Source organism: Bacillus sp. N12A5 (genome assembly GCF_026790125.1).
In the GTDB taxonomy this organism is placed as follows: Bacteria; Bacillota; Bacilli; order Bacillales; family Bacillaceae; genus Bacillus.
This window is the reverse complement of sequence record NZ_JALAMR010000001.1, coordinates 1-57,671: the sequence shown is the minus strand read 5'-3', so window position 1 is coordinate 57,671 and position 57,671 is coordinate 1. Positions and strand designations below refer to the sequence as shown.

Genomic DNA, 57,671 nt, shown 5'->3' with positions numbered 1-57,671 from the left:
TGATGGTGAAAAAACTCTCAAGGCTTACCGTCGCGACAGAGATTGGAGAGTACCGTTCAGAAGCGGCGCGCCGGATATCTGACTATGTTTATCACCCGCGGGATTTAACGGCAGATGAGGTCAGGCGGATTAACCAAGGAAGAACATTTGATGTGGTCTTTGACGCGATCGGCAATCAGCTTGATTGGGCATACCCGTTAATTGACAAGGGCGGAAGGCTTGTGCCCATGGGGTTTGACGATACGTATGAGATGAAAATCAAGCCTTTCCAGCTGCTTTCTAATGGCGTGACGATTGTTGGAACCGGAGAGGCACGCCAGATTATGGAGGATGCGGTATCATGTGCCGCGGACATGCCTCAGCTTTCTGAGTTGATTACGGAGAAAACCCCGCTTGAGAACTATGAGGCTGCCATTCAGGAATTGATGGGCATAGACCCGTTGTCAAATGAGAGAAAAGATATTGCCGCAGTTAAAACGATTCTTGTTTCTCATCCGGATATGATATAATCCGGCGAAATGGCTCAAACCTAGTTTGAGCCATTTTTTTCTTCAGCATTCATCTTGCGTATTTGAGAAAAATTTAATATGATACTCTTTGTATAATAACTCCTTGCCTCAATACAATACATTCAGCGTTTCCCCTTTTTCTTCGATCGTTTTCCTTTTCTTTTTCTCCCGTAGAATAAAAAAAGCTTCCAGTCCAACAGATATGGTGCGGATTTATTTTTTTAAAAGGAGTCGTTATATTTGAATAATCGTTTTACATTGAAACAGCAATGGTTCGGGAACATCCGAAAAGACATTCTTGCTGGCATTTTAGTTGCATTAGCCTTAATACCTGAAGCGATTGGCTTTTCTATTATAGCCGGTGTTGATCCGATGGTCGGTCTTTACGCATCATTTTGTATAGCCATTATTATTTCAATTTTTGGCGGCAGACCGGGCATGATTTCAGCCGCGACTGGTTCAATGGCGGTTGTGATGGTGTCGTTGGTCGCTGATTATGGGCTTCAGTATTTATTTGCGGCTACGATTTTGACAGGTGTTATTCAGGTGATTTTAGGTATCAGTAAAATTGCGAGATTAATGAAATTTATTCCTCGTTCTGTGATGATCGGGTTTGTGAATGCGCTGGCGATCCTTATCTTCTCTGCGCAGCTGCCACAGTTTGAAGGTGCTTCTTGGAGCATGTATGCGATGCTTGCCGGGTCGTTGGTTATTATTTATGTGCTGCCGAGGTTTACGACTGCGGTTCCGTCTCCGCTTGTCGCCATTATCGTGATGACAATTATTGCGGTCACTTTCCATGTGGATGTGCGGACAGTTGGGGATATGGGCAATATCTCTAGTTCATTGCCTCATTTCTTAATCCCAGATGTTCCGTTTACCTTTGAAACACTGCAAATCATTTTTCCTTATTCGATTGCTTTAGCGTTTGTCGGATTGCTTGAATCCTTGCTGACAGCACAGATTATTGATGAAATGACGGATACGGACAGTGACAAAAATAAAGAGAGCCGCGGACAAGGAATTGCAAATATCGTGACTGGGTTCTTTGGAGGTATGGCGGGCTGTGCGATGATCGGACAATCTGTCATTAATACAAAAGCAGGCGGACGCGGCCGTTTGTCAGCATTTGTTGCCGGTGCTTTTCTGATGTTTTTAATCGCGGTGTTAAGCCATGTTGTAGTGAAAATTCCGATGGCTGCGTTAGTGGCTGTAATGGTTATGGTGTCTGTCGGCACATTCGACTGGTCTTCTTTAAAAGGCCTCAAAAAAGCGCCGCTCACAGACTCGATTGTCATGGTTGTGACTGTGATAACGGTTGTTGTGACGGATGACTTATCTAAAGGCGTATTCGTCGGCGTTCTCTTAAGTGCCGTGTTTTTTGTAGCGAAAATCTCGAAGCTGAAAGTGGTTTCTCATGCAGAGGATCAAAAGCTGAGAACGTATCAAGTGAAGGGGCAAATCTTTTTTGCGTCAGTGACAGAGCTTATGAATGCGTTTCTTTATCAAGAGGACATTGAGCGGGTCGTGATTGATTTAACTGAAGCTCACGTTTGGGATGATTCAGGAGCGGCTGCGCTTGATAAGATTGTTGCGAAGTTTAAAGAACAGGGCATTGAAGCTGAATTAAAAGGTTTGAACAATGCAAGTAAAGCCCTTATGAAACAGATGGCATAAAATAGGGAAGCCCAGTTCAAGAGAACTGGGCTTTTTTATATAACATACGGTTGAACAGCATTGATATAATAGAGAAAAGAGAAATTGAAAATAGGGGACTTGCATATGATGCTTCAGAAGCTGAACCGTGTATTGGGGAGAGTTATGCCGCTTTTAACGCCGACGAGTGTGGTGCTGGGCGTGCTGCTGTCTCAGTTTTTAAATGGGTATGAAAGCGCCGTGCCTTGGATCTTTGCTTTTATTACGTTTGCAGGCAGTTTGAGCGCTAACTTTCAATCTTTGAGACACGCATTGTCTCATCCTCTTCCTATGATTCTTGCACTATTCGTTCTTCATATTTTTATGCCGCTTTTTGCTTGGGGCAGCGGCCATCTTATTTTTAAAGGCGATCCTTTGACAATCACCGGCTTAACATTGGCTGTTGTGATTCCTACGGGGATTACAAGCTTGATTTGGGCAGCGATGTACAAAGGGAATGTCGGTTTGACGCTTTCGATTATCCTGGTTGATACGGTGTTGTCTCCGCTAATCGTCCCGCTGAGCCTTTCATTGCTGGCCGGTGCTCAGGTTCATATGGATGTGTGGGGCATGATGAAGGGGCTGATTGTGATGGTCGTGATTCCGTCTTTCCTGGGCATGCTGTTTAATCAGCTGTCAACTCCAGAAAGAACGGCATCTGTGAGCAGTGCGCTGTCTCCTTTTTCAAAGCTTTGCTTAATGGCAGTGATTGCGATTAACAGTTCAGCGATTGCCCCTTATTTCAAAGCGGTTGATTTGAGATTTGTAGGTATAGCTGTGACGGTTTTCTTTATTGCGTTAACAGGCTATGCCGCTGCTTGGCTGATCGGAAAAATGATGAAAAGGCGCCAAGAGGAAATTGTCTCTCTCATTTTTACGGGCGGCATGAGAAATATCAGTGCCGGCGCAGTTCTTGCCGTTACGTTCTTTCCGTCTCAGGTTGCCGTTCCCGTTGTCATTGGTATGCTGTTTCAACAGATACTGGCTGCTTTGTTTGGCTATATGCTGAATCGCTTTGAATTAAAACCTGTATTGCAGAAAGCATGAAAAAAACCGCTCATAGGGTTGAGCGGTTTTTTCCGTATAGCCATTCGAGCGCGCTGATGAACTGTTGGCAGAAGTGCTTGCGATGGTGTACCGCCCCTTTTTCAATTGAAAAACACAGCTGGTCTTCGGTGAAGCCTTTTTCTTTTAGACTTAGATGCACTTGCTTTGTATTCTGCAGCATATGCCGCTGAAAGGATTGTTTTCCACGGCCTTCTTCACTCCCGACAGACATAAAAACACGTGCAGTGCCGGGCTTAAAGGAAGATAAATGAATGGCTTCCACTGCGTTTTCGTACCAGTATGAACCTGAAATAGAGCCTATTCTTCCAAACACTGACGGATACTTTAATAAGGCGAACATGGAGATAAGGCCGCCTAATGAGGCGCCGATCATTCCTCTTGATTGCGGTTCTCTGGTGACGTTCCAGTTTTCTTCGATAAACGGAATGAAACGGTTTGTTATGTCAGACAGATAGTCATATCCCATGCCACCGAAGTCCGGGAACCGATCATTGAGTGATGCAGCTGGCCAAGGAGATATTCATCCATCCGGTTTTCGGATTCGATACCGATCAGCACGAGTTCAGGCAGCCTTCGCTTTTGAAATGTGCTTTCTAATAATTCAATTTGGTCTTGAAACAAAGAACTGCCATCCTGCACGTAAACTGCAGGAAATCTCCTGCTGTTTGGGCTGTAGGAAGGAGGGAGGTACAGCGTGAACCTCCTGTTGCCGGCTTGATGCTCTGAAAGAAATCCGTTCAAGCATTCTCCCCCTTTTTTTGCCTGAAAAGCAGATATAAGAAATAAGGGACGCCGAGGATCGCCAAAATGATGCCTGCGGGCACTTCTGCGGGCTGGAAAAACAGTTTTCCGGCAAAGTCTGCGCTTATCACAAGCAGCATGCCGATTAAACCGCTCAGTGGCAGGATGTAGCGGTGTTCGACACCAGCCATTCTCCGTGAAATATGGGGAGCAATTAAGCCGACAAACGCCATGCTTCCCGCTACGGAGACACAGGCGCTGATGATTGCTACACAGGCGACAAGCAGGATGGTTTTTTCTTTATTTGATGAAATACCAAGGCTTCTGACTGTGTCTTCATCAAAACGAATGGTATCGAGCAAGCGGGACTTGGCGAAAAGAATAGGTATAAACAGCAGCATCCATGGGAGAACGGCTGTGATATACGTCCAGTTGGCAGACCAGATGCTTCCGTTTTTCCACACCATGGCCATTTGATAGTCTTGCGGATCCATTTTTAAAGATAAAAACAACGACAGGGCGCTGAATCCTGAATTAATCGCGATTCCTACCAGAATAATTCTTCCTGAATCTAAATTGCCTCTGTGCCAAGCAAATATGTAAATCAGAAGCGCTGCAATCAGTCCGCCTATTAATCCGAAGAACGGCATTCCCATCGCTGCAGCTATAGATGTCACTTCCTTTTGGCCTTGGAATAAGAGCATAAACGCCACAATTCCGGCTCCCGCCCCTGCATTGATTCCGAGAATTCCCGGGTCTGCAAGCCCGTTTCTTGTGATGGCTTGGATGACGGCGCCTGCAATGCCAAGACCAAGTCCGATAATAGCTGCCATGACAACCCGCGGCAGTCTTAAATCGAACAGCAAAATTTCATACTGCGGATTCGGATCGATCTGAAAAAGAGTGGAGAGCAGCTCAGCCGGATGAACAGAAAAGGATCCGCTCGTCAAGCTGAAATAGCTGACAACGAGAATCAAAGCAATAAATACGGCATATTTTTTAGCCATTTTGCTCCCCTCCTTTTCGTTTAATCAAATAAAGGAAGAAAGGCACCCCGATAATGGATGTCACGACTTCAATCGGTGTTTCAAACGGATAATTGATAAATCTGCTTGCGAGATCACACAGGGTTAAAAAAATGCCGCCTAAGATGCAGGAACACGGAATCAGCCTGCTGTAATCAGAGCCAACGAGAAATCTCGTGATATGCGGAACAACCAGTCCGACAAACGCAATTTTTCCGGCTAGCGCTACTGCACTGCCGGTCAAAATAATGACTGAAAGCATCGCCATGATTTTAATGGTTTTTTTCTTTTGCCCCAGACTTTTAGAAATGTCGTCGCCTAATGATACAGCGGTCACCTTTTTACTAAGAGAAATGGCCATTATAATGCCAATCAGGAAAAAAGGAGCGGCAAGCTTCAGGAAGTCCGGGCTCATTTGATGAAGTCTGGCGCTGTACCAGAAACTGAGATCCTGTGAAATTTGAAAATATATCGACATGGCCGCTGATAAACTGCTGAGCAGCATGCTTGTGACTGTACCGATGATGGCAAGCTGAACGGGGGTAAACCCGTTAGGCATCATGGCGGCAAGGCTGAATACTAACGCAGCCCCCAAGGCTGAGCCGATAAAAGAGTAAACGATCATTTCAAACGAAGACGATTGCGGGAGCAGAACCATACAAAGCGTAATGATAAACGCGGAACCATCTGAAACACCCATAATGGAGGGCGAAGCTAAATAATTGCGCGTAATGCCTTGCATAAGCGCTCCAGAAACAGCAAGGGCTGCCCCTATGAGCAGAGCGCCGGCAGCCCTTGGAATCCGGGAATGCCATATAATTTGATGGTCTGTGTTTCCCGGATCGAAATGAATAAGAGATGTAAAAACAATATCTGTGCTTAGATGCTTTGCGCCATATAGGATTGAAAGCAGCAGCGACAGTGCAATAGCAAATGGAGAAGTAATCAATATGATACGTGTCCACTGTTTTGAATACATACAAAAACCTACTCTGAATTAGTTTTGTGTCAATTTTTCAGTTGCCGCTTTCAGGAAGCGGACTTTGCTCCAAGCTGTGCCGCCTTGTGCAAGAGGATCCACTGAGTTGACGTACACATGATCTTCTTTGACTGCTTTCAGGCTTTTCCAGATTGGGTTTTTCTCTAAATCTTTTAAGGCATCAGGTTTGTCTGCATTTTCATCATCAGAAAATTGGACGAAGATATGGTCCGGATTCATTTCACTTAGCTTTTCTAACGAAATCAGCTCTTGTGCTTTTGCAGCTTTTACTTCGTCCGGCGCTTTAAGGCCTAAATCACCATAAAGTGTGGAGTTGAAGTACACCTGTTCAGGATAAATGTAAATGTTGCCTTGTCTGATTCTGATGACAAGCGCTTTTGAATCTTTTGCTTTTTCATTGATTTTTGTTTTTGTTTCTTTTAGATCCTGTTCATAGTCTGCAATAATTTTCTTTGCTTTTTTCTCTTTTCCAGTCAGCTGGGCAAGCAGCATCATGTTTTCCTTCCAGTTTGAAGAAATATGAGAAACAGGGATCGTTGTGCCGGCCGTGCTTATTTTTTGCAGTGTTTTTTCTGGGAACTTTGTGGAAGCAAGGATGACGTCTGGCTTCATTTCAAGAATCTTTTCAATGTTTGGCTCCATTTTTTCTCCGGTTGGTTCTGCTTTATCAGTGATGTCTTTGAACATATCAGGGAATTTGCCGGAGAATGAAATCGCGCCTTGGGGATGAACGTCTAGCAATTTCGCGTCTTCCATTGATTCAACGCTTCCCGTAATGGCAATTTTGTCTGTCGGTACAGTTACTTCATATGTTTTATCAAGGTATTCAATTTTCTTCTTCTCAGATGCCGTGCCGCTTGCCTTGCTGGCAGTTGATTCGTTTTTGCTGCCGCAAGCTGCCGCCGTCAGCGCGAGAAGCAAGATTAATAAGGTAAGAGATATCTTTTTCATCTATAGAGCCTCCTGTTCAATTGATAACTATTATCAATTGGAATTATAGAGAATGAACAGGTATAACACCATGGACAAATTCCATATTTATCATGGACTATCGCCGGATAGTAAAGAAATGGTTTGCTGGACAATCCGTTCGTGCCCGCAAGCCGAGTATTCATTCCACGGGTCAAAGGATAGAAGATATACACGGTTATTCCGCACCGCGCTTAGGTTTTGCCATACTTCCGTCTGCTGCAATTGCTGGTAATAAGCAATGGTTTCAGGCTCTTTAAATAGAAAAAGCATCATGCAGTCAGCTTGGCAATTTGCGATATTTTCTAACGAAATCGCTTGCTCTGAAGGCGTGGCTGCCATTTTTGCCGAGCGAAATCCTAAATCTCCAAAAAAGACTTCGCGGACGCTTCGATTATGTGCCAAATAGAAGTTATGCTTATGCAGCCTTAAAAAGAGAAAACGCAGCCCTTCGGCGCGCTGAAGTGTTTTTTTGGCGGCCGCCGTCTGCTGGTCATAAGCCGCGAGCCACTTTTCTGCTTCGGTCTCTTCCTCTAAGAATGAAGCTGTTTGCATAAAGTGGGTTCTCCAGCTTTTTTCTGAAGGAAGATAAATAACTTCTGCGATGCGATTCAGGTGACTTTGTTCTTCCTGAGAAATCGTATCCATGCTGAAAATGACATCTGGTTCAGCCTGCGATAACGTATTCAGGTTTTCTTCCCATTTTTCATTAAACCGGTATGCGCTGAGCTGGACGGGGATATCTGTCGAATAATGCCGATAGTAGTAAGATGTCCATTTTGGGTGCAGCGCGGCCGCAAACGGTATGTGATGAAGAGGGATAAGGTGGCCCATTGTGCCCTTTCCATATGCGGCAATTTTTTTTCGGCGTTTTTTCATATAGCTTGTAGGTGAACAGCCTGTATGTTTTTTAAAGATTCTGCTGAAATAAAATTCATCTTGATAGCCGGTTTGATGAGCGATTTCTTTTAATTTGCAGTTTGATCTTGCCATGAGCCGCTTTGCTTTGGTAATTCGCGTATTTGTGATAAATTCCGTTACACTCTGACCTGTCCATTTTTTAAAGGTCTCGCTGTAGTGTTTGGCGCTGATCCCTGCCATTTGTGAAAGCTGGGCAAGTGTAATCTTTTTATCGGAATGAGTTTCGATATATTGTTTTGTTTTTTCGATTGCTGAATGTGTATCCGTCTGGTCAGATAAACTGGCAGTGAAGAGGTCATAAATCAGGCTTTGTACTTCGATTACACATTTTAGCTGAGAAAACTGTGACGACTCATTCCATAGGGTCACAAGCTCTTGAAGCCGTGTCGCGAGGTTTTCGATATGTGACACATTCACAAGCTTCAGTTTGGCTAACTCCGTTTCTGTACATGGTGTTAAGACATCTTGTCCGGTTTCCTTGATATAGCTTTGAAGCCTGATGAGACAGGCATCTATATGTCCTTCGGATGAAGACGTAAAGCCGAAGGTCTCGTTCGGCGGACAAACATAAAGTGTCTTTTTTTGCAGAGGGCTGATGGTTGTTCCGATCGAAATATGGCCATTTCCTTTTAAATGAAAGATCAGCACATATGAATCGGTTAATTGCTGTTCTGAGAAGAGATCACTTGTTTTTTTCAGATATTCAATTTGTATGGGATGATAAATCACTGTATTTTGCAAGAGTAGACCACCTTTTCAGAAACATTCAATTGATAATCATTTTCAATAAGATTGTACCAAATAAATGAAGGTTTTCCTATATAAAGAGGGTGGGTTTTTGTCATGAAAAGAACCCTTACTCAGATGTGAAAGTAAGGGTCTTTTGTTCGGTAAGAGTATGTTACACGTGTAACATACGATGCTTACGTCTTAATAGATCAGATATTTTTTTCTAGTTTTGCTGAATTGTTGGAGTGGTTTTTCATAGCTGCCTATGATGTCTTCAATAGAAGCGCCGTTTTCTATTTTTGTCCTGATCCAGCCGTTGCCTGCCAGTTTATCAAATGAACCTGTTGATAGGAACTCAAAATGTTTAGGATAGAGGTCGTGTATTGTTTTAATGAGTGACAGTCCTGTTTTTACCGCTTCAAACTTTTCTCTGTCTGTCACATAGAGATGCACACCGTGGCAAAGCGTTCCTTGATGTTTAGAAAATGTCGGTGTAAAGGAAGCCGCCCTGAATGTCACGCCCGGCAGTTTAAGGCTGTTTAATGTTTCTTCAAGTTCTGTACTTTTGATAAAGGGAGCCCCAATCAACTCGAATGGTTTTGTCGTTCCTCGTCCTTCGGATATATTCGTTCCTTCAATCAGCCCGGTTGCAGGATAAACAAATGTGCTCTCCACCGTCGGCATGTTCGGTGACGGGAGGACGAAAGGCAGTCTGGTGTCGCCAAAATCCATTTTTCGTTTCCAGTGCTTCATTTTCACCACTGTCAGATCGGCTTTGATGCCAAATTCCTTGTTGAACAGTAAAGCCAATTCGCCTATAGTCATTCCATGCTTTAACGGAATCGGATACAGTCCGACAAATGAGGCGTACTCAGGCTCTAAGACTGGTCCTTCAACATGTGTCCCGCCTTGAGGGTTCGGGCGGTCCAGCACCATAAATGGAATGCCGTTTTCTTTAGCGGCTTCCATTGCATATGCCATTGTATAAATGTATGTGTAGTAACGAGTCCCGACATCCTGAATATCAAATATCAGAACATCGACATTTTTCAGCATCTCCGGAGTCGGTTTCTTTGTTTTTCCGTAGAGGCTGTATACGGGAATCCCGGTTTTTTCATCAATGTAAGAGCCGACTTCGTCTCCCGCCTGAGCGTCGCCGCGAACGCCATGCTCAGGGCCGAATAAAGCTGTCAATTTGATATCAGGGTTCTCGTAAAGAATATCGACACTGCTTTTTAGAGATGCGTTTACTCCGGTTGGATTGGTGATCAATCCGATTCGTTTTCCCTTTAGCTGTTTTTTATAATCCTGTAAAAGCGTGTCTATGCCGGTCTGGACTTTAGGTTTTTTGGCTGTTTTGTTCTTGTCATCGGGTGATGCTGAGGCAGCTGTTATCGTTCCGAATATCATGAGCCCTGTGAGAAAAGCAAATATTGTTTTTCTCATGTGTCCCCTCCTTATTTTAAAGCCGTTTTCCCGTTTTGATATTTAATCCGTAGCCAAATGGATAAAGGATGTCTCCCGGTTTCGTGACTGACGGAATGTCAACTGGAAGTGTGCCTTTAGGTTTTGCCTGGCCGAATATCGCCATAACTCCGGCAGGAATATTGGGTTGAAGATAACGGCCATTCGCGTATCCTTTAAAGCCGTAGACAGCAATGAGTGCCTTCGCTTCTTCAAAATTGGCGGCATCATATGGGTTGCGCAGGCTCATTAAGACAAATGGTTTGTTGTGCTGCTGCGCGGCTTTCATCACAGCTCTCGGAAATACGGTGGCCCATTTGCTTGAATCTGATATGGTGTCGTCGATGACACCGTCGTTGACGACAGGATCGTTTTTCACGACGTAGGAGCCGGTAATGATATAATCAGCCTCTTTTACTTGTCTTTCATGCTCGGCATTAAATACTTGGTTGGCAAAATTCATTTTGCTGAGAGACACGTGTTTGATTTTCTTTCGCTTGATGAGATCGCGAATGGTTTGTTCAATCGAAGCAGTTTGTTCTTCGTAAGGCGCGGCAATTAAGATTCGGCTGCCTTTTTTAGGCTTGAACGGCAGAGTGTGCTGTTCATTTTTTAATACAGTCACTGCTTTTTCAGCTATTTTTTTCTCCGTCTTTAAGTGATGCTTGCTTCCTACGATTTTCTGGGCTTTGGCTATTTTTTCTTTTAAGCTGTCGTCGTTTTGAGCCGGATATATACCGCGTTTTATTTTCAGGGAAATGATTCGTTCAACTGATTTGTTGATTTGATGTTCAGGAATGTCTCCATTTTTCACGGCTTCTTTCAATGCTTGAAGAACACGTGCGAATTTCTGTTCTTCTTTCAATGAAGTAACTGAGGCCGGCATTAATGCAATATCGACGCCGGCTTTTATGGCCATGACCACAGCCTCTTCCTGGCCGAAATGATCAGCGATTGCCTTCATATTGAGAGCATCGGTAACGATGACGCCGTGAAAGCCCATTTCTTGGCGAAGAAGTCCTGTCATCACTTTTTTCGAAAGTGTAGCCGGAACCAGAATGTCCGATCCATCGAGTTTGCTTTTGTATGTGGTATCGTCAAAGGCAGGAAATTGGACGTGTGCTGTCATCACCATATCAGCACCGGCATCGATTGCTCTTTGAAAAGGATAGAGCTCGACCTCACGAAGCCGTTCTTGATTATGGGAGACGAGCGGCAATCCGTAATGGCTGTCAACGTCCGTGTCTCCATGTCCCGGGAAATGTTTGAGAGCAGAGGCAATATCCTGCCGCTGCAATCCCTTCATCGTATATAAACCGAGTCGTGCTGTCAGTTCCCGATTGGAGCTGAAGGAACGCACGCCAATTACTGGATTATCAGGATTATTATTAATGTCCATGACAGGGCTGAAATCTGTATTAATGCCTAAGGCAGAAAGCTCCTTCCCAATGAGGGTGCCGGTCTGATAGGCGTTGATTCTGCTTCTGGCTGCGCCCAGCGCCATATTCCCTGGGAAATTAGTGCCCTCCCCTAATCTCGTTACGATGCCGCCTTCCTGGTCAATGCTCAGAATCAACGGAATTTTAGGGCTTGCCTTTTGGTAAGCGTCTGTCAGCTGTACAGTTTGTTTTGTTGTTTTTACATTTTCTGCAAAAAGGATGACCCCACCGAATTGATATTTCTTGATGAGGCCGGCGACTTCCTCATTCATTTCTGTAAAGGCTTGCGGAGAGGACTGGCCTTCCTTTTGCCAGTTTCTGAAATCCGGCATCAGCATCTGGCCGAGTTTCTCATCTAACGTCATGCGATTGACAATCTGCTTGGCGTCAGATAAGCCGCTGGATGAAGCGGCTTTTGTCTGACTGGCGCCGAAAAAACATGAAAGAAAGAGGACGGCTGAAAGGATAAGCGGAAAGACTGGTTTCATGGAAATTCCCTCCTATCGTCGAATCATTCATTCCATCGCTTCATAAATCGCGGTAATGATGCTCCCGTAACTGCCTGTCGGAAATTGATCACCCTCAAACACGTTTGAATTTTCCTCTGGATTAGCAACCGGTGAATGTTTTTTATTTGTTAACAAGGCGATGCCTAAGTTGTATGCTGGATCAATGACGGTAACCGTCCCTGTCCAGCCGGTATGTCCGTAAGCATTTTTACTGGCATAAGGGCCAAACATCCATTCCATGCTTTTACTTCCGTTTCGCCGCCAGCCAAGAGCGAATGTCGGATCTGTTTCTGATGGTGAAGCAAATAAGTCAGCTGTTTTCTGATCAAATAAAGAAACGTTTCGGTAGGACCCTTTGTTTAACATAACCTGCAGCAGAATAGCCATATCATCAGCATTTGAAAACAATCCGGCATGACCAGACACGCCCCCCATTGAGTAAAACGCTTTTTCGTCATGTACTTCTCCTTGCAGTGTGTTGGTTCGGATATTAGGGAAATCAATAACGCCATCCCGGGTATTGCCCATACGTTCAGTAGCTGCGAACTGCTTCGGTTTAAAGCCTTTTTGCAGCGGATTGTACAAGGTATGCTTCAGGCCCAGCGGCTTGTAGAGCTCCTGCTCCGTGTAGACATCAAGCGGTTTGCCGGTGAGATGTTCGACAATACAGCCGAGGAGCATATAGCCGATGTCACTGTATACGTGCTTTGTCCCTGTTTCATAATCGAGCGGAATGTTCGACAAATATTCAATCGTTTTGTCCCGCTCCTGGGAATAGAACTTGCCGGCTTTTTCCGGCGTGTAAAAGTAAAAGCTTGAGGGGAGCCCTGATTGGTGCTGGAGGACATCGATGACACGAATTTTGTCTTTTCCTTTCAAGAGGTCTCCCGGCTGATCCTTGAAATCCGGCAAATAAGCAGAAACCTTTTCATAGATGTTAAGCTTTCCTTGGCTGACTAAGCGCTGCAAGGCAAAATTCGTTGCATACATTTTTGTATTTGAGGCCAAGTCAAACATTGTGCTTGATTTCATTTTTGCCGGACGGCGCAGCAGCTCTGATCCTTCATATTTTTTACTGTAGCCGTATGCTTCTTTTTTGATGATGCGGCCATCCTTCACGACGACAAGAACGGCGCCTGGAAATCCTGCTGCAATATCCCGTTCAATCATCTGATCAACCTTCCTTAGTTTCTCCGACGAGAATTGTGCAGATTCTGCATTTATGGGTTTCAGCTCAACCTGGTTGTCTGCTGTTTGCGCGAAGGTTTCATTTGGCGTCAGTAAAAATAGCGTTAAAATGGCACTGAATAAGGACAGTGTCTTTGTTTTCACACGCTTGCTCCTTTCCGTGGTTCTATCCCGTTACTATCCCTAAAACTGAAACCATTTAATCGAATTGAGAAGCCATTTCATCTTTATATCCGAATGCATAGGTTAATAAAAAGCCGGCTGCGTACGAAATAAAGAGTCCGATGATATATAGAATGATTTGCGAAGGCAGGACGAGGAAGGAAAGCGGCAGCCCTGAGACACCAATCGCAATGGTGGCTACCTGAAAATAAGCTTGAAATGCGCCGCCGATTCCAGCACCTAGGCATGCCGTCAAAAACGGACGGCCAAGTGGGAGCGTGACCCCGAAAATAAGCGGTTCACCAATGCCGAGCAGCCCCGACGGAAGACCTCCTGCGATTGCTTTTCTCAATGTAGTTTTTTTCGTTTTCATAAAGATGGCAAAGGCCGCGCCTACCTGTCCTGCGCCTCCCATAGCCAAAATAGGGAGCAGAGGATCATTGCCGATTGAATTGATCAGTTCCATGTGCACTGGCGTCAAGCCTTGATGCAGTCCAGTCACGACGAGAGGAAGGAAGGTTGCGCCCAGAATAAAGCCTGCAGCGATACCGCCGATGTCCAAGATGGACTGAAGACCGGATGTAATGGCATCAGAAATGAAGCCGCCTAAAGGCATAAATACGACATAAGTGACGATTCCGGTGATTAACAGTGAGACGGTTGGGGTGACAATGATATCGAGTGATTGAGGAATAAAACGGCGGATAAATCGTTCAGTGTAAGCAATGAATATAGCTGCGAATAGAACTCCGATCAGACCTCCCCTGCCCGGAAGAAGCTCTTCTCCGAATAAACTGATCTTTGCAATCTCCGGATTTATAATCAAGATCCCGGCCAGAGCCCCAAGAGCAGGTGTCCCGCCAAATTCTTTCGATGCGTTGATACCGACAAGGATGCCGAGATATGTGAATAACCCTGATCCGATGACTGTCAGGATAACAGCAATTTGTGATTCTGCAGAGAGCCATCCGGCTTGAATAATTGCTTTGGTAATCCCAGTAATTAAACCGGAAGCGACGAGTGCAGGAATAAGAGGGATAAAGATGCTGGCAATTTTACGTAAAAAAAGTTTAAAAGGAGTGGCGTTTTTTCGGTTGATATCGGCCTTCTTTTTAGCGGCTGCTTCTGTAACATTGACACCCTCTTCTGCTGACACGAGCTTTGAGAAAGCGGCTGTGACATGATTGACGACTCCTGTGCCGAGGATAATTTGTAAGGTTTCAGCCTCAACAACCCCTAGTACGCCGTCGAGCTCTCTTAAAGCCTGAACATCTGTTTTACTCCCATCGTAAGGCGTAATACGCAGGCGTGTCATGCAATGCGTATATGAAGAAATATTGGATTTTCCTCCGCATAGCTCAAGGATTTTCTTTGCGAGATGCTGGTAGTTATTTTCTTTGCTCATCAAAACCCCTCCCCTTCAAGATGCCTTATTTTTTCCGCATAGATTGTATGGCTGCTCTTGTTTTATCAATGTAGCCGGTTGTTTCTTCATATTGCTCGGCTGCCATACCTAGAAACAAAACATCAATCATAAAAAGCTGGGCGAGACGGGAGGAAGTGGCTGCACTTCGAAGCAGGGCTTCATTGGAATGTGCTGTGTACAATGGGACATCAGCGAGCGCGGAGACGGATGTTTGACTGAATTGTGTGAGGCTGATCGTTGTGATTCCTTTTTCCTTAGCCATGGCGAGCAGTTCAATAATTTCCTGCGTCTCTCCTGAAAATGAAATGGCGAATACGATGTCTTCCTTATCCGCGTTTGCGATTAAAGATGCCACAAGATGAGTATCTGTGAATGCAGTTGCTGGTTTATGAATACGAAGCCACTTTTGCTGGACGTCCTTGGCAACAATACCGGAAGCGCCGACACCGATAAAATGCACGGTATGAGCTTTGAGAAGCAGAGAAACCGCTCGTTCAAGCTCTTTGTAGTCCATCAGGTCTGACGTATCCTGAATGGCTTGAATGGCATTTCCGGCCGCTTTTTCAGAAATGGAGGGCAGCGGTTCGTGGGGCGCAATGTCCCGGTAGCCTTGTAAGGAGGGCTTTGCCAGATCCCCTGCTATTCTCATTTTTAGATCTTGAAAGCCTTTTAGCCCAAGTGATTTGCAGAGTCTGATGACGGCAGCGTCACTTGAATTGGCTAAGGCGCTGATTTCACTGACAGTGCTTTCGATTGCTTTGTGGGGCTGGGTTAGGATGTAATCTGCAAGTTTACGCTCAGATGGAGGGAGCTTGTGCTTCATTGATTGGATGATTGCTAATCCGCCTGTTGCCATTCCCGGTCTCTCCTTATCTTAAATGGTAATATTCGATTGCCGTGTCTATAAAACCGTTTGCTTCATCAAGCAATGCCTTAGCCTTTTCCTGATCTGTGCTTGTTTTGAGCATGACGATTGCCGTTTTAACGTGTTGATTGGCTTGTTCTAATGTGTTTCTTGCTGTGTCGTATGAAGCGTTTGTGAGACTTTGGATGATGCTGATGGCGCGTTCTTTTAATTTTTTGTTGCTGACGTTAACGTCTACCATCAAGTTTTCGTAAACCTTGCCGATTTTGACCATGACTGCCGTGGATATCATGTTTAGAATCATTTTATGAGCGGTTGCGGCTTTCATACGTGTTGATCCTGTAATGGCCTCAGGCCCGACGACAACCTCAATGCTGTGATCCGCATCCTTACTGATGGCGGAGTTTTCATTACAGGTAAGGGCGATGGTATGTGCTCCGACTTTGCGGGCGTATGTTAGGGCGCCTGCGGCATAAGGTGTGCGTCCGCTTGCTGCAATGGCAATGACAGTGTCGTTTGGAGTGAGCTGTATGTTTTTTAGATCCTCAGCTCCGGCTTCTTCACTGTCCTCAATCCCCTCTGCTGCCTGCAAAAATGCGTTGGGGCCTCCAGCCATGATACCGATGACCTGATCTGGGTTTACGCTGTAGGTGGGAGGACATTCAACGGCATCCATCACACCGAGTCTGCCGCTAGTGCCGGCGCCTGTATATATGAGCCGGCCTCCATTTTGAAACGAGTCGCAGGCGCAATCTACGGCTATTTTGATATCGGGGAGAACCTGCTGAACGGCGGCTGCGACTTTCATATCTTCGTTGTTGATCATCTTGAGGATGCCGAGCGTGTTTGCTTTGTGGATTTCTGTTGTTTGGCTATTGCGTGATTCCGTTGTAAGACGGTGAAGATGTAATGGTTCTGACATGAGGATGCCCCCTGTTTTAACATAATATATTTCAATATTCAGTATATTCATTTCTGTTATGATATTTCAACTATGTTTTTTCGTTTTTGAAATTTTATTTCATTTGGGCCTATAAGAAATAATGAAGAATCAGCTGTTCTCCGAGAGGCCCGATTCTTCGCCGGCCTTTATCAAGGAACCCGCTTTTCATATAAAGGTGCTTTGCTCGTGAGTTTAGGTGATTGACGGCCAAGATGATTTCATCGCACCATGGAAAATAACCGCTCACAAAAGAGGGAAGCTGAAGCATTGCTTTTTTGGCATAGCCTTTTCCGTGATGCATAGCATTTAATGACAGGGAACTGAGCAGTAAAGCAAATGGGTTGTTAGAATAGGGAGCAAGCGTTTCTTTTGAAGTGTGTAAAATAAAAAAACCGACTGGCAGATCGTCTTTTAAGATGACAACCGGATACCGGTCCTGTATGCCAAGGGCCTGAGTCAGCACCTCTTTTGGGAGGGAGGTAAAGCGTTTGTCATCGTTGGTTAGCGTGAATGATTGAAGCTCCTGCAAGTGTTCAGGCCTATAGAAGGATAAAGAAATGTCTTGAGTCATGTTGTGCCCTCCTTACATTATGTCATCTAGCTGGTTTTCTGAAATAACGCGGTAGCCCGCTCGTTTTAACAGTGCGGCGGTCACTCCGCTGCCGGTGATTTTTTGGCCGGAGAATGTGCCGTTATAGATAAACCTGCTTCCGCACGATGGACTGTTTTCTTTTAATATGACGGCAGAGGCATTGATTTCTTTTGCGTAAGCTAATGTTTTCGCGGTTCCATTGAGAACATCCTCGCCGGTGCCTCCGATGATTTCCGCAGGTTCACGGGGAGTTGAGAAGCCGCCGAGAAGCTCAGGGCAAGCCATGATGGCTTTATTTTCATCGAGAAGTTTTCTGATTTTCTCTGATGCGGCATGAGAGCCGTTGTATCTGCATTCAATGCCGCCAAGGCAAGAGCTGACTAGCATCATCTTGGTTTCTCCTCTCTTGATTCGCTTGTCTCTATCATAAAAGAAATGATAAATGTTGGGGGGCTTTTTCAGTTAAAAAAGGAGTTAAAAAGTTTGAAAATAAAAAATTTAATTTTTCTCTTTACAAAGGGGTGGTAACCTGTATATAATAACTTTTGTCAGCTCGACGAGAACACAAACGGCCCGTTGGTCAAGCGGTTAAGACACCGCCCTTTCACGGCGGTAACACGGGTTCGAATCCCGTACGGGTCACCATTTGGAGGATTAGCTCAGCTGGGAGAGCATCTGCCTTACAAGCAGAGGGTCGGCGGTTCGAGCCCGTCATCCTCCACCATCTTGCCGGTGTAGCTCAATTGGTAGAGCAACTGACTTGTAATCAGTAGGTTGGGGGTTCAAGTCCTCTTGCCGGCACTCTTTTCTTACATGAATATGGAGGGGTAGCGAAGTGGCTAAACGCGGCGGACTGTAAATCCGCTCCCTCAGGGTTCGGCAGTTCGAATCTGCCCCCCTCCACCATTATTGGGCTATAGCCAAGCGGTAAGGCAACGGACTTTGACTCCGTCATGCGTTGGTTCGAATCCAGCTAGCCCAGTCACAGACACCTTTGATCAAAAGGTGTCTTTTTTTCTTTTTAAAATCATTCCAACTTCTAACTGTTCAGTCTGTATAGTAATTTTAAAAATATGTTAAGGTAGTTTATTCACGAATTACCATCTACACCCTGCCAAAAATTTGATAAACTTATTTTATAAAAAAGTTGAAACCTTTTGAAACGAAGCTCGTATACATACAGACCGGTGAAGGCAGAGGTTAGATAAATATGGAAATGATGATTAAAAAGAGAATTAAGCAAGTCAAAAAAGGCGACCAAAATGCATTTGCGGACATCGTAGATATTTACAAGGATAAAATTTATCAGCTTTGCTACCGTATGCTTGGCAATGTGCATGAGGCGGAGGATATTGCACAGGAGGCTTTCATCAGAGCGTACGTTAATATCGACAGTTTTGATATTAACCGGAAATTTTCAACTTGGCTTTATCGAATCGCAACCAATTTGACCATTGATCGCATTCGCAAAAAGAAGCCTGATTATTACCTCGATGCAGAGGTGGCTGGTACGGAAGGCTTGACGATGTATTCACAAATCGCCGCAGATGGGGTTTTGCCTGAAGATGCTGTTGTGTCGCTGGAGCTCTCTAACACGATACAGCAGAAAATTTTAAAGCTTCCTGACAAATACAGAACAGTCATCGTATTAAAGTATATTGACGAACTCTCACTAATTGAAATTGGCGAGATTCTGAACATCCCTGTGGGAACTGTAAAAACGCGGATTCACAGAGGCAGAGAGGCTCTTAGAAAACAATTAAGGGATCTTTAAGTGGGGTGATGAAATGGGCTGTCCAGAACAAATTGTGCAGCTTATGCATATGCATCTTGATGGAGATATCCCTCCAAAAGATGAACAGGTATTAAAGGAACATCTTGAGACATGCGAGAAATGCAAAAAGCATTTTTATGAGATGGAAAAATCCATAGCGCTCGTCCGGAGCACATCGCATGTTGAAGCCCCCGCGAATTTTACCGCTAACGTCATGGCGAAATTGCCTAAGGAGAAGAAAAGAGCTTCTGTGAAAAGATGGTTCAGATCCCATCCCGTTATCGCAGCTGCTGCGGTATTCATCATTTTGATGGGCGGAGGTTTTTTAAACAGCTGGCATAATGACCACAATTTCAGCGTGTCCAAGCAGCCGAATCTTGTGGTGCATAACAATACTGTGATCGTGCCTGAAGGTGAGACGGTCAAAGGTGATGTCACTGTCAAAAACGGCAAGCTGATTATTAAAGGAAAAATAGACGGGGATGTAACCGTCGTAAACGGCGAAAAGTATATGGCCTCTGCTGGACAAGTCACCGGTCAGATTGAAGAAATCAATGAGTTATTCGACTGGACATGGTACAAAATGAAGTCTGCGGGGAAAAGTGTATTTAGTGCATTAGATCCGAACGGAAAAGAGTAAAGCGTATCAGCGCTTTGCTCTTTTTTTTGCGTGCTGAAAGGGCTGGCACATTTCACTTGCTAAATCGAAATGTGGTATAATGGGCTCGCTATGTAAAGTACATATGCGTAACACGTAAAACAAACATTACGAAATGACTGAATTCTTGGAGGACGAGGAAATGGCTTTTGAGGATATCCCTTTTTTGCAGTACCTCGGCAATGCCGTTGATATTCTCCTTGTTTGGTATGTGATATATAAACTGATTATGGTGATACGCGGCACGAAAGCGGTTCAGCTGTTAAAAGGAATTGTCGTGATCGTGCTTGTCCGTATGGCCAGCCAATATTTGGGCCTCAGCACACTTCAATGGCTGATGGACCAAGCGATAACATGGGGATTTTTAGCAATTATTATTATCTTTCAGCCTGAGCTGAGAAGAGCGCTTGAACAGCTTGGCCGCGGCCGCTTTTTTTCAAGGAGCGGCACGCCTGTAGAGGAAGCGCAGCAGAAAACGATTGAGGCCATTGCAAAAGCGATTAATTATATGGCAAAACGCCGTATAGGCGCCCTGCTGACCATTGAGCGGGATACCGGAATGGGAGATTATATTGAGACCGGCATCCCATTGAATGCCAAAGTCAGCTCTGAGCTGCTGATCAATATTTTTATTCCGAACACCCCGCTTCATGACGGTGCGGTGATTATGAAGAATAATGAAATTGCCGCTGCAGCCTGTTATCTGCCGCTTTCGGAGAGCCCGTTTATTTCAAAAGAACTGGGTACGCGGCACAGAGCGGCTGTCGGCATCAGTGAAGTAACGGACAGTTTGACGATTATTGTGTCTGAAGAGACCGGCGGCGTCAGTGTGGCGAAGAACGGCGACCTTCACAGAGAGCTGACGGAAGAAGCACTGAAAGAAATGCTTGAAGCCGAGTTTAAGAAAAACACCAGAGACACTTCTTCTAACCGCTGGTATTGGAGGGGCAAGAAAAATGGATAAATTCTTAAACAACCGCTGGGCTGTGAAAATCATTGCGCTGCTTTTCGCGCTCTTGCTTTATGTGGCGGTTAACAGCAATCAAGCACCGACTCCGAAAAAACCGGGTGAATCTTTCTTTCCGACATCAACAACTGATGAAGCAACACTGACCGATATTCCGGTCAAAGCGTATTATGATGACGAAAATTACGTCGTGACAGGTGTACCGCAAACGGTAAATGTCACGATAAAAGGTTCGACAAGCGCCGTGAAAAAGGCTAGGCAGACCAAGAACTTCGAAATATATGCCGATATGGAACATTTGAAAACCGGCACACATAAGGTCGAGCTTAAGGCCAAAAATGTGTCGGATGGGCTGACAATCTCAATCAACCCGTCTGTTACGACAGTAACCATTCAAGAACGGACGACCAAAAGCTTTCCCGTAGAGGTGGAATACTACAATAAAAGCAAAATGAAAAAAGGCTATTCTCCGGAGCAGCCGATTGTCAGTCCGAAAAATGTGCAGATTACAGGATCTAAAAATGTGATCGATAATATTTCACTTGTCAAAGCTTCAGTGAACCTGGAAAACGCAGATGAAACGATTGAAAAGGAAGCGAAAGTGACTGTCTATGATAAAGATGGAAACGCGCTTCCTGTCGATGTGGAGCCCTCGGTCATCAAGATTACCGTCCCGGTGACAAGCCCGAGTAAAAAAGTGCCCTTTAAAATTGAACGGACAGGAAGCCTTCCTGACGGTGTCAGCATAGCAAATATAGAATCCAGCCCCAGCGAGGTAACAGTTTACGGCTCGCAGGATGTGTTGGATTCTCTTGAATTTATTGACGGCGTCAGCTTAGATTTAAGCAAGATCACCAAGGATTCCGATATCGAGGCAGATATCCCGCTTCCTGACGGCGTCAAAAAGATCTCGCCGTCAAAAGTGACTTTGCATATTGAAGTGGATAGTGAAGCGGATCAGAAGTTTGAGAATGTCCCTATTAAGACTGTAGGGCTGGGCAGCTCGCAAAACATTGATTTTCTTGATCCGGAAACACAAGCGATAGACGTGACAGCTAAAGGCTCTCCCGCCAACATAAAAAAACTGAAAAAATCAGATATTGAATTGTATGTGAATGTTTCAGATTTAGATGACGGTGAGCATAGCGTGAAGCTTGAAGTAAACGGACCACAGAATGTAACCTGGTCTTTGGGGCAGAAAAACGCCAAAATTAAGCTGACGTCCAAAAAAAGCAATACATCGACTAATGATAACAGCAGCAATACATCTGGAAACCAGGATGACACAGATAAGCAGCAAACAAATGATCAAGATAACAAGCAGCAAGAAGATACAACGAACACTGATAAAGACAGCAATGATCAAAAACAAGACGAAAATAAAGATCAAAACCAAGATCAGGATGAGGACGAATCCACTGCGGATTCACAATCTTCATCGGAATAAAAAGGAGCGATTATAATATGGGCAAGTATTTTGGAACAGACGGTGTAAGAGGTGTCGCCAATAGTGAGCTTACACCTGAGCTGGCCTTTAAAGTCGGACGTTTCGGCGGTTATGTGCTCACAAAAGACAAACAACGTCCAAAAGTGCTGATAGGCCGCGATACACGGATCTCCGGCCATATGCTGGAGGGAGCCCTTGTCGCCGGACTTTTATCCATTGGCGCTGAAGTCATGCGTCTGGGTGTCATTTCAACACCTGGTGTCTCCTATTTAACAAAAGCGATGGATGCAGAGGCAGGCGTCATGATTTCTGCTTCTCATAACCCAGTGCAGGATAACGGAATCAAGTTCTTCGGCGGAGACGGATTTAAGCTTTCTGATGAACAGGAGGCTGAAATTGAGCGCCTGATGGATGAACCGGAGGATAAGCTGCCAAGACCGGTCGGAGCCGATCTAGGGCTTGTAAACGACTATTTTGAAGGCGGCCAAAAATACCTGCAATTCTTAAAACAGACAGCTGATGAAGATTTCACAGGCATTCATGTGGCGCTTGACTGCGCTCATGGCGCAACTTCGTCCTTGGCAACACACCTGTTTGCTGATTTAGATGCAGATGTTTCAACAATGGGAACTTCTCCGAACGGATTAAACATTAATGACGGCGTTGGATCAACTCATCCGGAAGCGCTCAGCGCGTTTGTCAAAGAGAAAAACGCTGATCTCGGCCTTGCGTTCGACGGTGACGGCGACCGCCTGATTGCGGTCGATGAAAAAGGAAATATTGTTGACGGCGACCAAATCATGTACATATGCTCAAAACACCTAAAATCGGAGGGCCGATTAAAGGATGATACAGTGGTTTCAACCGTGATGAGCAACCTTGGCTTCTATAAGGCACTCGAAAAAGAAGGCATCAAAAGCGTACAGACAGCTGTCGGCGACCGCTACGTAGTAGAAGCGATGAAAAAAGACGGCTACAATGTCGGCGGAGAGCAGTCAGGGCATCTAATATTCCTTGATTACAACACGACAGGGGACGGGTTATTGTCTGCAATTATGCTGATGAACACATTGAAAGCGACAGGCAAGCCACTGTCAGAGCTTGCAGCAGAAATGCAGAAGTTCCCGCAGCTGTTAGTGAATGTAAGAGTAACTGATAAATATAAAGTTGAAGAAAACGAAAAAGTAAAAGCTGTTATTTCTGAAGTTGAAAAAGAAATGAACGGCGACGGCCGGATTTTGGTTCGCCCTTCAGGCACTGAACCGCTTGTCCGTGTCATGGCTGAAGCGAAGACGAAAGAGCTGTGCGATGAATATGTCAATCGCATTGCTGAAGTCGTCCGGTCAGAAATGGGATTGGAATAACGAAGTCTATTAACAGAGAGCGAACAAGACAAGCGAGGCTTACATATGATAATTGTGAAACATGCGGCAAAGTTGTTTAAAAAACAATTGACCGTTCATGGAACATGCTGTAAAATCAAGCTTGTCTTGTTCTTATTTTCTCTGAGGAAGAAAAGACGGGATTATTGTTTCATCTATAATTATAGCGCCCGAACTAAGCGCCCGGAAAAAGGCTTAGTTGACGAGGATGGAGGTTATCGAATTTTCGGCGGATGCCTCCCGGCTGAGTATACAGATCACAGCCGTAAGGATTTCTTCAAACCAAGGGGGTGACTCCTTGAACAAAGAGAAATCGCATGATCTTCCAAAAAACATGTAGGAGGGGACGATTGAAAGTCCCCTTGAAATTTGACTTTCTTCGTCTCCTTTTACAATCTTAGGAGGAAGAAAAATATGTGTGGAATCGTAGGTTATATCGGTCAGCTTGATGCGAAGGAAATTTTACTGAAAGGGTTAGAAAAGCTTGAGTACCGCGGATATGACTCTGCTGGTATCGCTGTTGCCAACGAACAGGGAATCCATGTGTTCAAAGAAAAAGGACGCATCGCGGATCTTCGTGAAGTTGTGGACGCCAATGTAGAAGCGAAAGCTGGAATTGGCCATACTCGCTGGGCAACACACGGCGAACCAAGCTATCTGAACGCTCACCCGCATCAAAGTGCACTGGGCCGCTTTACACTTGTTCATAACGGCGTGATCGAGAACTATGTTCAGCTGAAGCAAGAGTATTTGCAAGATGTAGAGCTCAAAAGTGACACCGATACAGAAGTAGTCGTTCAAGTAATCGAGCAATTCGTCAATGGAGGACTTGAGACAGAAGAAGCGTTCCGCAAAACACTTACACTGTTAAAAGGCTCTTATGCAATTGCTTTATTCGACAACGAAAACAGAGAAACGATTTTTGTAGCGAAAAACAAAAGCCCTCTATTAGTCGGTCTTGGAGATACATTCAACGTCGTAGCATCTGATGCGATGGCGATGCTTCAAGTAACCAACGAATACGTAGAGCTGATGGATAAAGAAATGGTCATCGTCACTGATGATCAAGTCGTCATCAAAAACCTTGATGGTGACGTGATTACACGTGCGTCTTATATTGCTGAGCTGGATGCCAGTGATATCGAAAAAGGCACGTACCCTCACTACATGTTGAAAGAAACGGATGAGCAGCCGGTTGTCATGCGCAAAATCATCCAAACGTATCAAGATGAAAACGGCAAGCTGTCTGTGCCTGGCGATATCGCTGCCGCTGTAGCGGAGGCGGACCGCATCTATATCATTGGCTGCGGAACAAGCTACCACGCAGGACTTGTCGGTAAACAATATATTGAAATGTGGGCAAACGTGCCGGTTGAAGTGCATGTAGCGAGTGAATTCTCCTACAACATGCCGCTTCTGTCTAAGAAACCGCTCTTCATTTTCCTTTCTCAAAGCGGAGAAACAGCAGACAGCCGCGCGGTTCTTGTTCAAGTCAAAGCGCTCGGACATAAAGCACTCACAATCACAAACGTGCCGGGATCAACGCTTTCCCGTGAAGCTGACTACACATTGCTGCTTCATGCAGGTCCTGAAATTGCTGTTGCGTCAACAAAAGCATACACTGCACAAATTGCAGTTCTGGCGGTTCTTGCATCTGTAGCTGCTGACAAAAACGGCATCGATATCGGATTTGACCTTGTCAAAGAACTCGGTATCGCTGCGAACGCCATGGAAGCCCTTTGCGACCAGAAAGACGAATTGGAAATGATTGCCCGTGAATACCTGACTGTAGCCAGAAACGCTTTCTTCATCGGACGCGGCCTTGACTACTTCGTATGTGTCGAAGGCGCACTGAAGCTGAAAGAGATTTCTTACATCCAGGCAGAAGGCTTTGCCGGCGGAGAGCTGAAGCACGGTACGATTGCTTTGATCGAACAAGGAACACCAGTATTCGCACTGGCAACACAAGAGCACGTAAACCTAAGCATCCGCGGAAACGTCAAAGAAGTTGCCGCTCGCGGAGCAAACACATGCATTATCTCACTGAAAGGCCTAGACGATGCGGATGACAGATTCGTACTGCCGGAAGTAAACCCAGCGCTTGCTCCGTTGGTATCTGTTGTTCCACTGCAGCTGATCGCATACTATGCTGCGCTGCATCGCGGCTGTGATGTTGATAAACCGCGTAACCTTGCGAAGAGTGTTACTGTGGAGTAAAAATGTTAACCCCTTTGGTTATTTAGCCAAAGGGGTTTTTATGATTTTGTATGAAAGAAATCCAAGAGAAATTTTATAATTAAAGTGTGTAAAAATTTAAATTGCCAACTATAAGTAAATACTGGTTCAAAGAAATTAGAATGATAGATTTCACCTGCCTTAGTAAAGATTATATCTTCAAAGGGAAAAAGGATTGATACTTCATTCTTCGTTTTCCAACATGTAGGTTTGAATTCACTGTATAAAATATGATGTTTTTATTGACAACATTTAAAATTTAGCTTATCTTATTACATAACTCCATAATCGGTGTTACTGTTATATTTCCTTTTAAAAGAAATAGGCCTTTAGCATTCTTTTAATATTTAATTTTAAATCTTGACTGAATGAAAAAGTACCCTAATTTAAAAAGGAAGAGTAACATAAATCCTTTTATTTCATAGTTTTAAACGATGATTCCCTTAGGGAAGTTAAAACATAGCATAAAGCCCAATAATAAGGCAGCACTTCAAAAAACTTCGCAGGGAGTTAGTTGAAATGAAGCCGACAATTTTCAAGATTCAATGATCTACCATAATCATTGAAATTTTGAGGTTGTCGGCTTTTTTGTTGGAAAAAAATAGAGATAAATAAAAATTGAAATAAATCATAGAAAATATGATCTGATTGAAAGGTCTTTTGAGCAATAACGAGATTTAAAAAAGGAGAAGTTAGAATGTTAGTTTCGCTGAGTTTGTCATCATTATTAACATTATTTTTTATGACGCTTATTGCTTCTGGGATAAGCGGACTATTGTTTTTACATCCACGCGTACCCTTGAGTTATGTCCGCATTCATATTGGTATCTTGGCTTTACCGCCTTTGGTTTCCTTAGTGAATCTTGCCAATAGGGGTGTGGAAGGAAATGTTGGCCCTTGGTACTTCGATTCCTTAGCTTGGTTAATGACTTTCTTTGTCCTTGCAATTGGTTTCATCATTCAGCGTTTTTCTGTACGTTACTTAATGGGAGACAAGTCTTATCGAAAATATTTTACGCTTTTTACTTTTACTACAGGCGCTGCTTCAATTGCATGGTTAAGCGGTGATCTCCGCTTGATGGTTATTTCTTGGGGGGCAACTCTTGTCGGCTTAATTTTACTAATAAGGTTAAACAGTGCTTGGCAGGTAGCCAGTGAGGCAGCCAAGGTTTCTGGTCGATTATTTTTGTTAAGTTGGATTTCTTTGTTTTTCGCGATGATATGGCTTTTTCAAGCTACAGGCCAATGGCAGTTATCATTGGTTTTAACAAATGAAAGCTTAGCCCAACTGGAGGTATGGGAGAAAACTGGGATTGGTTTATTGATTGTATTAGCAGTGATCATTCCTGCGGCTCAATGGCCATTCCATAGATGGTTGATTGAGTCTATTGTTGCTCCAACTCCTGTTTCTGCGGTTATGCACGCAGGTTTAGTCAATGCCGGCGGAATTATACTAACTCGGTTTTCACCACTATTTAATGGCGGCATCGCTTCAATTATCTTACTTCTGCTTGCCAGCATTTCTGTATTGATTGGAACCGGCATTAGTTTAGTCCAGGTTGATTATAAACGCCAGTTAGTAGGCTCCACGATTGGACAAATGGGGTTCATGCTCATTCAGTGCGCATTAGGAGCCTATATCGCAGCCATTATTCATCTTATTTTACATGGGTTATTCAAAGCTACGTTGTTTTTACAGGCTGGTTCAGCCGTACGGCGTCATGAAGGATCGGCTCGGGCTAATGAAGGAACATCCTATTTGTGGATCATGGCTGGCCGGATTTTATCCTTAGTTATAGGCGTTGCTTTTTGGCTCGCTGCACCTGGAGAGGGGTATCAATTAATCAGTGCGCTGATCTTAGGGTGGTCATTGTCCGTTTCTTGGACTCAGCTTGTTGCTTTTGGAGAGGGAAGAATTGGCCGAATTGTCGGCTTCATCTTTTTAGGAGGGGCAGCCCTCGTCTATTTTATGATTCATAACCTCTTCTATGAGTGGCTGCATACAACCGTTTTTCAAAGTGTTCAACCGCCAATGGCGGCTGTCATCATTGTTGGATGTCTCTTGCTATTTGGCAGTGCTTTAGGTACATGGGTTGCTCGTCATCGTTCTTCAGTTCTCTCCACGGTAATCTATCTTTGGTTAATTCGATTAGGTGAAGCAAAACCAAAGTCAGTAGAGAGTCACCCAGACTACCTTAAACAATATATTTCATAAGGAGCTAATCTGAGATGGGCATTACATCCGTATTAACAAAAGAAAATGCAAAAAAAATAGATACAGATATTGATGTTCAAGAAAGAGATCTTACCGATTTAATCACATCTGCCAGCAGAGTGATTGCGCCACTTTGGCCTATTTCTACATTTGCTGCGCGTAATCCGTGGATGGGACTTGAAAACCAGCCTTTTGATCAGGTTGCTAGTTGGTTGAAACATACTCGTGATGTTGATATATACCCAAGTGCGTCTATGATCCGTTCAGCAAAGAATAAAGGCGAGATTGATGAAGACTTTGTGGAAATGGGGCTGCAGCGTTGGCTTGATTCACATTCCTTTCATATCCCGCGGGACGTGGCAGAGCGATTTTGCCATGCTGCATTAAAGTTAGATCCCCTGCCTTCCGACCTTTTATCATCACATGAGCTGGAGAAATTAGTAAGTGAATGCAGTGGATTGGATCATATCAAGAATGTTTTTATGCAGCCACTAAGTTCGTATATAGAGAATCAAAATGGTGAACGGCTAGTCAATATACTTGATCATCATGTCATTAAGTGGAGCAAATTATATCTTGATGACTCTCAAGCAGGCTGGACAATGCCCAATCGTGAGGAAGGTTTTTATCGTGCCTGGCAGCATCTCATTCAATATGATCCTGCACTTAGTAAAAAGCAGCGTGAAAGGTTAAAAGGTTGGCCGCAAGAGGCACATTTGGCTTTACAAGAAGCGTTATTCGCACTAGGAATCCCAGAATCAGAATTCCAGACTTATCTTGAAGGTCATTTACTTTCCTTACCTGGATGGGCAGGGATGATGCTTTGGCGCTCCCAACAATCGAGCCATGAACATTCACTCCTGACAGATTATTTAGCGGTCCGAATATCCATGGAGTGGGCTCTTATAAAGCCATATTTACCTATTAATAATGAACGATTTGAGAATAAAATTTCAATTGCTCCCCTTATTACAGCTTGGATTCATTGGGGTGGGCTGACACTAGAGGAATGGACTCAGATGCCGGCCAGTGAACAAAACGAATATTTATCATTTGCCTACAGCTTTGATGAGAAACTTTGCAGGAAACTTTGGTTAGAAGCTTGGGAACAAACATACACTGATCGATTAAGCCAGAAGATCATCTCGAAACAACGTGAAACCGGTAAAAAATCCGCATTAGCTCAATTGGCATTCTGCATCGATGTACGATCAGAGCCTTTTCGTCGTCATCTAGAAAAAGAAGGTCCGTTTGAAACGATTGGCATCGCTGGTTTCTTCGGGGTGCCGATTGCAACTTGTGAACTTGGCAGTAAACACAGTCATGCCTCCTTGCCGATCATACAAAAACCGCAAAACAAAATAAAAGAGCTCGCAGATGAGGATGCATTCAAACAATACAATCAACGGAAGCATGCAGTTCAGTCGTTAAGCTATACATTTAAAACGATGAAACAGAATGTGCTTTCAAGCTTACTTCTGCCTGAGCTAAGCGGGCCTTGGCTTACTCTGCAAATGGCAGCACGCAGCTTTGTGCCAAGAAAAGCGGGCCGTTTCATCCGTAATCTCCGTGAGGCTTGGTTGCGCAAACCTGATACAAAACTCTCGCTTCATCATGATGATACAGATGCGGAAATACCTGTGGGTTTTACTGAAGAAGAAAAAGTGAACTATGCTCGCCAAGCTTTAAAAATGATGGGGTTAACTGAGAATTTCGCACCATTGGTCGTGATATGCGGGCATGGCAGTCAAAGTACCAATAATCCTTATACGGCAGCCCTTGATTGTGGCGCCTGCGGTGGGGCAGCCGGTGGATTCAATGCAAGAGTTTTAGCTGCTTTATGTAACCTTTCAGAGGTAAGAGAAGCTCTGTTGACTGAAGGAATTAAAATCCCTAAGGATACGGTGTTCGCTGCCGCTGAACATAATACAACGGTGGATGAATTACATTGGATTTATGTTCCAGAGCTTTCTGAAGCTGCACAAGAAGCATTTGATCGCATTGAAGCTGTTATGCCGAAAGTGAAACATCATGCAAATGCAGAACGTCTAGCCCAATTACCGAATGTCCAGTCTAAACTTAAAAATCCGAAGGCAGAGGCACACCGATTTGCGGAGGATTGGAGTGAGATACGTCCGGAATGGGGACTGGCCCGTAATGCCGCTTTTATTATCGGCCAACGTGAACTAACGGAGGATTGTGATTTGGAGGGAAGAGCCTTCCTTCATAATTATGATTGGAAGCAGGACGAAAGCGGCGAACTCCTAGCAAATATTATTGCAGGACCTGGAACTGTGGCCCAATGGATTAATTTACAATATTACGCATCAACGGTAGCACCTCATTATTATGGCAGCGGAAATAAAGCCACTCAAACTGTTACAGCAGGTCTTGGCGTTATGCAGGGGAATGCAAGTGACTTGTTAGCCGGACTGCCGTGGCAATCCGTCATGAAATCAGATCAAGAGGTTTATCATTCTCCTCTTCGTTTGTTAATTGTCATCCAAGCACCTAGAGAATATGTCGAACGGTTATTAAATCATGACTCAGTATTTCTCCAAAAAGTTCAAAATGGATGGGTCCGACTGGCTAGTATTGATCCAGAAGGATGTTGGGAAAGATGGTAATGATGAAACTAAACAATTATCAAATGGATTTGTTACTCAATATAAAAATGAAAAACATAAAGAAGAGGTGGGCTATATGAATGGAAATCAAAATAAAAAAGTATTATTTTTGACGGACATTGAAAACGGCTTGGAGCCTATTTTACAAGAAGTGACAAACACTCCAGCAGAACATATGTTGACTATACAAAGCTATGGTGCCGGTATCTCACACCCTTATGGAGAAATCATGAGGTCTGTTATTTTTGCGATTTACCAGGAAGATGTTGAGGAGATTTTTGTAGTAGGAACAAAAGATAAGAGGACCTCTACAGGTAATGGACTAACTCAACTGGAAACAATGAAAGATAAAATACAAACATTGGATTATCTATTTCAAAACTGCAGGCCTGAATTTTTAGGTGGTACGGTTGATGAATGGCTAAATGAAAATAATACTAGTATTGAAAAAAGTGTTGATATCATTCGTCAGCATCCACTAGTGCCGTCATATGTGAAAGTCAGAGGTTTACTCGTTCATCATAAGGATGGAAAAGCCTCAATTGTGGAGATTCCTGATGTTAAAACAGGTCAAGCCCTACCAGATCATTGCTTGTCATGATGTAATAAAGATTCAGCTTCTAAATGCGCCCATTTATGGAGATAGAAGCAGTTCTAAGGAGATTGTATGAACGCTAATTTAACTGATTTTGTAACGAAAACAATAGAGGAAATGAGCTCGTTTGATCGTGACAACATGGAATGTATAAAAAAAGTAATTAGAAAAGCAATCGATAGTTATCATTTAAAATCCTATGAAGAGGTTGAGGAAACCCACTTAGGAAGCGTTCGATTTTTGCATATCCACTCTATGATGGAAGAAAATATGTTATCCAAAATGATAGTGGTCTCAAGAAACGGTAATACTGATTTGGATATCGAAGGTGTATATGCAGGACATGTTGTAAGAGAATATTAATGAGACAAAATATCTAATAGAATATGCCAATTTTTTTGCCAGGAGATGTGTTATATATGAAAAAAACGAAGGGTTCTATTGAATCAGAGATCAGTAAGTCCATTACTCAATGGGAGAAGGATTATCTCGGGCGCGGGTCTGTCTCTGTTAAAACTGATATACTCCGGGATATGATCATCGTTAATTTAAAAGGAATTTTAACACCAGCTGAATACGCAGTTTGTGGATCAAAAGAGGGGATGTTATCTATCAAACAAACTCGTTCGGAGCTAGTTGAATCAGGAATCGAAGGTCTTAAGGATATTATCCTGACAATAACCGGAGAAGAAGTCAAAAGTTTTCATACTGATTTAAGCTCCCGGACAGGTGAAAGAGTGATGGTATTTAAATTAAATAATGATCTTGAGAAAAATCTAGAAAAGCTCTTATAATGTAAACAATGTGGTATTTATTGTGAATGAAAAAATACTGCCGCTTCTTGTGTTTTACGATTATGGCATCATTGATGATATTTTTATGCACAAACTAAGCAGACGTAAAGCGATATCTATTAATAACATACTGACTTGTTTTTCCTGAAGATTCAAGGTTTCAATTCGAAAGATAAAACATCCGCTTTTGTGTCGAGCGGATGTTTTTTTAAAATGGTTGCTGATCGATGGATCATATGAACAATTTCACATTCATTTTTACTGTAAGTCATGGAAAACATACCCGAATAGAGGGGGTTTGGGTTAAAGATTATTGAGGATATATGCCGGCTGTTTGTCATTTCGTATGAGCTGGAGACAAATGAGAGTGGCACAGGGTTCTCGTTTTCAAAAGGATGATCCCGCTGAAGTTTTTCTTTCTCCCCTAAAATATATATAATAGGAAGAAAGAAATGAGGTGATCAGCATATGTTTAAAAAAATCATCAAAACGATCAAGTACCTCTCAAGCAGCTCTAGTGACCGATATCGCAGACACCGGCATTACAGCAGCAGCCGGCGCAGACATTATCGCAGCTACAGCAGCAGCTCAGGCAAAAGAAGACACTACGACCGTTATGGCGGCAGTCATCGTTACAAACGCCGGAGCTACAGCAGCAGTTAATCCAAAAAAGTTCTTGTTCCGCTTTTGGGACAAGGGTTTTTTTATGTGACCGATTGAATGGCCCGGTTTAGATCCTCGCGAATAGAAGCGGTGTGCTGATACTCTTCATCAATGCCCAATAATTTTTTCAGCAGCAAGGTTACTTCTTTAGTCAGCGTTAATTCCTCCAGCCAGGTGCCGTTTTTCTTCTTTTTTCCTTTATATTGAGAGTACAGCAGGAATAACAGCGTTTCTCCGAGATCGAAGAAGTCATCCTGTTTTCTCACCTTTACTTCCTCTGTTTCTTCAGGAGTCAATTGTTTGGCAAGGCCGAAATCGATGAGGCAGAGCCTGCCGTCATTAATCATAATATTAGGTGTTCTGATGTCGCTGTGAAATATCAGGCGATCATGCAGGTATTCTACAATATCAAGAAGCTGTGAAATCAGCTGTAACGCCATAACCTCTGTAAATGGCTGTTTTTGAAAAAATAATAATTCCTCTATATTTTCTCCATCAAAGAACTGCATGACATAATAAGCCTGTCCGTCTATGATGAAATCATCCTTGAAGGCTGGGATTTGCGGGTGGTCAATGCTTTTGAGCAGTTTCATTTCCTGCTGGAACCGGACTCTTTCTTTTTCCTTTTTGGCTTTTGTGGGCCGCAGCTGTTTTAAGACATAAGGTGTCTGAGTATGGATATCGGTGCACAAATAAACCAAGCCATAGCCGCCCATGCCGAGGCATTCTTTAATTTTGTATTGATGATTTAGGATAACGCCGTCCTTTAGAGGGCGGTCAAAAAGTAGCTTTTTTAGCCGTTTTAATGCCATGTCTGCACTTCCCTTGGTTGTACTGATTATAGTTTATCAAAACAATTGCATTCTGGGCTAAAAATAAAAAAGAGCCGGATAACCGGCTCGGTATAAGTTAAAACTGCTTTGTGACATCGTATTCATAATCTATTTTAGCTTTTACATTACTCATCGTCGATCCAGCAGTCGCTAATGTATTATATTTAAAACTCCATACCTTTGCCACACTGAGTTGATCTGACAAAGAGATGTCATAAGACCCTGACGTTGAGCTGTTTACAAGCGCACGGCGCCATTCGTTGTTTTCGCTCGTCATGATCAGATGGCGTGTATTTCCCTGGCTTGGTGTTTGAGTGGCGGTTGTTTGTACTCTGGTTACAATGGCATCGTGCGGTATTCCGGATTGATTTGTTAAATCAGCCTTGATCACGCTGGAGTCAGAGCCTGAGGGACTAAGGCTTGTGTTTCCTTTATTTTCAGCAACGCCGCTGAATTGAAATGTTCCGCTGCCTGATTTGATTCGATCTTCAATTGAAAGAGTGAAATACATGTTCCCGGTATAGGAGCCGCGTGACACTTTCACATAGAAGGTATCCGTCGTGTTTTGGGCGTCAGCATTTGCATATATAAAAGAAGAAAACGTGTTAGGGTTGATGACTTCTGTACCTTGAGAAACAGGTGCTCTGTTCTTATTGTAAATTTCAATTTTCATCCCTGTGTATGCGCTCTGATATGTACTTCTCACGTATACTTTTTCTCCCTTATAAGCTGCAAAAGTGAAATAGGCTTCATCTTGTCCGGCTTCCAGTATCGTTGTATCGATATTCTTATATTTCCAATATCCGATCGGTGCTGCGGTATCAAATGAATTGTTTCCTGTAATAGCTGTGACTCCGGCAGCTGATGCCGAATGCGTAAAGGCGAATAAGACAGACAGCATCATAGCAAATGGAATGAGCCATTTTTTCGCCATGCAAACAACCTCCTTTTATTTCCATCATACATATTAAAGTTCCGGGTGTAAATAAATGTTTTTTGAGGTTAATATATACATTGGCATTACCGATAAAAAAGAGTAAGAGAGAATTGTTCAGGGGGGAATCCTATGCGTCTGAATCGGCAATTTATCCGCACGCAGATGTTGGCACAGAACATATTGAAAAAGGATTGGGCTGTTAACCGTGAGAATACGTCTGAAAACACAGCGGCGGTGCTGGGGAAGGCTTACAGCAGGCTCGAGTCACGATCTTTAAATGAGGGAATCAGTCAGGTCAATTATTCTAAAAGCAGCGTAACTGGAAACACCGGAACTTTCAGTAAGGTGTATCAAGCAGCGAATGATCGAACAGTGACAGATACAGGGGAGGAAACAGTGATCCAATCCAAGAATCCCTATGTGTCTGAGAGTGATATCAGAATCAAAATACTAGATGAAAAATACAGCAGGATCAATGCGATAAACAAATCAAAGCCTGATCCATTAGGCTATATTAAGGATAAATACCAAAATGCGAAGTCACCTTATTTCAGAAGTGATCTGTCAGCTGCAGAAAGACAGGCTGCTTACGATAATGAAACAGAGTGGCTATTCAAAGGGAAGGCACAAAACTATAACCTGCAGGATGCGGCTTTTCGCAATGTCACGTTTCATGGTGAAGTGGAGGCTGAGAATGCAAAGGTGTATCAGCGCAGCCAGGTTAATCAGCAGCTGCAAGTGCTGTTGAACCGAAACGATATTCACATTCCGCTGGGGACAGAGCTTACGTTTACGATTACGCCGATTGACTATAAGGTACAGGTGAGCGGGACAGACGATGAGGCGCTGATTGAGCAAATTGGGCAGGTGCTGCAATCTGGAGACAACAGCAAAGAGCTATTTTTACATATCATGAAAAGCCAAAGCGGCGATTCAACGCAATTTTCCGGAGAGGCATATCAAAAGTATCAGGCTGCCCGTGAGATGTATGAAGTTACAGGCTATCATTTGAGAGATTTAGAAGTGATTGATGGGCGGTACGTAACGCCTGATGGACGTGACTTATTAGACGTATATAAAGAAGAACTTGAAAAAGATCCTGTGCAAAAACAAACGGCTTCTTATGCTATATCTCACTATCGTTCGGAGCTCAGTAAAATAGCGGAAGCCGGGTATGATGCCATTCCTGATTTCATCCTATCGATTGATTACAGCAATGGTTCTTTACGAGATGCAGGACAAAGAAAGAGCTATGGCACCGGGGATACCGGGTGGCTTGAAACATTAAAACGCCAAACTGGCGTGAATTATTAGATAAGCTGTTCATTGTGAACAGCTTATTTTTTTATGAGAATATAAGGAAAAATAGGATTTTAATATTTAAACAATTTCATTATATCTATATAAAAGATTTTTATTTAAGTTCTAATGAAAAACTCTGAATAAAGGTGTTTACCTGAAAAAAACAATTGTATTTTCCAGAGAAATTTATTATGATGAAATAAGTAATTTTGGAGATTATATAACAATTTTAAGTTTGAATTTTCTGATTGTTATAACTGATTGGTGAGAAGGCAAGCAGGTTTGCCGTTTTCTCATTTTCGAGTATTTGGTTAAGAGGAGGAAGAGAAGTGGCAAATAAAGAATTAAAGAGGGGCCTGGGCGCGCGTCATATTCAGATGATCGCCTTGGGCGGTACGATCGGTGTCGGCTTGTTTATGGGCTCAGCCAGCACGATTTCATGGACTGGCCCGTCTGTCCTTCTGGCTTATGCAATATGCGGAATTTTTATCTTTTTTATTATGCGTGCGATGGGTGAAATGCTGTATGTCGAGCCGAGCACAGGTTCTTTTGCGACATTCGGCCATCAATATATTCATCCGCTGGCAGGTTATATGACAGCATGGAGCAACTGGTTCCAGTGGATTATCGTCGGCATGTCAGAAATTATCGCTGTCGGATCATATATGAAGTACTGGTTCCCGGATTTGCCTGCTTGGATACCTGGTATCTTGGCAATGGTGATTCTTGGGGCGGCGAACTTAATTTCTGTTAAGTCGTTCGGTGAGTTTGAGTTTTGGTTTGCGATGATTAAAATTGTGACGATTATCTTGATGATTATTGCGGGAATCGGGATTATTTTCTTCGGGTTTGGCAACGGCGGAAATCCGATCGGCTTGTCGAATTTGTGGTCTCATGGAGGATTCTTTGCAGGCGGTTTCTCAGGCTTCTTCTTTGCACTGTCTCTCGTCATTGCGGCCTATCAAGGGGTTGAGCTGATCGGGATTACAGCAGGTGAAGCGAAGGATCCGCAAAACACGCTAAGAAGTGCGATTCAAAGTATTATCTGGCGTATTTTGATTTTCTATATTGGCGCTATCTTTGTAATCGTGACCGTGTATCCTTGGGATGAGCTCAATTCACTTGGAAGTCCATTCGTGTCTACGTTCGCGAAAATCGGGATTACGGCAGCGGCCGGAATTATTAACTTTGTCGTCATTACTGCGGCAATGTCCGGCTGTAACAGCGGTATTTTCAGCGCGGGCCGCATGCTTTATACATTAGGCGTCAATGGGCAAGCGCCGAAGTTCTTTACGAAGATTTCACGCAATGGTGTGCCGCTGTACGGCACAATTGCAGTGCTGATCGGTTTGGCTGTCGGTGTTGTGCTGAACTATATCGCGCCGCCGAAGATCTTTGTCTATGTATACAGCGCAAGCGTGCTGCCGGGCATGATTCCTTGGTTTATCATTTTGATCAGCCACATCGGATTCAGAAAAGCGAAGGGCGCTGCATTGGATCATCATCCATTCAAAATGCCATTTGCCCCTTTTACAAACTATGTGACGATTGCTTTCTTGCTGATGGTTCTGGTCGGCATGTGGTTCAATGATGACACTCGTATCTCTCTGATTGTAGGCGTGATTTTCTTAGCGCTTGTGGTCATTAGCTATTATGTGTTTGGGATTGGCAAACGTGCGCAGGCCAATTTGACAAAAAGCGGCCAAGCGGCTGAATAACCATAAAAAAAAGAGACATTCACGGATGTCTCTTTTTTTATTTTTAGCGTATGGATTTTTCCTATTTCAGCAAGCTATAGGATAAAGATAGCAGAAGGAAAGGTGTTCATAAAATGGATGTTACACTTGGTTATTTGCGTGAATCACTTTCAAATCATCTTGAAAATGAAGTCTGCCAGCGGATTTGCAAGAAGATGCTGGCGAAGCGGTATGCGAATGAAGAGGAATTTGTTAAAGACTTAGATGATAATGAAATGTCTTTTTTGAACCATGTATTAGAAAAAGAAATTAAGTATGCGCAGAATGAACAGGATCAAAAGCGGGCCAAGGAATTAAACGAGGTGTATGAATTACTGCTTTGAAAGGCGGGTTAGATATGGGAGCAATTGAACGAAGCGGATATACATTTCAGCCGGAGTTTAGCGTCGTCCGTCAAAACGGAGCCATTCATGTGTACCATCACGGAGAATTTGTGGAAGAAATCGAGTTTGAATTTAACGGGGAATATCCCGATCATGATTTGATTGAAGAGCTTGTGAATCACTATTGTTTTGAGCATGACATTTAGAGCCCTGCCTATTTGCAGGGCTTCTTTATTTAGGATGTGATCAAGCCATACTTTTTCAGGATATCCACTGTGATATTTTTGGCCTTTGTGCCTGAATCATCGACATTGGTGACAAAAATATACGAGCCATGCTCTGTTTTGATGAATCCGACAAACCAGCCTAATCCCATATCTGTCAGGCGGGTTCCGGTTTTTTCGTAGAGCGTGTAGTGATCTCCTTCCTCTTGTATCATCATGCGCTTGACGGTTTTCATCACTGATTTGTCAAATGGAAGCTCCTCTTTTACAAGCTTCTCTAAAAAGGCTTCTTGTTCCAGCGGAGATATTGTCAGCGAGCTTTGCAGCCAAAACTGGTCGATCCCCCCGCTGATATCTTCATTGCCGTATGACAGCGTATGAAGCCATGTTCTCATCCTTTGCTCACCGATATCTCTCGCTAATGCTTGATAATACCAAATGGCGGATTCCCGCATGGCCGAGCCTAGTGTATGGTCGCGGTTCCATGTTTCGAATTCGCGCTTGACCCCGTCCCACCGTTTAACATCGTATTCATCCCGAACAGCTTGTACCTGTAACCCGATTAAGGCGTTTACGACCTTAAAGGTGGACTGCGGGGTTTGTCTTTTGTTTGCCCGTTTTCTGTTGTAGACAAAGGTTTTATCCTTTTGCACATCGTGAAGAATGAAGGTTCCGTCCGTATCCTTGAATTCATCATCGACATTCATTTGGCTGACATTCAGGTGCTTTTCTTGGCCGGAAGTTGCTGCGTGAACGGAAAAACCGCCGATTCCTGCAATACTCAGTACAAGCACAACATATATCCATTTTTTCATTTAGTTCTCCCCTTTGTTTTGATCAATTACCTTTTCTCTATTTCTTCTGTTCTTCCTTTAAAAACTGCTCCTAAAAACGCTTAAATTTGGTCCTGCAAACAAATACTGTTATTGGGTTTATGCTTGTAGGATTAAGTGAAAATAGAGGGTAAAAAGGAAGGCAGGATAAGCGAATGAATGAGCAGATTCCACATGACAAAAGTCTCGATAACAGCCTGACGCTGATGCAGGAAGGATATTTGTTTATTAAAAACAGAGCAGAGCGCTATCAATCAGATCTGTTTCAGGCTCGTTTATTGGGAAAAACCTTTATTTGCATGACCGGCGCTGAGGCGGCGAAGGTGTTTTATGATACGGAGCGGTTTCAGCGGCAGAATGCTTTGCCGAAGCGGGTACAGAAAACGCTGTTTGGCGTTAATGCGATTCAGACGATGGATGGCAGTGCGCATATTCATCGGAAGATGCTTTTTCTGTCATTAATGACACCGCAGCATCAAAAGCGGCTGGCTGAGCTAATGACAGAGGAGTGGGAAGCGGCCGTTACGAGATGGGAGAAGGCGGATCAGGTTGTGTTATTTGAAGAAGCAAAAGAAATCCTATGCCGGGTAGCGTGCTATTGGGCTGGCGTTTCGCTGAAGGAAACGGAAGTCAAGGAGAGAGCGGATGACTTTATTGATATGGTGGACGCGTTCGGAGCTATAGGTCCGCGGCATTGGAAGGGAAGAAGAGCAAGGCCGCGTGCGGAGCAGTGGATTGAAAGAATGATTGAAGATGCTCGTGCCGGCTTGCTGAAAACATCTGCTGGCACAGCACTGCATGAAATGGCATTTCACACACAAGAAGATGGAAGCCAGCTGGATTCCAGAATGGCAGCCATTGAGCTGATTAATGTACTGAGGCCTATTGTCGCCATTTCTTACTTTCTTGTGTTTTCAGCTTTGGCGCTTCATGAGCATCCGAAGTATAAGGAATGGCTGCGGTCTGGAAGCAGCCGGGAAAGAGAAATGTTTGTGCAGGAGGTCCGCAGATATTATCCATTCGGCCCATTTTTAGGGGCGCTTGTCAAAAAGGATTTTGTATGGAATAACTGTGAGTTTAAGAAGGGCACTTCGGTATTGCTTGATGTATATGGAACGAACCACGATCCTCGCCTATGGGATCATCCCGATGAATTCCGGCCGGAACGATTTGCAGAGCGGGAAGAAAATCCGTTTGATTTGATTCCTCAAGGCGGGGGTCACGCCGAGAAAGGCCATCGCTGTCCAGGGGAAGGCATTACAATTGAAGTTATGAAAGCGAGCCTGGATTTTCTCGTCAATCGGATTGAATACGACGTTCCGGAACAATCGCTGCAATATAGTCTTGCCAGAATGCCATCATTGCCTGAAAGCGGCTTTGTGATGAGCGGAATCAGACGGAAAAGGTAAATCAAAAAGCTCTCTTCCTTATCGAAGAGAGCTTTTTTGATTACTTCTTTTTTTCATCGTAGTATTGGACGGGATACATGGAGCCTTCTGATACCATTTTGTTGTCTTCAATATCTTGCGGGTCAGGGTGGCCGGCTTTATCGACTGGGAACGTTTCCATATCCGGCTGTTTTGTTAGTTTCATTTTCATGTTGTGAATGAATTCTCTTGCTTTTTGGCGATTTGACGGGTCTTTTAATAGATAAGAAGTGATGCCGACAGTTGAAACAGCGAGACCTGAAAGTAACAGCTTTTGTTTCATGGTAATACTCCTTTCTATTGTAAGAGTAGTGTTTCCTGTATCATTCCCGTTTTGATTATGGTTAAACCTATAGTGTTTTCATGATTTCATTTTACATAAAATTACATTTATGAAAAACTAGTGACTACATTCCTGTATTGGAAGCTAATATACATGGACTTATTATTATTTTTAGCCACAATTCGATAAATATTGACAAAGTAAAGTAATCAGAATAATAATATAATTAGCAAGTGAATGTCATCATACATGAAAGGTGTTTACGATATGAATCAATTGCATCGAAGAATGGGAACGTTTTCCCTCATGATGGTCGGGCTCGGGTCGATGATTGGCTCAGGCTGGCTGTTCGGGGCATGGCGTGCGGCCCAAATAGCAGGACCAGCTGCTATTATTTCGTGGATTATTGGAATGGTCGTTATTTTATTTATTGCTCTTTCTTACAGTGAATTAGGTTCTATGTTCCCTGAAGCCGGGGGAATGGTAAAATATACGCAATATTCACACGGTTCGTTTATCGGATTTATCGCAGGCTGGGCCAACTGGATTGCAATTGTGTCTGTCATTCCGGTTGAAGCGGTGGCCTCTGTTCAATATATGAGCTCGTGGCCTTGGGAATGGGCGAAATGGACAAGCGGTTTGGTGAAGAATGGAACGCTGACTGGGGAAGGGTTAGTGTTTGCCTCTGTATTGCTTCTCATTTATTTCCTGCTGAACTACTGGACAGTCAATCTATTTTCCAAAGCGAACTCATTAATTACGATTTTTAAAATTATTATTCCAGGTCTGACAATTGGAGCGTTGCTGTTTGTCGGGTTTCACGGAGAGAACTTTACGGCCGGCCAAAGCATTGCGCCGAATGGCTGGGCGAGTGTGCTGACGGCTGTTGCCACTTCCGGTATCGTCTTTGCGTTTAACGGTTTTCAGAGCCCGATTAATATGGCGGGTGAAGCGAAGAATCCGGGAAGATCGATTCCGATTGCGGTTGTCGGCTCCCTTTTCGTTGCGACAGTCATTTATGTACTCCTGCAGGTAGCCTTCATTGGAGCGGTGAATCCTTCTGATATCGCAAACGGCTGGAGCCATCTGAATTTTAATTCTCCTTTTGCTGATTTGGCGATTGCGCTGAATATTAACTGGCTTGTCATCGTATTATATGCGGATGCATTTGTATCACCGTCTGGAACAGGGATTACGTATACGGCGACGACGTCCCGCATGATCTACGGAATGGAGAAAAACAAATATATGCCGAGTATATTTGGGAAGCTTCATCCGATTTACGGCGTTCCGCGCCAAGCGATGTTTTTTAACTTGGTTGTTTCGTTCATCTTTTTGTTCCTGTTCAGAGGGTGGGGCGTGTTAGCGGAAATCATTTCTGTCGCCACGTTAATTTCGTATATCACCGGCCCGATTACAGTAATGACTTTGAGACGGACGGGGAAAGACCTGTACAGGCCTCTTCGTTTAAAAGGCTTAAGCGTGATTGCACCGCTTGGGTTTATCTTTGCGTCGCTGGTGCTGTATTGGGCACGCTGGCCGTTAACAGGACAGGTTCTGTTTATTATCCTGATCGGTCTTCCGATTTATTTCTACTATCAGGCGAAGGCGAAATGGAAAGGGTTTGGCCAAAACTTTAAGGCCGGCGTCTGGATGGTGTTTTATCTGCTTGTCATGATGGTTATATCTTATTTGGGCAGTGATAAATTCGGCGGCCTGAATGTCATTCATTACGGCTGGGATATGGTTCTGATTGCGGTGGTATCACTTGTATTCTATGTGTGGGCGCTGAAGAGCGGCTACCAGACAGAATACTTAAAGGACGCGAAAGAGATAAATTCTCAGCTGCTTAATGGACAGTCGGAAGCTGCTGCCGGAAAAGAATAATGGAAAACCTTGCGCTGCGGGCGCAAGGTTTTTTTGTGCTGATTTGGTCATTGTCGATGCGAAATGTTACACCAATGTAAATATGATTTGGGCTTAATAGGCCCATTGTTAAGTTAGTGTAAATTTGTCCGGAGATTCATTTACAATCATATGAACTTGAAACATAATCGTAGGGAGTTTTGCTGAAAAATGTCGAGACAGAGGTGAAAGCGTTGGCGATTGATGTACAGACATTACTGTTCGAGTTTCTCGGGGGTCTTGGTATTTTCCTGATTGGGATTAAGTTCATGGGAGACGGACTTCAGAAATCGGCTGGAGATAGATTAAGAAATATTTTAGACCGTTTTACAAGCAATCCGCTGATGGGCGTATTGGCGGGAATTATTGTAACGGTTTTGATTCAGAGCAGTTCCGGAACAACGGTTATCACCGTAGGGCTTGTCAGTGCGGGTTTTATGACGCTCCGACAGGCCATTGGCGTCATTATGGGAGCCAATATTGGAACAACGGTTACCGCGTTTATTATCGGTATTGACATAGGGGCCTATGCATTGCCGATTATTGCTGTCGGCGGATTTTTACTGTTTTTCTTTAAACATAAACATGTGCAAAATGCGGGACAGATTGTGTTCGGGTTCGGGGCACTGTTTTATGGGCTGGAGCTAATGAGCGGCGGCATGAAACCGCTCCGTTCACTTGAGGCCTTTCATGATTTAACGGTTAGTATGAGTTCCAATCCGGTTCTAGGTGTTGTCATTGGGACTTTGTTTACGGTTCTTGTGCAAAGCTCCAGCGCCACGATTGGTATCCTGCAAGGTTTATTTTCAGATGGTCTGATTGATATTAACGGTGCGCTGCCGGTGTTATTCGGTGACAATATCGGAACGACGATCACCGCAGTTCTTGCATCTTTAGGTGCATCTGTTGCAGCGAGACGTGCTGCGGCTACTCATGTGCTGTTTAACCTTATTGGGACAGCGATTTTCCTGATTTTGCTTAAACCATTCACAGCATTGATCTTAACGCTTCAAACATCGATGGGGCTTGATCCGAAGATGACGATTGCATTCGCACACGGAATCTTTAATACGACCAATACGATTATACAGCTTCCTTTTGTCGGGCTATTGGCTTTAATCGTAACAAAACTGATTCCGGGCAAGGATTCAATGGTCGAATACAAGTCGCATCTTGATCCGATTTTTATCGAGCAATCTCCATCTATTGCTCTCGGACAAGCAAAAGAAGAAGTGCTGCAAATGGGGAACTTTGCGGTGCAAGGGCTGGAAGTCACAAAACAGTTCTTAGTGACAAAACAGACAAAATACGCGGCGAATGCTTATCAGATAGAGGATGCGGTTAACAATCTAGACCGGAAGATTACCGATTATTTGATCGAGCTTTCTTCAAGTTCTCTCTCAGAGCACGAGTCTGAGGAGCATCATATGCTGATGGATACAGTCAGAGACATTGAAAGAATCGGGGACCACTTCGAAAATGTGATTGAACTGATTGAATACCAACAGGCGCATCGTGTGGTTATCACTGAATCTGCCATGGCGGATTTAACGGAAATGATGGATTTGACAATTGCTACCGTGAAGGCATCCATGGAAGCATTGGACCACAATGATGTAAAGATAGCTGATCGAGTTATTGAAAAAGAAGATGAAATTGACAAAATGGAACGGAAGCTTCGCAAAAAGCATATTATTCGTTTGAATGAAGGGCTCTGCACTGGACAAGCAGGCATCGTCTTTGTCGATATGATCAGTAACCTGGAGCGTATCGGCGATCATGCGGTGAATATTGCTGAAGCTGTTATTGGTGAAAATCGATGAGAAAAAGCTTAGAATCCTAGGATTCTAAGCTTTTTTGTAGTCTTTTTTAACGTGCTGGAAAATATCAGGGTAATTTGTGAACACTCCTGTCACGCCCCAGTCAAGCAGACGGCGCATATCTGCTTCAGCATTGACCGTGTAAGGGTGAAGCAGGAGGCCGTGGCTGCGGATCATGCTGACGTTTTCAGCATTCAGCGCTTTGTAATCCGGTCCTGCACCGACAGCGTATGTTTTGATTTCGTCCAGGCCAGCATCTGTCATTGACGCCATTTGTTCGGCTTCCAGCAACTGAACGGTTGGCAGGTTTGGCTGTAATTGATGGATTTTTAACAGGCTTTCTTTGCTGAATGATTGAATGATGATCTGGCCAGGCTTAGTATGTTTGCCTAGTAATCTATGTTTTTGCAAAGAAGCGATCAATTTTTCTTCCATACCTGGGTAGGTGTCAGGCGATTTTGTTTCAATGTAGTAGTTCGCATGTTTTCCGAAACGGTCTAATACCTCATCTAATGTAGGTACTTTAAGACCGACATACTGCCGCTTTGCTTTTTCCGGATAGGCTTTGTTAAACCAAGAACCGGCGTCAAGTTTCTTAATGTCTGCAAGTGTATAGTCTTTTACCCAGCCTGTTCCGTTTGTGGTGCGGTCCAGTTTTTCATCATGCATGACAATCAATTTGCCGTCTTTTGTCATTTGCAGATCCAATTCAATATAATCGGCTTTCATTTTCTGAGCAGTTTCGTAAGACAGAATTGTGTGCTCAGGCACATATCCGGAAGCGCCTCTATGCGCGACCGTCAGGATACGGTCAGGTGACAGCAGGTTACCTTTTGATGCTGCCGACACCGGCGTTACCATAAATGAGAGCAAGCCCAGCGACAGAAGAACTAGGGCCAGTATTCTATTTTTTCGCATGATTTCTCCTCCTTATAGTTAAGCAATACCTGTCTTCCATATTAAAAAACGGATGTAAACGGCGTGTAGGAAAATGATTAATCTTTTATGTTTCTTTCTTAAACGTGTTCAGCCCGTTTTCCTGTATTCCACGTCAAAGCTAAGAAGACGATAGCCAGAATGCAGGAAGAGATCAGCATGATAAAGCCGCCATTCCAATCAAACTGGTCAACGACAAAGCCCATAATGGCGTTTGCAAAGGCCGATCCGCCGATGTATCCGAAAAATCCGGTCAAACCTGCTGCGGTTCCGGCCGCTTTTTTCGGCGCGAGATCAATCGCTTGAAGGCCGATCAGCATAACAGGTCCGTAGATTAAGAAGCCAATGCTGATCAGGGCGATGTTGTCTATGAGCGGATTGCCCGCGGGATTCAGCCAATACACCAATACGGCAATGAAAACGCCTGCCATAAACAAAACGCCTGCCGGTGCCCGTCGGCTTTTGAAGAATCGGTCACTGATCCATCCGCACAGGATCGTTCCCGGAATCCCGGCGTATTCGTAGAGAAAATACGACCAGCGCGAGTCTTCAGGAGAAAAGCCTTTGGCTTCTGTTAAGTAAGTAGGCGCCCAGTCAACCACGCCGTACCGCACGAAATAAACAAATACATTGGCAAACGCGATGTACCAAAGAAATTTGTTGTTCAGTACATATTGGAAAAGAATTTCTTTTGTTGTTAATTCTTTTTCCTGATTTTTAAAAGCGTGTTTCGGATAGTCATTCCGATACGCCTCAATTGGCGGGAGTCCGCAAGATTGAGGTGTATCGCGCACCAATAAAACAATCAAAAATGAAATGATAATGGCGATGATGGCAGGGAAGAAAAACACGCTTTTCCAGGTCACGAACATCGCGATGCCAAGAGTGACAAGCGGTGCAAGAATCCCGCCTCCTATGTTATGGGCGACGTTCCAGATCGACATTTTGGTGCCGCGTTCACTAATGGAAAACCAATGGGCCATCGTCCTTCCGCAAGGCGGCCAGCCCATTCCTTGAAACCAACCGTTGATAAACATAAAGATAAACATGATGGTGACACTTGAAGTCACCCAAGGCATTGAAACGAAAAGAATATTAACAATTGCTGATAAAAATAGGCCTGTCGCGAGAAAATATCTCGGATTGCAGCGGTCAGACACCATACCCATGATGAATTTGCTGAATCCGTACGCAATCGAAACAGCGGCCAGCACCAAGCCCAGTTCCGTTTTGGAAAATCCCTGTTCCTGCAGATAAGGAATTGCAAAGGCAAAGTTTTTTCGCAGCAGGTAGTAGCCTGCGTAGCCAATGAAAATACCAATGAATACTTGCAGCCTGAGCCGTTTGTAAGCCGCATCCATCTTTGAATCATCCAGTCTCTCAATGTGAGGAGCCGGTTTAAATATGTTAAGCATCAAAATCATCCCCCTTTGCTGTTTGTGCTGGATGTGTGGCGTGCCTCCTTTCCGAAAAACAAAAAGAGCCAGAAAACACCCCTTGTCAAAAGGGGCTGGATTCCTGGCTCTCCTCATCTCCATCCAAGCTATTAACTTATCATGATAGCGCTTACTTAAATTATCATAGTCTGGAGCGAATGTAAACGGGTAATTTTCAAATGGATTAAAAAGTAAATATTATCCTTTTACTTATTGGAGTTATGTTTTTTTACTAGTAGCATAAAAATTTGGAGGGAGGCTGTTGCAGTGGATGAATTAGATATCGCATACGGTATTTTACCGTTATCGATTATATTGTTTTCAATTGCCGGGACTTGTGTTTGTAAAAACGTGTATCTGATGCCGATGCTTAGTTTCATCATTTCGCTAGTGCTCACCTTTACCATTTTTAACGCATCATTTCTGGGATGGGCTGTTGTCTATAGCTTGTTTTCATTGGCTTTATCCTACATCACATTGAGTGTGGCCAGGAAGAAGAAAGCATCGGGAAAATGAAAAATGCCCCACTTTTTTGACGCATCGTTGACTATGGCAACTATATTTGATTATAATGGCTTTAATCAACAGTATCAGAAAGTGGGGATGAGGTTGAAAACCAGTGAATCAACTGTCGGATTAAAATTCAGAAAGTTCAATCGATTTTATACGAATGTCCTGGGCTTCCTTAATGAGCATATTTACGACAGCCCGTTTTCCTTAACAGAAACACGGATTTTATTTGAAATTTACAATACGCCTCATTGTACGGCAAAAGCCCTTCAGGATAAGCTTGGGCTTGACCGGGGATATGTCAGCAGGATTTTGAAACAATTTGAAAAAGAAGATTTAATTTATAAACAGAGGAGCAAAGCTGACGCCCGCCACCATTATATTTATGTTACGGAAACGGGAAAAACAATTTATAAAAAATTGGAGGAGAAAGCCAACGAACAAGTGGAATTGATGCTGGAGGAAATTGACCAAAAGGACCAGCACAGGCTTGCGGAGGCGATGGCAGAGATTGAAGCAATCCTTTCACGGTCGCTATCTTCCAGAACGTCAGACATATCGATTAGAGATTATTTCCTTTCAGATGATCTTCAGCTTCTCATTGAAAAACAAAGACAATTCTATGCGGAGGCTCATGGCTGGGACGATACGTTTTTAGCCTATCTTCAGGAAACATTTGATGCGGATATCGAAAGCATATGGATTGCGGAGAGCGGCGGGAAATTTGCCGGCTGTGTCGGGTTGGTCAAGCATGATGAAAAGACAGTCCAGCTTAGATGGTTCTTGGTTGATGCGGCTTTTCGAGGCAGAGGGCTCGGCACGCAATTACTCGAGCATCTGGTTGCGTACTGTCGGGACATGAAGTTTGACCGCATTTTCCTTTGGACGGTGAGCACCATGGCTGAGGCTCGTCCGCTCTACGAAAAATTCGGGTTCAGGATAAGTGAAGTGAGAAAAGAAGCGCCATTATGGGGACAGCGTCTGACAGAAGAACGGTGGGATTTGGAGCTGTCATGAAAAGACTGCACTACGCTTGGATCATTGTGTCCGTCACTTTTTTGATCTTATTGGCCGTTCAGGGGGTGCGCCTATCGTTTGGTGCGTTTGTGGAGCCGTGGGAACGGCAGTTTTCAATTGATAGAGGCACCATCTCGCTGATTTCTACGATGAGTTTTATTGTTTATGGCATATCACAGCCTGTGATCGGGCGGCTTGTGGACAAATGGGGTGCTCGGGCAGTTTTGTCATGGAGTGCGTTACTGACAGGAGTCAGCATTTGTTTAACATGTTTTGTCACTTCACCTTGGCAGCTGTTTCTGCTTTACGGGCTGGGTGTTTCGCTTGGGGTTGGGGGAGCATCGAATGTGGCCGCAAGTGTGCTGGTCGTCAATTGGTTCAGCAAAAAGCGGGGACTAGCCTTTGGAATCATGGAAGCAGGTTTTGGAGCGGGGCAAATGCTTCTCGTTCCATGCTCACTTATGCTGATTCATTGGTTTAGCTGGAAGCTGACGGTTGTGGTGTTGGGATTGCTGTTAATGGTGATTGTCTTTCCGGCTGCACTGCTGATGCTGCGGAACAACCCTTCAGAAAAAAACGCAGAGCCGATAGGCGGGCTGGCTGCTCCGGAAAAAGAGACAGCATCAAAAACAGCACCTCTTTCTGTGACGGGGATGTTTCGCATGAGGCCATTCTGGTTTTTGGTTTTGCCGTTTTTGATCTGCGGATTTACGACCGTAGGTTTGATGGATACCCATTTGATACCCTTTTCGCACGATCACGGTTTTTCGACGACAGTCACAAGCGCAGCTGTCAGCCTCTTGGCAGGTTTTAATATTGCCGGCATCCTGCTGTCTGGAATTGTAGCAGACCGGTGGAGCAGCCGGAAAATCCTGTGCTTGTTATATGCGGTGCGCGCGCTGTCGATCGTGATTCTCATTTACAGCCACGAGTCCTACTTGCTGTTAGCCTTTGCGATTCTGTTTGGATTAGTGGACTTCGCAACGGTGGCGCCGACTCAAATGCTCGCCACCCAGTACTTTCAAAACTACTCGATCGGACTCATGATCGGCTGGCTGTCACTCGCCCATCAAATCGGCTCAGCACTCGGTGCGTATGTGCCTGGTGTCATCTATACGATAACAGGTGAGTATACACTGGCTTTTTATTTATCGATTGGGATGCTTGTGCTGGCAAGTGTGATGAATGTGATGCTGAGGGAGCCCGCGGCGGTTACACGTGATAGTGCAGCTGTGGTGGAGAAGGGATAAAGAGAAGGAGCATCTCTGGTTTTATATTATTCAGAGATGCCTTTTTGTATTTTTTCTTATACTAAGGTGGATTAGACCGTGCTAAGCTGGCGGATCTTTGTTGAAGGTCATTTATTTCTTGTGATGACTGATATAAGCATCTTTTTTAAATCCGTTCTCCACCAGCTTCACTTTCGGTTTCATCTCTGAAATGTAGAGGCCTAAAAGGGTAAGAGCACCCCCAAGAAGAGCGATCCAGGTCATGTTTTCGTGCAGGATCAGGATGGAGGCTGTGATTGTGATGATCGGCACCATGTAAATATATGCGCTGGATTTGACGGCTCCGAGCACACCGACTGAGTAATTCCACGTGGCGAAGCACAGGGCGGAAGCACCGATACCGAGGAAAAGCATATTGAGTCCATTTGAAACAGATGAAAATCGGTTCAGGCCAAAATGGAAGTCGAACACAAATAAAGCGGGAACCATAAACAACAAACCGTACAAAAACACTCTCTGTGTCAGCTCGATAATGTGGTAATCGTAAGCGCTTAATTTTTTCATAAAAATCGAGTAGCCTCCAAACACGAGCGCGGCTCCGACTGCCATAATGTCTCCGAATGGGTTCAGACGAAGTACGACATTGCCGTTGAATGTAATCAATAAAAGCCCGATCAAAGCTGCCCCAAATCCAATGAAAAAAGGCAGCTGCAGTTTTTCGCCTTCAAGCAGAAAGTGAGCAAGGACTGCAGTAATCATCGGAATAATGGACACGATCATGCCGACATTTGAAGCGTATGTATACGTAAGGGCTATATTTTCTAATAAAAAGTAAAGGGTTACGCCAAATAAGCCTGCCCCGGCAAATAACAGCTCCTGCCGCCAGTTTTTGAACGGAATCATTTTGGGCCGTACGAGAAAAAGAGCAATAAAGCCCAGCAAAAACCGGTAAAATAATATTTCCATTGGCGTAAAGTCTGCCAGCAGAACCTTTGTTGAAATAAAAGTTGTCCCCCAAATCAGAATGGTCACAATGGCTGCGATATGCCCGCCCGTTTCTCTTTGTGTGCTCATCTTTGAAGCTCCTTTTCAAAAATCTTCATGTATTGCTTCGGCGTCAGCCCCACCTGCCGTTTGAAAAATTTCGTCATATGGCTCTGATCGCTGAATCCTGTTTGAAATGCCGCATCAATCGGTCTTATCCCTTGTTCAAGGAGTTTTTTCGCTTGATTAATCCGGATTGTCTCTAGGTAGCTATTAGGCGTAATGCCTTTTTGTTTTGTAAATGAACGCAATAAATGATACTTGCTCCAGCCGGTTAGTTCACTCAAATCATTGAGCGTGACGTTTTCGGCATAATGCTCCTCTAGAAATCTGCAAACCATTTTGACTTCGTCGGACGGTTCAGGAATGCTGTTGCGGAACGTGACGTCAGAATATTGGCGGATCAGCTCTTCAAGCAGATGTAGAAACAGCTCCTCCTTACGCAAAGCCTGCTTTTCATTGGAAATCAAAATGTGCAATTCCTGAAGGCTGGCTGTCAGCTCATGGCGGAATAACACATGCTGGGAGAAGTAAGGAAGATGACCGGCGCCTGTAATCTCTTCCACCGCCTTCTCCATGACATCCGGCATTACATTAATACACCGATAATCAAGCGTCCGGCCGTCAATCTGCTCACAGCTATGCGTGTCACGGGGATTAAAGAGGAGAAGATCACCTGGATTAATGATATATTCTTGATCCTGGCAGGCCAGATACCGCTGTCCTTTTTCAATAAAGCCAATCACATAATAATCGTGGAAGTGGTTCGGGAATTTCTGCATAATCCCTTTGAAGCGGTAGGCTTCGATATTAAGATGCGGGTCGAGGTGCAGTGTTCGGGTTTCGTTTTGCATGGGATGCCTCCTGTCGGTGTGGTGGACTTGGATTAAGTGTAGCATGATTTTTGGGGATTTCTTGTATGATGTTGCTGTGATAAAAAGGGAAAGCAGGTGATTTACATCACTTGCAACAATTTCTTTATTGAAAATTTTATTTTTGGTCTTTAACCATATTTCAATTATTTGTGTTAGTTCCTTTGTTTCTATTTCACATATTCTGCTTTTTATATAAGCTTCGGGATCATCTTCATCTGCATATTCTGGGAAATTGTTTTGTGGGAAACCGTCTGATAATAAAGCCCCGTAATGATTTCTTACTTTGTCTTTTTTAATAAAAATTTATTTTTCAAATATTTCAGTTATAATGGTTGGGAAGCAGATAGGAGGGGCAAAGATGTATCAATCAAAGAAGGTTTTATTGTTAGGTTCAGGTGAGTTAGGAAAAGAAGTAGTGATTGAAGCCCAGCGTCTTGGGGTGCAGACGGTGGCGGTTGACAGTTACGCGCATGCTCCGGCGATGCAGGTCGCGCATAACAGCTATGTCGTTGATATGCTGGACAGTGAGCAGATCAGAAGCGTCATTGAGAAAGAAAAACCGGATTTGATTGTGCCTGAGGTTGAGGCAATTGCTACGGATGAATTGCTGAAGCTTGAAGAGGAAGGGTTTCACGTCATCCCGAATGCGCGTGCGGCGAAGCTGACGATGGATCGGGAAGGCATCAGGCGGCTGGCGGCAGAAACGCTCGGACTTGCGACGGCTGGCTATGAATTTGCGAATACATATGATGAATTTGTACAAGCGGCAGCTCAGATTGGCTTTCCTTGTGTCGTTAAACCTTTAATGAGTTCATCTGGAAAAGGCCAAAGCGTGTGCCGCTCTGAAGACGATTTAGAGAGCTGCTGGGAGACAGCGATGGAAGGCGGACGGGTGAAAAATGGCCGTGTGATCGTAGAGGAGTTCATTCCATTTGAATCAGAAATTACGCTTTTAACTGTACGTGCAGTCAACGGCACGACTTTCTGTGAACCAATCGGTCATGTGCAAAAGGACGGAGATTATATCGAATCTTGGCAGCCGCATCATATGACGGAGCAGCAAATGGAAGAAGCCAAGCATATTGCAAAAACGATTACCGATGAGCTTGGCGGGTACGGCCTGTTTGGCGTGGAACTGTTCCTTGCGAAGGATAAGGTGTATTTTAGTGAGGTGTCTCCTCGTCCGCATGATACGGGTCTTGTCACGTTGGTGACGCAAAATTTGTCGGAATTCGGGCTGCATGTCCGGGCGATTCTCGGTTTTCCGATTACAGAAATCACACAGCTTTCTCCTGGCGCCAGCCGGCCCCTCAAAGCACCGGAAGAATCAGCGGATTACACTGTTGAAGGACTGGAACACGCACTGGCAGTGCCGAAGACACAAGTTCGCGTCTTTGGTAAGCCGATCACGAAAGCCGGTCGCCGTATGGCGGTTGCACTTTCTGCGGCTGATACAGTCGAGACAGCGAGAGAGAACGCAAAGAAAGCATTGGATCAGCTATCTATAAAATAGAGTTTCGCGGGCCTTGTGATGGTACAAGGCCTGTTTTTTTTATCTTCCATAAAAGTTTTATCATAAGAATCAAAAACCTGATTATAATGTAAAAGTCTTCCATCTATATGGGTGGTTGACACAAAAGGAGGGAGATGACAAAATGAAATTAGTTCCAACATTCAGAAAACAATGCACTGCTTGCTTTATGGTTTTATGCTTGGCGATGGCAGCGGCGGTATCCTTTGGTGTATCGGCAAAGGCGGCAGAGAATCCGCAAACTTCTGTATCAAATACAGGTAAAGAAGCTGATGCCACGAAAAACCAAACGTCAAAAGCAGAGCAGATTTCCGCCCCTTATGAGGGAACCGGAAAAACAAGTAAATCGTTATACGGCGGGCAAACGGAACTGGAAAAAAACATTCAAACCTTACAGCCTTCAAGTATCATCGGAACCGATGAACGCACGAGAATCTCCAGCACCACGTCTTTTCCTTATAGAGCAACTGTTCAACTTTCAATCAAGTATCCCAACACCTCTAGCACTTATGGATGTACCGGATTTTTAGTCAATCCGAATACAGTCGTAACGGCTGGACATTGTGTGTACAGCCAGGAGCACGGATGGGCTTCGACGATAACCGCTGCTCCGGGCCGCAATGGTTCTTCATATCCATACGGTACTTATTCAGGCACGATGTTTTACTCCGTCAAAGGATGGACGGAAAGCAAAAACACCAATTATGATTACGGAGCGATTAAATTAAACGGTTCTCCTGGAAACACGGTTGGCTGGTATGGCTACCGGACAACAAACAGCAGCAGTCCAGTGGGCCTTTCCTCGTCAGTGACAGGATTCCCGTGTGACAAAACCTTTGGCACGATGTGGTCTGATACAAAGCCGATTCGATCCGCTGAAACGTATAAGCTGACCTATACAACTGATACGTACGGCTGCCAAAGCGGCTCGCCTGTTTATCGAAACTACAGTGATACAGGGCAGACAGCTATTGCCATTCACACGAACGGGGGATCGTCATATAACTTGGGAACAAGGGTGACGAACGATGTATTCAACAATATTCAATATTGGGCAAATCAATAAATACAGCAAACTAGCCATTTTCATGTCTATTTTGTTTTTATGCGGATGCAGTTCACAGACGCAATCTGCTCAAAAAGAAATGGTTATTCCTGTCACTCTTCATGTGGAGGATGCCAAGGGGCTGCCGGTCGAAGGGGTTCAAGTGACGATTGTCAAAGCACCGGCCTCAGACCAGGAGCCGAGTCCAGAGATTGGCGAGATACTCGGTAAAACGGACAAAAACGGAGACATCAAATGGGATACCGGCAAAAAAGGCGACTACTCAGTCGCATTGACGAAGGATGAAACCTCAGTAACCCATCATATCTCATTAACAGAGAATAAAAAAGATAAGGTCATTCCATTGGTTTTTAAAGAATAGGCAGTTTTCCTGATTACGAGGAAAACTGTCTTTTTTATGTATCACAGGAAGCCAAACTATATACTGGAAATTTATAATATGAGATAATAAGAAATAGGTATTTTTTCTTACGAGACAAAAGGAGCATGATCCTTTATTTTATATCAATCAAACCCGGAGGAAAAAGAAGAAGATGACACAAGATTCGATGCAGCTTGCCACGGCTGAGAGCGGTCTCCGCTTTTACCAGGCATATGATAAAAGCCTTTCTTTGTGGCCGATTGAGCCGGAAGCATTCTATGTTTCTACTCGTTTTGGAAAAACACATATTATTGCAAGTGGGCCAAAGGACGCACCCTCGCTCGTTTTGCTTCACGGGGGCCTCTTCAGCTCCGCTATGTGGTATCCCAATATCGCGGCGTGGAGCAGTCAATATCGTACATATGCGGTCGATATAATAGGAGACAAAAATAAAAGTATACCCTCGGCTCCTCTGGATACGAGAGCTGACTGTGCAGACTGGCTGAAAGATGTTCTTGATTCGCTCGGACTTCAGACGGTATACCTGGCAGGCCTTTCGCTTGGCGGATCCCATATTGTAAATTTCTTGATCCGAGCGCCTGAAAGAGTAGAGCGGGCAGTTATCATGAGCCCTGCTGAAGCGTTTATTTCATTTCATCCGGATTTCTATAAATACGCTGCGGGGCTTACAGGGTCAAGGGGAGCTGAGGCATATATCAAGTGGGTTACGGCTAGCCGTTATGATCTGCACCCTATGCTGCACAGCCAAATTATAGCGGGGGTGGAATGGCAGGACGAACAAAGAAGCCTGAAGCCGGCAGAAAACGGCTTTCCGTACGTATTCACAGACCGGGAATTGAAATCAATTGCGGTCCCGATCCTGCTGATGTTCGGTGAGCACGAGGTGATGTACCACCAGCAAATGGCCCTAGAACGGGCTTCGGTATTGGTTCCGGAGATTCAGGCTGAGATCGTGAAAAACGCCGGACATCTGCTATCTTTGGAGCAGCCAGAGTACGTCAATCAGCGCGTTTTGTCCTTTTTGAACGAGGAGTAAAATTGCATATAACATGAAATGATTGGCATTCATTTTTCAAAAGGTAACAAATGTTGTATAATAATAGAATTTGAGTGTGCTTTTTTGAGGCGCATTCTATGTTATGATGCTTAATAGAGAAAATTTTTCCTGTAACGCTATTTGATCCATATCGTCAAATGATATAGATGGTTTTACAATTGGAGGTTTGGTTACACTGTGAATTATATCCCCTGTATGATTACGATAGGAAACTTTACTTGCGGCCTGCTGGCGATTCATTCCTTGCTATATCACAACATTCATTCAGCAGTGCTTTTCATTTTTACCGGCATGTTTCTCGATTTCTTTGACGGGATGGCAGCACGGAAGCTTAATGCCGTTTCTGATATGGGAAAAGAACTGGATTCATTTGCCGATCTGGTGACGTTTGGTGTGGCTCCTTCTATGCTAGCCTACAGTGTCGCATTATACGCTCTTCCGTTTATCGGGATTTTATGCGCATTGACGTACAGCATTTGCGGAATGCTTCGCCTCTCTAAATTTAACATTGAGCAAAGCAAGCTTCCGACCTTTATCGGAATGCCGATTCCATTTGCGGGCATGTGTCTCGTTATTCTAAGCTTCGTCTATAATCCGATCCTGCTGGCAATCGGCACTTGCGGGCTTTCATATTTAATGGTGAGTAAAATAAAATTCCCTCATTTTAAAAAACACGCGGCAGAAAATCTGGAGTCCGAGAGATGGAATTAGTTCAGCAGCTCATAGCGGATTACGGTTATCTCGCTATTTTTTTGATGCTGGTTCTAGGGATTGTTGGACTGCCGATTCCAGATGAAGTGATGATGACGGTTGTTGGTTACTTCACGCACACTGCAGTGCTGAATTATGAGCTTTCGATATTGATCAGCTTTGTTGGCGCTTTGTCAGGCATGCTGATCAGCTACATGATTGGCAGAAAAGCCGGGCGCCCGTTTATCGACAAGTACGGCAAATGGGTCGGTTTAAAAGAAAAGAGAATGTTGAAAGTGGAAAAATGGATGAAGAAATACGGTCCATATTCGCTTATTTTAGGATATTTCATTCCCGGCGTCCGGCATGTGACGTGCTACTTTTCGGGAATCGGCAAAATGGAGCTGAAAACGTATATTGCGTTTGCGGCAATCGGCGCCTTTTTATGGTGCTTTATTTTTATTACAATCGGAAGGGTTATAGGGATTATCCATGTTTAATACGGCTGTAAAGATTCTGTATCGATCATTGATAGAGCTGACGAATCATCGTCTGTCATCCTATCTGATTAAGGGATTTTGCGAGTCTAAAATCAGCAAGCCGGTCATTCCGCTTTTCTCAAAACATTTTCGGCTGAATTGGGAGGATGTGGACGGTACGGCCGCTGATTACGGTTCGCTGTCCGAATTGTTCATTCGACAAATAAATCTGGAGCGGCGCCCTGTGTCAAAAGAGGCTCATGCGGTAGTCAGCCCTGTTGACGGCGTGGTTCAGACAGTGGGAAAAATCAACCCGAATCAAACCTTTACGGTAAAGGGAAAAGATTACTCATTCGCTGAGCTGACCGGCTGTAAAAGCGCAGACCATCAATACAACGGCGGGTATTTTGTCGTTCTGTATTTAAGCCCGCGGCATTATCACCGTTTCCATTCCCCGATCAGCTGCAGGTATCAAAAGCTGGCCGAGCTCGGAAATCGCTCATATCCCGTCAATCAATTAGGGTTAAAATATGGAAAAGATGTACTGTCGAAAAATTACCGGTTTGTGTACGAGCTGAATGGCGGCACCCGAAATATCCTGATGATTCCTGTCGGCGCGATGAATATTAATTCTATCGTGCAGACGAGTACACGGGACGAGCTCGAGATCGGCGAAGAGCTGGGATACTTTTCATTCGGCTCAACTGTCATTTTGATTTTTGAAAAAGACGCGTTCCAGCCGTCTGCCAACTTAACAGAAGGCCAGGAAGTCCAAGTCGGAGAACTGATAGGTTACGAAGAATAAAAAGAGGAGCTGGCAAAAACGCAGCGCCTCTTTTTTTGAAGAAAGGTGAGACTCATGGAGAAACAAATCATCAGCTGGATCACGAAATATCAGCACACCGGAGATGAAGACGTTCTTCGGAACGTGCGAGAAGCGTGCTGGCCGATCGTTGAAGCGGTACTGCAAGGGATGGCAGCAGATGAAGAGCAAGCGAGTGATTTGCGTGTGAAAGGGATCGAGCGGTTTCCGTTCATCATCAGTAAATACCAGGCCGATGTGCAGCTTCCGGTTGAGACATTTTTACGAAATACGTACCGGTTTTACTTTCATCAAGTGATGAGAGAATCCAGATAAAAGCTTCTTTTTAAGGGGACTGACCCCATAAGATG

At 44.1% G+C, this 57,671-nt stretch carries 52 protein-coding genes, 5 tRNA genes and 2 pseudogenes (1 of these 59 running past the window's edge); 38 read left to right on the top strand and 21 right to left on the bottom strand.

Translation table 11 applies throughout. The features are described from left to right. The 3 genes from MOC09_RS00300 to MOC09_RS00290 form a co-directional block, all read left to right on the top strand. On the top strand, positions 1–509 hold the final stretch of the coding sequence (locus MOC09_RS00300) for an alcohol dehydrogenase catalytic domain-containing protein (RefSeq protein ID WP_268369217.1). 538 nt of this gene lie to the left of the window's left edge; the window shows 509 of its 1,047 coding nt (coding positions 539–1,047); the start codon falls outside the window, past its left edge; the stop codon is at positions 507–509. Between the two features lie 240 nt (positions 510–749). Continuing rightward, positions 750–2,186 (top strand): SulP family inorganic anion transporter, encoded by a 1,437-nt coding sequence (locus MOC09_RS00295; RefSeq protein ID WP_268358452.1) that lies wholly within the window; start codon positions 750–752, stop codon positions 2,184–2,186. Positions 2,187–2,330: 144 nt separating this feature from the next. Then, the gene (locus MOC09_RS00290) at positions 2,331–3,251 is read left to right on the top strand and encodes a bile acid:sodium symporter family protein (RefSeq protein WP_268369220.1); all 921 of its coding nucleotides are present in this window, start codon (positions 2,331–2,333) and stop codon (positions 3,249–3,251) included. Positions 3,252–3,261: 10 nt separating this feature from the next. Here the strand turns inward: MOC09_RS00290 and MOC09_RS00285 are convergent. The 13 genes and pseudogenes from MOC09_RS00285 to MOC09_RS00225 all read right to left on the bottom strand — a co-directional run bounded on the left by MOC09_RS00285 (position 3,262) and on the right by MOC09_RS00225 (position 17,635). Continuing rightward, positions 3,262–4,013, bottom strand: a pseudogene (locus tag MOC09_RS00285) (alpha/beta hydrolase). Continuing rightward, the gene (gene feuC, locus MOC09_RS00280) at positions 4,010–5,020 is read right to left on the bottom strand and encodes an iron ABC transporter permease FeuC (RefSeq protein ID WP_268369216.1); all 1,011 of its coding nucleotides are present in this window, start codon (positions 5,018–5,020) and stop codon (positions 4,010–4,012) included. Before feuC ends, MOC09_RS00285 begins: the two are co-directional and overlap by 4 nt. Then, positions 5,013–6,017, bottom strand: a complete 1,005-nt coding sequence (locus tag MOC09_RS00275) for a FecCD family ABC transporter permease (RefSeq protein ID WP_268358457.1) — start codon at positions 6,015–6,017, stop codon at positions 5,013–5,015. The genes feuC and MOC09_RS00275 overlap by 8 nt, the downstream gene beginning before the upstream one ends. An 18-nt stretch (positions 6,018–6,035) precedes the next feature. Further along, positions 6,036–6,989, bottom strand: a complete 954-nt coding sequence (gene feuA / locus MOC09_RS00270) for an iron ABC transporter substrate-binding protein FeuA (protein ID WP_268358458.1) — start codon at positions 6,987–6,989, stop codon at positions 6,036–6,038. A 90-nt stretch (positions 6,990–7,079) separates the two neighbouring features. After that, on the bottom strand, positions 7,080–8,669 hold the full coding sequence (locus MOC09_RS00265) for an AraC family transcriptional regulator (RefSeq protein WP_268369215.1): 1,590 nt from the start codon (positions 8,667–8,669) through the stop codon (positions 7,080–7,082). Positions 8,670–8,858: 189 nt separating this feature from the next. Beyond that, the gene (locus tag MOC09_RS00260) at positions 8,859–10,103 is read right to left on the bottom strand and encodes an exo-beta-N-acetylmuramidase NamZ domain-containing protein (protein ID WP_268369214.1); all 1,245 of its coding nucleotides are present in this window, start codon (positions 10,101–10,103) and stop codon (positions 8,859–8,861) included. A 16-nt stretch (positions 10,104–10,119) separates the two neighbouring features. After that, on the bottom strand, positions 10,120–12,048 hold the full coding sequence (locus MOC09_RS00255) for a glycoside hydrolase family 3 protein (protein WP_268369213.1): 1,929 nt from the start codon (positions 12,046–12,048) through the stop codon (positions 10,120–10,122). Between the two features lie 27 nt (positions 12,049–12,075). After that, positions 12,076–13,401 carry a penicillin binding protein PBP4B gene (gene pbp4b / locus MOC09_RS00250; RefSeq protein WP_268369212.1) on the bottom strand — a complete coding sequence of 442 codons (1,326 nt, stop codon included), beginning with the start codon at positions 13,399–13,401 and terminating at the stop codon, positions 12,076–12,078. Positions 13,402–13,456: 55 nt separating this feature from the next. Then, the gene (locus tag MOC09_RS00245; protein WP_268369211.1) at positions 13,457–14,824 is read right to left on the bottom strand and encodes a PTS transporter subunit EIIC; all 1,368 of its coding nucleotides are present in this window, start codon (positions 14,822–14,824) and stop codon (positions 13,457–13,459) included. 25 nt (positions 14,825–14,849) lie between these two features. Further along, entirely contained in the window at positions 14,850–15,701 is an 852-nt protein-coding gene (locus MOC09_RS00240) for a MurR/RpiR family transcriptional regulator (RefSeq protein WP_268369210.1), read from the bottom strand. A 13-nt stretch (positions 15,702–15,714) separates the two neighbouring features. Beyond that, positions 15,715–16,632 (bottom strand): N-acetylmuramic acid 6-phosphate etherase, encoded by a 918-nt coding sequence (gene murQ / locus MOC09_RS00235; protein ID WP_268358469.1) that lies wholly within the window; start codon positions 16,630–16,632, stop codon positions 15,715–15,717. Between the two features lie 109 nt (positions 16,633–16,741). Next, complete coding sequence (locus tag MOC09_RS00230) at positions 16,742–17,224, bottom strand: GNAT family N-acetyltransferase (protein WP_268369209.1); 483 nt, start codon at positions 17,222–17,224, stop codon at positions 16,742–16,744. Positions 17,225–17,236: 12 nt separating this feature from the next. Beyond that, a complete protein-coding gene (locus tag MOC09_RS00225; protein ID WP_268369208.1) occupies positions 17,237–17,635 on the bottom strand; it encodes a DUF523 domain-containing protein in 399 nt (132 codons plus the stop codon). 180 nt (positions 17,636–17,815) lie between these two features. Between MOC09_RS00225 and MOC09_RS00220 the strand changes: the two genes are divergently transcribed. From MOC09_RS00220 to MOC09_RS00135, 17 genes and pseudogenes are all read left to right on the top strand, one after another. Next, positions 17,816–17,890: transfer RNA gene (locus MOC09_RS00220), tRNA-Glu, on the top strand. Between the two features lie 3 nt (positions 17,891–17,893). After that, positions 17,894–17,969, top strand: a tRNA-Val gene (locus MOC09_RS00215). A gap of 4 nt (positions 17,970–17,973) precedes the next feature. Further along, positions 17,974–18,046: transfer RNA gene (locus tag MOC09_RS00210), tRNA-Thr, on the top strand. Positions 18,047–18,066: 20 nt separating this feature from the next. Continuing rightward, a tRNA-Tyr gene (locus MOC09_RS00205) sits at positions 18,067–18,151 on the top strand. A gap of 4 nt (positions 18,152–18,155) precedes the next feature. Next, positions 18,156–18,227 (top strand) — tRNA-Gln (locus MOC09_RS00200). 228 nt (positions 18,228–18,455) lie between these two features. After that, entirely contained in the window at positions 18,456–19,019 is a 564-nt protein-coding gene (sigW, locus tag MOC09_RS00195; protein ID WP_014478649.1) for an RNA polymerase sigma factor SigW, read from the top strand. 13 nt (positions 19,020–19,032) lie between these two features. Beyond that, entirely contained in the window at positions 19,033–19,659 is a 627-nt protein-coding gene (rsiW, locus tag MOC09_RS00190) for an anti-sigma-W factor RsiW (RefSeq protein WP_268369207.1), read from the top strand. A gap of 160 nt (positions 19,660–19,819) precedes the next feature. Beyond that, positions 19,820–20,641, top strand: a complete 822-nt coding sequence (gene cdaA, locus MOC09_RS00185) for a diadenylate cyclase CdaA (RefSeq protein WP_075750467.1) — start codon at positions 19,820–19,822, stop codon at positions 20,639–20,641. Further along, positions 20,634–22,091 (top strand): CdaA regulatory protein CdaR, encoded by a 1,458-nt coding sequence (gene cdaR, locus MOC09_RS00180; protein ID WP_268358476.1) that lies wholly within the window; start codon positions 20,634–20,636, stop codon positions 22,089–22,091. The genes cdaA and cdaR overlap by 8 nt, the downstream gene beginning before the upstream one ends. A 17-nt stretch (positions 22,092–22,108) precedes the next feature. Further along, positions 22,109–23,455 carry a phosphoglucosamine mutase gene (gene glmM / locus MOC09_RS00175; RefSeq protein ID WP_003241450.1) on the top strand — a complete coding sequence of 449 codons (1,347 nt, stop codon included), beginning with the start codon at positions 22,109–22,111 and terminating at the stop codon, positions 23,453–23,455. Between the two features lie 432 nt (positions 23,456–23,887). Further along, a complete protein-coding gene (gene glmS / locus MOC09_RS00170) occupies positions 23,888–25,690 on the top strand; it encodes a glutamine--fructose-6-phosphate transaminase (isomerizing) (protein WP_268358477.1) in 1,803 nt (600 codons plus the stop codon). A 715-nt stretch (positions 25,691–26,405) separates the two neighbouring features. Then, positions 26,406–27,923 (top strand): NADH dehydrogenase subunit 5, encoded by a 1,518-nt coding sequence (locus MOC09_RS00165; RefSeq protein WP_268358479.1) that lies wholly within the window; start codon positions 26,406–26,408, stop codon positions 27,921–27,923. Between the two features lie 14 nt (positions 27,924–27,937). Then, the gene (locus tag MOC09_RS00160; RefSeq protein WP_268358480.1) at positions 27,938–30,550 is read left to right on the top strand and encodes a DUF2309 domain-containing protein; all 2,613 of its coding nucleotides are present in this window, start codon (positions 27,938–27,940) and stop codon (positions 30,548–30,550) included. A gap of 76 nt (positions 30,551–30,626) precedes the next feature. Then, on the top strand, positions 30,627–31,151 hold the full coding sequence (locus MOC09_RS00155) for a carbonic anhydrase (protein ID WP_268358574.1): 525 nt from the start codon (positions 30,627–30,629) through the stop codon (positions 31,149–31,151). A gap of 66 nt (positions 31,152–31,217) precedes the next feature. Then, entirely contained in the window at positions 31,218–31,508 is a 291-nt protein-coding gene (locus MOC09_RS00150; protein ID WP_268358481.1) for a DUF6407 family protein, read from the top strand. A 56-nt stretch (positions 31,509–31,564) separates the two neighbouring features. Then, the gene (locus MOC09_RS00145) at positions 31,565–31,939 is read left to right on the top strand and encodes a DUF2294 domain-containing protein (RefSeq protein ID WP_268358482.1); all 375 of its coding nucleotides are present in this window, start codon (positions 31,565–31,567) and stop codon (positions 31,937–31,939) included. Positions 31,940–32,396: 457 nt separating this feature from the next. Next, positions 32,397–32,659, top strand: a pseudogene (locus MOC09_RS00135) (hypothetical protein). Here the strand turns inward: MOC09_RS00135 and MOC09_RS00130 are convergent. Both MOC09_RS00130 and MOC09_RS00125 read right to left on the bottom strand, forming a co-directional pair. Then, entirely contained in the window at positions 32,644–33,414 is a 771-nt protein-coding gene (locus MOC09_RS00130; RefSeq protein WP_268358483.1) for a serine/threonine protein kinase, read from the bottom strand. The pseudogene MOC09_RS00135 and the gene MOC09_RS00130 sit on opposite strands and share 16 nt — an antisense overlap. A 97-nt stretch (positions 33,415–33,511) precedes the next feature. Continuing rightward, positions 33,512–34,369 carry a hypothetical protein gene (locus tag MOC09_RS00125; protein ID WP_268358484.1) on the bottom strand — a complete coding sequence of 286 codons (858 nt, stop codon included), beginning with the start codon at positions 34,367–34,369 and terminating at the stop codon, positions 33,512–33,514. Between the two features lie 132 nt (positions 34,370–34,501). Between MOC09_RS00125 and MOC09_RS00120 the strand changes: the two genes are divergently transcribed. The 4 genes from MOC09_RS00120 (at position 34,502) to MOC09_RS00105 (ending at position 37,960) form a co-directional block, all read left to right on the top strand. Beyond that, complete coding sequence (locus tag MOC09_RS00120; RefSeq protein WP_268369206.1) at positions 34,502–35,686, top strand: DUF4885 domain-containing protein; 1,185 nt, start codon at positions 34,502–34,504, stop codon at positions 35,684–35,686. 317 nt (positions 35,687–36,003) lie between these two features. After that, complete coding sequence (locus MOC09_RS00115) at positions 36,004–37,392, top strand: amino acid permease (protein WP_268369205.1); 1,389 nt, start codon at positions 36,004–36,006, stop codon at positions 37,390–37,392. Positions 37,393–37,505: 113 nt separating this feature from the next. Further along, on the top strand, positions 37,506–37,754 hold the full coding sequence (gene csgA / locus MOC09_RS00110; protein WP_003234887.1) for a sigma-G-dependent sporulation-specific acid-soluble spore protein CsgA: 249 nt from the start codon (positions 37,506–37,508) through the stop codon (positions 37,752–37,754). Between the two features lie 14 nt (positions 37,755–37,768). Further along, a complete protein-coding gene (locus MOC09_RS00105) occupies positions 37,769–37,960 on the top strand; it encodes a DUF5370 family protein (RefSeq protein ID WP_041521120.1) in 192 nt (63 codons plus the stop codon). 29 nt (positions 37,961–37,989) lie between these two features. On the opposite strand, the gene blaOXA is transcribed toward MOC09_RS00105, so the two are convergent. Then, the gene (blaOXA, locus tag MOC09_RS00100) at positions 37,990–38,793 is read right to left on the bottom strand and encodes a class D beta-lactamase (RefSeq protein ID WP_268369204.1); all 804 of its coding nucleotides are present in this window, start codon (positions 38,791–38,793) and stop codon (positions 37,990–37,992) included. Positions 38,794–38,966: 173 nt separating this feature from the next. On the opposite strand from blaOXA, the gene cypC reads away from it, so the two are divergent. Further along, entirely contained in the window at positions 38,967–40,220 is a 1,254-nt protein-coding gene (gene cypC / locus MOC09_RS00095; protein WP_268369203.1) for a fatty-acid peroxygenase, read from the top strand. A gap of 40 nt (positions 40,221–40,260) precedes the next feature. Here cypC and MOC09_RS00090 read toward each other — a convergent pair whose 3' ends face one another. Next, positions 40,261–40,521, bottom strand: coding sequence for a hypothetical protein (locus MOC09_RS00090; RefSeq protein WP_268358493.1), 261 nt, complete (start codon positions 40,519–40,521; stop codon positions 40,261–40,263). Positions 40,522–40,788: 267 nt separating this feature from the next. Here MOC09_RS00090 and MOC09_RS00085 point away from each other — a divergent pair, with 267 nt between their 5' ends. Continuing rightward, on the top strand, positions 40,789–42,408 hold the full coding sequence (locus tag MOC09_RS00085) for an APC family permease (protein WP_268358494.1): 1,620 nt from the start codon (positions 40,789–40,791) through the stop codon (positions 42,406–42,408). Positions 42,409–42,620: 212 nt separating this feature from the next. Further along, on the top strand, positions 42,621–44,249 hold the full coding sequence (locus MOC09_RS00080; RefSeq protein WP_268358576.1) for a Na/Pi cotransporter family protein: 1,629 nt from the start codon (positions 42,621–42,623) through the stop codon (positions 44,247–44,249). 24 nt (positions 44,250–44,273) lie between these two features. Here the strand turns inward: MOC09_RS00080 and MOC09_RS00075 are convergent, their stop codons facing one another. After that, positions 44,274–45,164, bottom strand: a complete 891-nt coding sequence (locus MOC09_RS00075; protein WP_268358496.1) for a glycerophosphodiester phosphodiesterase — start codon at positions 45,162–45,164, stop codon at positions 44,274–44,276. Between the two features lie 98 nt (positions 45,165–45,262). Further along, entirely contained in the window at positions 45,263–46,597 is a 1,335-nt protein-coding gene (glpT, locus tag MOC09_RS00070; RefSeq protein WP_268358497.1) for a glycerol-3-phosphate transporter, read from the bottom strand. A 288-nt stretch (positions 46,598–46,885) separates the two neighbouring features. Here glpT and MOC09_RS00065 point away from each other — a divergent pair, with 288 nt between their 5' ends. From MOC09_RS00065 to MOC09_RS00055, 3 genes are all read left to right on the top strand, one after another. Further along, a complete protein-coding gene (locus MOC09_RS00065; RefSeq protein WP_268358499.1) occupies positions 46,886–47,134 on the top strand; it encodes a YbeF family protein in 249 nt (82 codons plus the stop codon). A 93-nt stretch (positions 47,135–47,227) separates the two neighbouring features. Next, positions 47,228–48,145, top strand: coding sequence for a bifunctional helix-turn-helix transcriptional regulator/GNAT family N-acetyltransferase (locus MOC09_RS00060; protein ID WP_268358500.1), 918 nt, complete (start codon positions 47,228–47,230; stop codon positions 48,143–48,145). Continuing rightward, positions 48,142–49,395: an MFS transporter gene (locus tag MOC09_RS00055; RefSeq protein ID WP_268369219.1), complete on the top strand. Its 1,254-nt coding sequence runs from the start codon at positions 48,142–48,144 to the stop codon at positions 49,393–49,395. Before MOC09_RS00060 ends, MOC09_RS00055 begins: the two co-directional genes overlap by 4 nt. Positions 49,396–49,506: 111 nt before the next feature. On the opposite strand, the gene MOC09_RS00050 is transcribed toward MOC09_RS00055, so the two are convergent. Together MOC09_RS00050 and MOC09_RS00045 are read right to left on the bottom strand one after the other, a co-directional pair. Further along, positions 49,507–50,448, bottom strand: a complete 942-nt coding sequence (locus tag MOC09_RS00050; protein WP_268369202.1) for a DMT family transporter — start codon at positions 50,446–50,448, stop codon at positions 49,507–49,509. Further along, positions 50,445–51,272, bottom strand: coding sequence for an AraC family transcriptional regulator (locus tag MOC09_RS00045; protein WP_268358504.1), 828 nt, complete (start codon positions 51,270–51,272; stop codon positions 50,445–50,447). Before MOC09_RS00045 ends, MOC09_RS00050 begins: the two co-directional genes overlap by 4 nt. 379 nt (positions 51,273–51,651) lie before the next feature. Between MOC09_RS00045 and purT the strand changes: the two genes are divergently transcribed. From purT to MOC09_RS00005, 8 genes are all read left to right on the top strand, one after another. Next, complete coding sequence (gene purT / locus MOC09_RS00040) at positions 51,652–52,806, top strand: phosphoribosylglycinamide formyltransferase 2 (RefSeq protein ID WP_268369201.1); 1,155 nt, start codon at positions 51,652–51,654, stop codon at positions 52,804–52,806. Positions 52,807–52,948: 142 nt separating this feature from the next. Further along, positions 52,949–53,890 carry an extracellular metalloprotease Mpr gene (gene mpr / locus MOC09_RS00035; protein ID WP_268358508.1) on the top strand — a complete coding sequence of 314 codons (942 nt, stop codon included), beginning with the start codon at positions 52,949–52,951 and terminating at the stop codon, positions 53,888–53,890. Continuing rightward, positions 53,853–54,251 carry a YbfJ family protein gene (locus tag MOC09_RS00030; protein WP_268358511.1) on the top strand — a complete coding sequence of 133 codons (399 nt, stop codon included), beginning with the start codon at positions 53,853–53,855 and terminating at the stop codon, positions 54,249–54,251. Before mpr ends, MOC09_RS00030 begins: the two co-directional genes overlap by 38 nt. 172 nt (positions 54,252–54,423) lie before the next feature. Further along, a complete protein-coding gene (locus MOC09_RS00025; protein ID WP_268369200.1) occupies positions 54,424–55,308 on the top strand; it encodes an alpha/beta fold hydrolase in 885 nt (294 codons plus the stop codon). A gap of 198 nt (positions 55,309–55,506) precedes the next feature. Beyond that, positions 55,507–56,040, top strand: a complete 534-nt coding sequence (gene pssA, locus MOC09_RS00020; protein WP_064815290.1) for a CDP-diacylglycerol--serine O-phosphatidyltransferase — start codon at positions 55,507–55,509, stop codon at positions 56,038–56,040. Continuing rightward, positions 56,031–56,519 (top strand): DedA family protein, encoded by a 489-nt coding sequence (locus MOC09_RS00015; RefSeq protein ID WP_268358514.1) that lies wholly within the window; start codon positions 56,031–56,033, stop codon positions 56,517–56,519. Before pssA ends, MOC09_RS00015 begins: the two co-directional genes overlap by 10 nt. Then, on the top strand, positions 56,512–57,303 hold the full coding sequence (locus MOC09_RS00010) for a phosphatidylserine decarboxylase (protein WP_268358516.1): 792 nt from the start codon (positions 56,512–56,514) through the stop codon (positions 57,301–57,303). The genes MOC09_RS00015 and MOC09_RS00010 overlap by 8 nt, the downstream gene beginning before the upstream one ends. 54 nt (positions 57,304–57,357) lie before the next feature. Beyond that, positions 57,358–57,636, top strand: a complete 279-nt coding sequence (locus tag MOC09_RS00005) for a hypothetical protein (RefSeq protein ID WP_268369199.1) — start codon at positions 57,358–57,360, stop codon at positions 57,634–57,636. Positions 57,637–57,671: the final 35 nt, after the last annotated feature.

Excerpts from the sequence above, each read along its gene's own strand:
- MOC09_RS00290 (WP_268369220.1), top strand. The coding sequence starts at position 2,331 with ATGCCGCTTTTAACGCCGACGAGTGTGGTGCTGGGCGTGCTGCTGTCT.
- feuC (WP_268369216.1), bottom strand. The coding sequence starts at position 5,020 with ATGGCTAAAAAATATGCCGTATTTATTGCTTTGATTCTCGTTGTCAGC.
- MOC09_RS00275 (WP_268358457.1), bottom strand. The coding sequence starts at position 6,017 with ATGTATTCAAAACAGTGGACACGTATCATATTGATTACTTCTCCATTT.
- feuA (WP_268358458.1), bottom strand. The coding sequence starts at position 6,989 with ATGAAAAAGATATCTCTTACCTTATTAATCTTGCTTCTCGCGCTGACG.
- MOC09_RS00260 (WP_268369214.1), bottom strand. The coding sequence starts at position 10,103 with ATGAGAAAAACAATATTTGCTTTTCTCACAGGGCTCATGATATTCGGA.
- MOC09_RS00255 (WP_268369213.1), bottom strand. The coding sequence starts at position 12,048 with ATGAAACCAGTCTTTCCGCTTATCCTTTCAGCCGTCCTCTTTCTTTCA.
- MOC09_RS00245 (WP_268369211.1), bottom strand. The coding sequence starts at position 14,824 with ATGAGCAAAGAAAATAACTACCAGCATCTCGCAAAGAAAATCCTTGAG.
- MOC09_RS00240 (WP_268369210.1), bottom strand. The coding sequence starts at position 15,701 with ATGGCAACAGGCGGATTAGCAATCATCCAATCAATGAAGCACAAGCTC.
- murQ (WP_268358469.1), bottom strand. The coding sequence starts at position 16,632 with ATGTCAGAACCATTACATCTTCACCGTCTTACAACGGAATCACGCAAT.
- MOC09_RS00230 (WP_268369209.1), bottom strand. The coding sequence starts at position 17,224 with ATGACTCAAGACATTTCTTTATCCTTCTATAGGCCTGAACACTTGCAG.
- MOC09_RS00225 (WP_268369208.1), bottom strand. The coding sequence starts at position 17,635 with ATGATGCTAGTCAGCTCTTGCCTTGGCGGCATTGAATGCAGATACAAC.
- sigW (WP_014478649.1), top strand. The coding sequence starts at position 18,456 with ATGGAAATGATGATTAAAAAGAGAATTAAGCAAGTCAAAAAAGGCGAC.
- rsiW (WP_268369207.1), top strand. The coding sequence starts at position 19,033 with ATGGGCTGTCCAGAACAAATTGTGCAGCTTATGCATATGCATCTTGAT.
- cdaA (WP_075750467.1), top strand. The coding sequence starts at position 19,820 with ATGGCTTTTGAGGATATCCCTTTTTTGCAGTACCTCGGCAATGCCGTT.
- cdaR (WP_268358476.1), top strand. The coding sequence starts at position 20,634 with ATGGATAAATTCTTAAACAACCGCTGGGCTGTGAAAATCATTGCGCTG.
- glmM (WP_003241450.1), top strand. The coding sequence starts at position 22,109 with ATGGGCAAGTATTTTGGAACAGACGGTGTAAGAGGTGTCGCCAATAGT.
- glmS (WP_268358477.1), top strand. The coding sequence starts at position 23,888 with ATGTGTGGAATCGTAGGTTATATCGGTCAGCTTGATGCGAAGGAAATT.
- MOC09_RS00165 (WP_268358479.1), top strand. The coding sequence starts at position 26,406 with ATGTTAGTTTCGCTGAGTTTGTCATCATTATTAACATTATTTTTTATG.
- MOC09_RS00160 (WP_268358480.1), top strand. The coding sequence starts at position 27,938 with ATGGGCATTACATCCGTATTAACAAAAGAAAATGCAAAAAAAATAGAT.
- MOC09_RS00155 (WP_268358574.1), top strand. The coding sequence starts at position 30,627 with ATGAATGGAAATCAAAATAAAAAAGTATTATTTTTGACGGACATTGAA.
- MOC09_RS00150 (WP_268358481.1), top strand. The coding sequence starts at position 31,218 with ATGAACGCTAATTTAACTGATTTTGTAACGAAAACAATAGAGGAAATG.
- MOC09_RS00145 (WP_268358482.1), top strand. The coding sequence starts at position 31,565 with ATGAAAAAAACGAAGGGTTCTATTGAATCAGAGATCAGTAAGTCCATT.
- MOC09_RS00130 (WP_268358483.1), bottom strand. The coding sequence starts at position 33,414 with ATGGCATTAAAACGGCTAAAAAAGCTACTTTTTGACCGCCCTCTAAAG.
- MOC09_RS00125 (WP_268358484.1), bottom strand. The coding sequence starts at position 34,369 with ATGGCGAAAAAATGGCTCATTCCATTTGCTATGATGCTGTCTGTCTTA.
- MOC09_RS00120 (WP_268369206.1), top strand. The coding sequence starts at position 34,502 with ATGCGTCTGAATCGGCAATTTATCCGCACGCAGATGTTGGCACAGAAC.
- csgA (WP_003234887.1), top strand. The coding sequence starts at position 37,506 with ATGGATGTTACACTTGGTTATTTGCGTGAATCACTTTCAAATCATCTT.
- MOC09_RS00105 (WP_041521120.1), top strand. The coding sequence starts at position 37,769 with ATGGGAGCAATTGAACGAAGCGGATATACATTTCAGCCGGAGTTTAGC.
- blaOXA (WP_268369204.1), bottom strand. The coding sequence starts at position 38,793 with ATGAAAAAATGGATATATGTTGTGCTTGTACTGAGTATTGCAGGAATC.
- cypC (WP_268369203.1), top strand. The coding sequence starts at position 38,967 with ATGAATGAGCAGATTCCACATGACAAAAGTCTCGATAACAGCCTGACG.
- MOC09_RS00090 (WP_268358493.1), bottom strand. The coding sequence starts at position 40,521 with ATGAAACAAAAGCTGTTACTTTCAGGTCTCGCTGTTTCAACTGTCGGC.
- MOC09_RS00085 (WP_268358494.1), top strand. The coding sequence starts at position 40,789 with ATGAATCAATTGCATCGAAGAATGGGAACGTTTTCCCTCATGATGGTC.
- MOC09_RS00075 (WP_268358496.1), bottom strand. The coding sequence starts at position 45,164 with ATGCGAAAAAATAGAATACTGGCCCTAGTTCTTCTGTCGCTGGGCTTG.
- glpT (WP_268358497.1), bottom strand. The coding sequence starts at position 46,597 with ATGCTTAACATATTTAAACCGGCTCCTCACATTGAGAGACTGGATGAT.
- MOC09_RS00055 (WP_268369219.1), top strand. The coding sequence starts at position 48,142 with ATGAAAAGACTGCACTACGCTTGGATCATTGTGTCCGTCACTTTTTTG.
- MOC09_RS00050 (WP_268369202.1), bottom strand. The coding sequence starts at position 50,448 with ATGAGCACACAAAGAGAAACGGGCGGGCATATCGCAGCCATTGTGACC.
- MOC09_RS00045 (WP_268358504.1), bottom strand. The coding sequence starts at position 51,272 with ATGCAAAACGAAACCCGAACACTGCACCTCGACCCGCATCTTAATATC.
- purT (WP_268369201.1), top strand. The coding sequence starts at position 51,652 with ATGTATCAATCAAAGAAGGTTTTATTGTTAGGTTCAGGTGAGTTAGGA.
- mpr (WP_268358508.1), top strand. The coding sequence starts at position 52,949 with ATGAAATTAGTTCCAACATTCAGAAAACAATGCACTGCTTGCTTTATG.
- MOC09_RS00030 (WP_268358511.1), top strand. The coding sequence starts at position 53,853 with ATGTATTCAACAATATTCAATATTGGGCAAATCAATAAATACAGCAAA.
- MOC09_RS00025 (WP_268369200.1), top strand. The coding sequence starts at position 54,424 with ATGACACAAGATTCGATGCAGCTTGCCACGGCTGAGAGCGGTCTCCGC.
- MOC09_RS00015 (WP_268358514.1), top strand. The coding sequence starts at position 56,031 with ATGGAATTAGTTCAGCAGCTCATAGCGGATTACGGTTATCTCGCTATT.
- MOC09_RS00010 (WP_268358516.1), top strand. The coding sequence starts at position 56,512 with ATGTTTAATACGGCTGTAAAGATTCTGTATCGATCATTGATAGAGCTG.
- MOC09_RS00005 (WP_268369199.1), top strand. The coding sequence starts at position 57,358 with ATGGAGAAACAAATCATCAGCTGGATCACGAAATATCAGCACACCGGA.